This is a genomic window from Bradyrhizobium sp. 18BD (genome assembly GCF_054185225.1).
The window spans coordinates 57,672-114,855 of sequence record NZ_JAVAYL010000018.1; the positions used below are offsets into that span (position 1 = coordinate 57,672).

Sequence of the window (57,184 nt, forward strand, 5' to 3'; positions counted from 1 at the left end):
ACGTGATGACCGCACCCGGATCGGCTGCGACGACAAATCGGTGTATGAAGTTTTGAAGGCACTCAAACTGACGAATCAGATGTGAAGCAGCGCAGCAAAGCGGGTCACCGGACGCCGATCCGAGAGCAGCAGAGACTGGACCCGTCGGAGCGGGAAGCCATTATCGCGCAAGAAGCCGTCACGTTTTTCGCCGAGTACGGGTTCGAGGGGCAGACCCGCGAACTCGCAAAGCGGCTGCACATTACCCAGCCCCTGCTCTATCGCTACTTTCCGAGCAAGGAAGCTCTCATCGAGCGGGTCTATCAGGACGTTTTCGTCGAGCGCTGGAAGCCGTCCTGGGAGAAAATCATCACCGATCGCTCAGTACCCCTGAAGGCGAGGCTAGTCCGTTTCTATCGCGAATATGCCGCGGTCATTCTCACCTACGAGTGGATCCGCCTGTTCATGTTCGCGGGCCTGAAGGATCTCGGATTGAATGCCCGCTATCTCAAAATGCTGCGCGAGCGCGCGTTCGAGAAGGTCATTGAGGAAATCAGGGTCGAGTATGGACGCCCCTCGACTGGCGAACTCCCGGTCACCGATCTCGAAATCGAGATGGTGTGGGGACTCCACGCGGCGATCTTCTACCTCGGCGTGCGCCAATTCATCTACTCGATGCCCCTCGAAACGGACGTCAATTCCATCATCGATGCAAAAATAGCAACCTTCCTGAATGGCTTTCGCTCCGTTCTGCCGGCGAAGGGCTAAGTCCGGGAGGCGCGTCTGCCGTCTTATTCGAAGCGCAAATCACATGATGTGTGTATTGGCAGGCCGTGCATCCACCGTGCCTTCTCCATTCAGCCTTCCGATCGGACCGCAACCGCTCTCTTGATTCGGACCGCGGTGAACGGAAGTTCGTACATTCGAACACCGGTCGCATCCCTGATCGCATTGGCGATCGCGGCTCCCGCAGGCCCTTGCGCGGCCTCAGCGACACCATAGAAGGCGTCGCCCGGACGATCTATCAGGTGGACTTCGACGGAATCCGGGACGCTGTCAAACCGCATGATCGGATAGGCTGACCAGTCCACCGACGTGACACGGGTGCGGTCGAACGTGACCCGTTCGAAAAGCGTCCAGCTCATCGACTGCAAAATACCGCCTTCGATCTGATTGCGGATCCCATCCGGGTTCACGACCTGCCCCGTGTCCACCGCCGCCACGATGCGACGGACGCGAACGACGCCACTCTGACGTGGCACCTCGATCTCAACTGCCACGGCGCACCAGGCCTCGAGATTCTTGTAACGTGCAAAGCCAAATCCGAATCCGGTGCTCTCAGAACGCTTGACCCGCCCAGCCCAGCCGAAACGCGATACCGCCGTTTCGATGACCTCACGCGCACGAGGGTCTTCGATGTGCCGAAGCCGAAACGTCACGGGATCTTGGCCCGAGCGAGCCGCCAATTCATCGAGGACGCTCTCGATCGAAAGAACGTTAAGGTAGCCTCCCAGGGAGCGCATGGAGGATCCGCGCAAGGGCATGTCCGGCAGGAAGTGACTAACCACCTTTGAGTTCGGGATCGCGTAAAGCGGAATGGCATTCCGGTCGCCGCCGCCCTCAGGCTGGGCCAGAGCAACGGGCGGCGCCGGCGGAAAGGCGTCGGCTTTCAGTCGGGCAGCGATCAGCGCCCCGGGAGGGCCAGGCCGCATCATATGCGACTGGCTCCAAACTTCGTGGTGCCAATCCGCAATCGCACCGTCTGCTCCGACCATCGCCCTGAGCTTGACCACCATACCCGGCCCGAATGGATCCCACGCGTGCTCCTGTTCACGCATCAGCTGTACCCTGACCGGACGACCGGGCATCGCGAGGGCAAGCATCGCCGCATCGGCCGCCGCGTCGTCGGCGCCGTTGTGCCCGTAACAGCCGGCGCTCTCTGCGTGGATGCAACGCACGTTCTCGGCGGACATCCGCAGCATGCCGGCGATCGCGTCGCGTAGGAAAAACACGCCTTGCGTATGGGTCCAAACCGTAAGCTTCCCGTCCCCGAATTGCGCAATCGCGCAGGACGGTCCGATCGAACCGTGCGTAAGATAGGGTCTGCTGAAGGTCCCCTCGACCAGAATTCCGGGCTCACCCGGATTTCCTGTGTCGTGAATCGTCGTGTCGTGCGAGGGCAGCTTCATCAGAGCGGCCGGCAAGTCCGCGCTGTCCGGAAGGGCTTGCTGCTCGATCCAGGTCGTGGTTGCCGCGAGGGTTCGCATTCCCTGGATCGCAGTCCATTCCCGGTCTGCAAGCACGCCGAGGAAGTTGCCGTCCCGCACGACCTTGACGATCCCACCCATTTGCTCGACCTGCGCGACGTCACAGTCCCGCAATGTGGCGCCATAACTCGGCGGGCGAACGACGCGACCGTGCAGCATCCCCTCGGGGCGCAGGTCCTGGACGTAGGCTGCTCCACCCGTCACCTTGGCCGGAATATCGATCCGCGGCACGGGTTGGTTCATTACAACGAAATCTGCCGGCGAGGTCAAATGCGAGGTCTGCTGTGCGTCGACCGCGAGCATCTGATCGCGGACCAGTTCGCCGTAGCCTAGGCGCATGCGGTTGGGGCCGAATATCTCGCCGTTGCGGATCTGCAGCGAAGTAGCGGGCACGCCGAGACGACGGGCTGCCTCGTCTCGGAGTATTTCGCGGGCTTGTGCCGCCGCATGCCGAATTGCGGTGCCGGAGTCCTGCATCGAGTGGCTGGCAGCCGTGTAACCTTCATTGGGCGTCCGCGCGGTGTCGGCCGTGATCAGCGATAGCCGTGCGAGCGGTAACTTGAGTTCCTCTGCCGCGACCTGAAGCAGCGCCGTCTTCAGGCCCTGGCCAAGTTCGGCTTTGCCGGTCAGGATCGTAGCGGCCCCCGACGCGTCGACGCGGATCCAGGCGTCGATCCTCGGCGTGTCGTCGAGGCTTCCGGGCAAACCGTGCTTCGAGGGTTTTCCACCTGTCCCGGTTTCAGTCTGTGCATGTGCTCCAGAAAGCCGGAAGGCGATGACGAGCGCGCCCGCGCCCGCCAATACGCCGCGTCGCGAGACGGCATGCGTCATCATCTTGTCCTCGCGTCGGCAGTCTTCGGCCTCATCTCTTCCGCGGCCCGCCGGATCGCACGCAGAATGCGCATATGTGTTCCGCATCGGCAGAGATGAGGCTGAAGTTCGGCCTTGATCGACTCGTCGGAGGCATGCGGGTCGCGATTCAGCAGCGCCTGGGCGCGCATCATCACGCCGGGAATACAATAGCCGCATTGTGCCGCTTGCTCGGCAATGAAGGCGCGCTGCATTGGGCCAGGTGCGTCCAGGTTGCCAAGTCCCTCGAGCGTCGTGATCGTCCGCCCTTCCAACAGCATCACCGGCGTGATGCAGGAGAAAATGGCCTTGCCATCGACGATGACGGTGCAAGCTCCGCATTGGCCCAGTCCGCAACCATACTTCGCGGCATTCAGCGCGAGTTCGTCCCTGAGGACGTAGAGCAGCGGAGTGTCCGGGCTTGCCTTGATCGATCGGCTCTCGCCGTTAATGGTCAGCCTTGTCATGGCACTTCACCGAACCTTCTATTTCTTTGTTGACGAGTCCAGCTCACCGGTTGCCTCTGGCTTCCGCGACAGCTTTGGCTAACCCATTCCACGGGTTTTTCCCGGCAAACTGGGTCCGCAGATAGTTGGCGAGATCCGATATCTGCCGGTCGCGGAGAACATCGCCAAAACCGGGCATGATCGGACGCGCAGAGCCGCTAGTGGATGGTGGTATTCCCCGCAGCACAAGATTGACCAGGTTGGTGGGCGTCTCGTCTGCAACGGCGGTGGAGAGACCAAGTCTCACGCTGCCCAGCGGCAAGGCTCTGTCGCCTTCGTGGCACGACGCACAAACAGCGGCATAGATCGCTCCGCCGGGGTCGGACGAGATAGGTGGCGTGGCTGCCTGAGCGCCGGCGACCTGCGGCAGACGTCCTGGACCTGAAGGGTCAGGTATCCTCACATCGTTCCGCCCCTCGCTCTTGCCGAGCGAGGCAAGATAGTGGGCCATCGCGCCTACGTCCGCGGGGTCGACAAGGGACAGATTGTCAACCACGTTCGCCATGGGGCCCTGAGCCGTCCCATGCTGGGGATGCGAGCCCCGCGCAAGATAGTCCGTAAGGGCAGCTTCGTCCCATGGGACGGGTGATTGCGAGCTTCGACCAAGCGCGTAGGCGCGCCAACCTTCGGCTTCGCCTCCTTCGAAACTGGCCGATGTCTTTTCCGCCCCCAGCAGATTGCGCGGAGAATGACAGGCGCCGCAATGCCCCAGTCCTTCGACCAAGTACTTTCCCCTGTTCCACTTCTCATTCTTCGAAGGGTCAGGGACGAAACGCACCTGACGCAGAAACAGCAGCTTCCAGCCGGCGAGTGTCAGGCGAACATTGAGAGGAAACGGGAGTTCGTTCGGTGGCGCCGACGACCTGACCGGATCGATCGACATGAAGAAAGCATACATCGCCTTCGCATCATCATCCGACACGCGTGTGAAGTGATCGTATGGGAATGCCGGGTAAAGGTGGCGGCCTTCGCGATCCACACCGGATCGCAGAGCACGGATGAACGCCGTCTCCGACCATCGCCCGATGCCGGTTTCCGGATCGGGCGTGATGTTGGTGGAGTAGATCGTTCCGAAGGGCGTGGGCATCGCAAGCCCCCCGGCGTAGGGGAGTCCGCCGGGTGCCGTATGACACGTGGCACAGTCTCCGAGCAGAGCAAGCCTCGCTCCACGACGCGCCTTCGCACGATCCGGGGCTCCGGCTGACCGTGAATCGATGGGAGGAATCGGCGATTCCCAAGCATAGAGAAGTGCCGCCGTCCCGCCGATCGCTCCAATCGCAAGCAGTGCGAGCAGAACGGACCTAAGCTTCATCGCTCTCCCCTCCTGGATGCGGACGCCATATCAGGCCGGTCCGGGCGACATCTTTTCAGTTTCATGCGCGACTTGCACAATCTCTCGATTACAGCTCGACGAGCCAATCCAAAGCGAGCGCACGGAATCCAATACGCCCGCTCGTCCGCAGCGTAGGGATCGAGCAAAGACTCTCTCGCCTGAAGAACAAGCGTGCGGCCAAGACAGCTGTTGCGGCGATTGCCGAGACCATCGCAGATGCCGCCATCTGCACATGGGAGCCATTCATCTTTGACGATCCCTTGTTATTTATCAATTGATAATTAACATTAGTGACGCCGAGGTCAAGAGCCGGCGCGTCGAACCGAGACTGCGTGCCGACGAAAAGAGGATTTGCCGCCATGTCCACATCAACGATCGCGACTGACCAACAGGCCTCCACGCTTACCCGTGCACACATCTTGGCGATGGCGGTCTGCGCGGGAATCGCTGTCGCGAACATCTACTACAATCAGCCACTGCTCGGCCTGATCGAGTCAAATTATCCGAACTCCTCGGCTATCGGTCTCATACCCACGGCCACACAGTTCGGTTACGCGGTCGGTCTCCTCTTCTTGGTTCCCTTGGGTGACCTTGTGGAAAGGCGTCGCCTTATCGCCGCGCAATTCGTCGTTCTGGCGGCGGCTCTCGCATTCGCCGCGGTCGCTCCATCGACGCTCGCATTGATTGCCGCCTCTCTCATGCTGGGCGTGGCGGCCACCGTCGCCCAACAGATCGTCCCGTTCGCCGCGACACTTGCTGATGACCGGACCAGAGGCGCCGCCGTCGGAACGGTCGTCAGCGGAATCCTGGGTGGCATTCTCCTCAGCCGCACGATAGCCGGCTTCGTTGGATCGCACTTCGGATGGCGGGAGATGTTTTGGCTCGGCGTCCCTTTGGCGCTCGGTGCCGCCGCGCTGGTCCGTTTGATCTTGCCGCGCCACCATGCGACGCAAAGTATCGGATACACTGCCGCGCTACGTTCGCTCATCCACCTGCTCGTCGAAGAGCCGGCGCTTCGACTGGCGGCAGCGACACAAGCGATGCTGTTTGCGTCATTCATCGCCTTCTGGACCGTCCTGTCTCTCCATCTTCAAGAGCCCACATTCGGACTCGGACCGGAGATCGCTGGCCTGTTCGGCGTCATCGGGGCGTCAGGCATCCTCGCTGCGCCTCTCGCAGGTCGAGTAGCCGATAAGCGGGGCCCTCACATGGTGGTTGCGATTGCTGCCGCCCTCTCCCTTTTCTCATGGGCCGTGTTCGCCGGCTGGAACGCCGTCGCGGGATTGGTCGTCGGGGTTGTGCTGCTCGACGCGGGGGTGAACGCGGCGCTCGTGTCAAATCAGCACCTGATTTTCGCCCTCCGCCCGGAGGCACGAAGCAGGCTGAACACCGTGTTCATGACGGCAATGTTCATCGGCGGCTAGTTCGGGTCCCTCGGAGCGAGTTGGGCCTATGCGCATCTGTCCTGGCTCGGCGTCTGCGGTTACGGGGCCGTGCTTGCGACGGCAGGTCTGCTGCTGCAGCTACCAACGCTTTCATCCCGAATCGGGAAATCATCGCGCCACTGACGCCACGCCGGGTTCTCTCAATAACTGTCATGGCAAAGTTGGCCACCCAGCAGGCAGATCGAATCCGGGAGTGCGCGCTACCGATCCGGTGCCGCGCAATCACTGGTCGCGCGAGGACAGCGGCGACTAACCCGGCCGACTGGCACCAGATCCCAACCTTAAAGGAGTGTGAACATGGCGGGTCTTTTTGATCGGACGACCCTGGGTGATCTCGATCTCGCGAACAGGATAGTCATGGCCCCAATGACGCGGTCGCGTGCCGACCAGCGCGGCGTCATCAATCCTACCGCATCCGAATACTACGCGGCGCGGACGAGCGCCGGCTTGATCATAAGCGAAGGCATTAACGTCGGACCGATGTCCAATGCCTTCGACCGTACGCCCGGTCTCTGGACCGAGGAACAGACCGAGGGATGGAAAGCGGTCGTAGATCGGATCCACGAAAAAGGGGGCGCGTTGTCGCGCAACTCTGGCACGCTGGACGCGCGAGCGCGCGTGGCCTGCTGTCCGACAAGCAACCGCTGTCGCCGTCGGGCGTGAACGACGACCTGGATCGGCTGCAGGTGTGGGCGCTGCTTGCCAACGGCGCATACGTGCGGATCGCGGCTACGCCGTCGCGCGCAATGACGGTCGCGGAGATCCAATGCGTCGTGGCGGAATTCAGACTGGCAGCCGCAAACGCTGTTCGCGCGGGGTTCGACGGCGTGGAAATCCATGGCGCCAATGGCTATTTGATCCACCAGTTTCTATCCCCGACGATCAACCTGCGAACCGACGACTACGGCGGGAGCGCCGAAAGACGATCCAGGCTGCTTCAGGAAATCGTCTCGGCGATTGCCGAGGTCATGCCGCGTTCGCGGATAGGACTGCGGCTATCGCCGTTCGCGGACTACAACAGCACGCGGGATCCGAAACCGGAAGATACCTATGGGCAAATCGCGTCGACGCTGCAGGCTGCCGGGCTCGCATATGTGCACCTTGCCGACACCAATGCTTGGACCGGAGCACCCGACTACGAAAGGATGCTTCCGATCTTCCGCGGACACTATCGCGGACCACTCATCGTCAATGCCGGCATCACCCCCGAGCACGCCGCCCGGATCGTCAGTTCCGGAGAGGCGGACGCTATCGCCTTCGGCCGCCTCTTTCTCGCCAATCCGGATCTTCCGGCACGGATTCGGGCTGGTGGTCCCTACAATGCCCCCAAACCGTTCGGGATATACGGTGGTTCGGATTCCGGTTATATCGACTATTCGCCGCTCGAGACCATCAACGGAAAGGCCGCTGCGCGAGCTTGATGCCGGCAGAACGGCGCAGGCAAGTCGTCATCCCGCGAGACCGTATATAGACATCCGGGCAGAGACTCCTCGCAACTGGTGCTCACCGAGATACTCGACATCGGCAACATGTCCAGCGACGGCTTCAGTCATGAGCAGATCCCGACCTATCGTCTTGGTGAGCGCTTCCACGCGGCAGGCCTCATTGACGGCTGCGCCAATGACCGTGAAGTCCAGTCGATCCGGAGCACCGACGTTACCGAAAAAGACCTCACCCTCGTGAAGAACGATACCCGCCCGGAGCACGGGGCGGCCTCCAGCGTCGGACATGGGCCGGATTGTCCGATTGGAAGTTTCGAGGCTGGCGATTGCCTCTTTCGCCGCCGAGACGGCCGCGCGCGACGCTTCGGCGACCCCCACCGTCACCGGAAAGACAGCGAGCATCCCGTCGCCGATGAACTTGAGGGTTTCGCCGCCGTGGGCGGCCACGGCGCTCGCCATCGCTTCGAAGTAGGCGTTGAGCAGCACGAGCATCTCGGCCGGGGCCAGAACGTCCGACATCTTGGTGAAATTTCTGAGATCCGAGACCCAAATCACAGCGCGGATCGAGTCTCCCGCGCCGCGCTTGATCGCTCCTTCGAGCACCTTGGCGGCAGCGCCGTAGCCAAGATAGGCGCCCAACGCATTTTCGGAGATCTTCAACTCGCTGTGCCGCTGCACGTGCAAGGCGAACAGCTTGAAGAGGCGTGTCAGGGAATCTGTCTCCGCCTCGGCGAAGCCGCTGGCCGCTTTCGTCGCAATGGTGATCACGTTGCGCGTATCCAGGCCGGATAAGGGGATCGCCACGTAGTCGGTCATGCCGGCGGACGCGAGCTCGATCATGATGGGAAATTCGGCCTGCGCCGACGGCTCATTCGGCACTCGCCGAATCGTTTCGCCGGTCTCGACGATGCGTTGCAGCGGATTGAGCTTGTAGGCGTCAGAATCGATCGCCGCGTCGGCGACCCGCACTTCGTCGCAGAAGCCGTCATCGATGTTCCAGACCCACGCGAAGCCAACGAGCTGAGGGTGGAGCGTTCCGATATGCAAGGTCAGACGATCGACCGAAGAGCCGGCGGCCTTCATCCGACGGATCAGCTCGACCAGCAGGTCGATCATTTGCCGTTCGGCAGAGGCCCCTTCCAGCAGCCAGATTTCGATCTCGGCAAATGTGTCCATGTTCCCGGCGGCAACCGAGATGGGGCCGGCCCGACGCACGAACGAGACCGACGAGGGATAAGATCGAGGCGACGGATCAGGAGTACTGCCGGCCATCTCAATTGCCTCGCTCATTGGCCTTGCGCCCGACGCGTTCGACGAGGAAATCGATGAAGTACCGCACCTCGATCGACATTTGTCTGGCCCAACCTGTTCGCCAGATCGCTCCCGCCGCGTCACTTCGGTTCCGCGGTGGCCAGAAACACCGCCGGCAGCGCGATCAGCGGAGGCAGCACGAAACACCACGTTCCGAATTTTGCGTAGAGACACGCGCCAGCGGCGCAGCCAAGAGCGAAGGCCGCCACGCTCGCCGCCATCTTGCCAAGGCGAGGCGTGGCGACGGCCAACACAGAGGCCGGTGCGCCCCGCAATACGTCCGCGACATCGATCATGATCTGGGTGGTCGTCCCCGTCATGAGCGTGCTCGGAGGCTCGGTGCCCATGTGGATGCGGTGCGCCGCATTCTGAATGGCCATGGCTGCGACCAGGATCATGCCGGTACAGATCGCCTGCCAGCTATCGCCTTGGACGAACGGCCCAAAGTAGACGGCACATGCACCGCCCGCCGCCAGAAGTATCATCTTGATGGCGAGCATCGAGCGAAAGATCGGCAGCCCGATTGCGGGCAGAAAGAAGCTGAACATCCGAGTGGTGATCACCACCACGCAAAAGACCGGCAGAGCGAGAAGCTTCGCGATTCCGCCCGATGTCCCAAGCACCATGGCAGCTCCGAAGGTGACAAAATTGCCGGTGACGTGCGCGGTGAACAGCCCCTGGAGCGCCAGGAAGCCGCCAGTATCCACGAACCCGGCGTTGAAGCTCATCAGAAGTGGAAGCAGGAGGATTTGCCGCGGCATTTTTACCAACCGTACTGAAGCTGGACACCTAGATAGTTGCTGGTGTGACCACCAGCGCGGAGGATCGTGTCACCAACGTCGAAATGCACCGCCTCGACGGCTCCTGTGAGATGGTCGTTGAACGCGTAGTCGACGCGGAGCTGTCCGTATGCTCCCGTCCAATTGCTTCCCTTGCCGGCGGTCCCCGCGATCGGCACGTTGGGCTGGACGTAGATGGCATCGGCCGTCGTCTCGCGCCATTGCAGGCCGATGGCGCCCATCACCTTCAGCCGGCTCGCCGGACTGATGGTGATGGATGGCTTGAGATGCACCAGGTTCACATAGCCCGTATAGCCAGCGAGCGTGAAGTAGTAGCCGTTCGGGAACAGCGGATTGAACGTTCCTAACGCTCCGTCTCCGGGACTATGGTCGCCGGATGCGGCGTCGACCTGAAGGCCGACGCGCGGCTGCCAAGGCACGCTGACGAAGGTGTAGCCCGTCCGCGCGCCGACGGCCCAGGCGCGAATGTCCTTCGTCCCCACCTGGCCGACCTGGCCCATGGCCTCAAGATCCCAATCGATGTGCTGGGCGTTGCCCGCGAAGCGCACATCGAAGACGTGCCGGTGTTCGTCGCCGAACGCGTCGAGGTACTTGGCGTTGTTCCGTTCGTACAGCGAATAGTAGGCCGACAGCTCCTTGTCGCCGAGCACCTTGCGCTCGACCCTCAACGTGCTGAAGCGGAAGCTGTCGTTCGACGTGTCGTCGAACGGATGACCATCGAAATATTGGACCGGACGGCTGACGAAGCCGATGAAACGCCACAGACCGCTCTCCCAGTCGGCCCAGAGCGCGTCGAAGGACTGCCTGACGTTGGGGCCGTCCCGCGACGATACGAAGCGCTGCAGGTCGAAGGCGAAGTCCTGCCGGCCCGCGCGAGCTTTCAGGGTACCCTCAGCGAACGTGTTGATGTACTCGACGAAGGCGAGGCGCAGATCGAGCCGATCCTGATCGACCGGAGAGATGATTTGCTTGCCGAAGGCGCGATCGTCCTCCAGTTCGATAAACGCACGCCAGTTTTCGTTGAAGTGAATGTCCGCGTGAACCTGCAGCCGCTGCAGGAGATAGTTTTCCGATGGCGTTCCGCCGGTTCCGAAGCCCGCTGCGTTGTTGCTCTCGAAACGTTCGCGCAGCGTAGCGCCCAGCGAGATATAGCTCTTCGGATCGGTGGCCCAAAGCGGGATGTACTTGAGCCCGTCGAACGGCTCGGTGCGCAACCTGGGATCGGCAAGGACCGACCAATCCTCCGCCCAGCGGTTTGCCTGGATGGCGGGCCTCTTGGGGAGCGCGGCATTTCCGTCTTCGGCCCGCGCGAAGTCGACGCTCGCGCCGAGGGCCGCAACCGCTAGAAGGACCCAGAGACTATGGAGAGCGGCCCATGCCGACATAGGCGTATATTACCTCATTTGCCGTCGGCACGCGTCGCGCTCTTCAGCCCGAGCGAGTGTATCTCGGCGACGTAGCCGCCGGGAAACATGACGACTGCGGCAGAGCGCCCGTCCGACGTGTAGGGTTCGACGAGCACCGTGGCGCCGGCGCCCTTCGCCTTACCGAGCGTCGCAGCGAGATCGGCCACTTCGTAGCCCGTCGTCTCCCGCCCATAGGGATAGGGCAGATGACCATCCGTGACCAGTACCACCGTCTTCCCGAAGGCAGATTCGATCCGGATGCGCCTGTAGGTCGCGTCCGGCCTGCCGATCTCGACGCCAGGCGCCTTTGCGTCGTCGGAGATGACTTTGCCGCGAGAGAACGCTACGAAGCTCCGCGTGAAAGCGGCCGCCTTGTCGGGCGAGACGTACACGCGGTTTTCCGGAACACGCTCGAATGGGGCGTAGTCGGGCTTCGTCGTGTGCCAGTAGAGCTGAAGGTTGATCCCGCCGGGCCACTGGACCACGGCATCGCGGCCGATGGGATCGGGGAAGGCGGACACGATCACGTCGGCGCCCACGGCGCGCGCCGTCTTGATCGCCTCGTCGAAGTCAGCGACCAGGTAGCCGTTGCGTTCGGCACCGAAGGGATACGGGATCGGCGTCTTGAAGCCGAACAACGAGACGGTGCCGACGGGCGTCTGCAGAAGTTGCGAAGTGGTGCTGCTCGGCGTTGGCGTTACGGTCGCTACCACCTGCTTGGTGCTCTTGCCGCCGAACGTCGCCAGGAAGCTCGAAACAAACTTGTCGACATCGTCGGGCGCCACGTAGACGTGGGTCGTATCGTATTGGGGCGCGACGGCAACCGCCGCCGCCTTGGACTTCGCCGCTTCCTTCGCCATGACGGGCGTATTCGCCGCGATTGCCGCGGCTAACGCCAGCAGAGCGACGACTCTTACTGATTTCATTGGGAAACTCCTTGGACGGTTCGGGATCGCGCTGCACGGTCCGGACGGACAGAAGCCTCGCTGGAACGGATTGATACGACGACGAGGCCCGCGACCAACCCGAGATGCTCGAAGAAGGCATTGGTGGCCATGAATCTGGCGAGGCCCCCCATCGTCCAGAAAGCGTTTGCCGTGAGCATGGCCACGAACGTCAGCACGCCGAGTCCACCAGCCCCGAGCCAGACCAGCCGATTCATAACGACGAGCAAAGAGCCACCGAGTTCGACGGCGATCGCGGCTACCGCCCACAGCCATCCTGGATGGAGGCCGAAGTGGTCCTGCTCGGCCGCGGCACCCGCGAAGTCAAGCAATTTTGTGAAGCCGCCAAGGATATAGGCGGACACCAGCGCAAGCCTGGCCGCATGCCATAGCAGCGGCCAGCGCAGGATCGCAGAAACCCAGTTCGGTGAGGTTCCGCCAGACACGTCAGACCGCCCAGCACGCGCAACCGAGGGCGCCCCAGAAACTCCTCAGGTCGGAGACAGGCAAACGACTCGACCAGGCGGTGGCGTGATCATGGCCGTGCACGCCACAGGAATTGGCGCAACCGCACACCTGCATGGCCTTCATCGCAAGGTTGGTTTCCTTCGTCTTCGCATTGTCATCGGCCCAGGCTGCATACCCGCCGAAGCGACGGACGGGTGACCAATCGGGCATGGCGGGCGGCGGCGTGACGCTCTCCAGTTTGGAGAAATCGCCGGCGCCGAACACGATCCTTCCTCCGACCATGGTCAGCAGTGAAGTCGTATCGGCGATCTCCGCCTCGCCGCAGGAGAAGTAATCGCGGTCGGGGACAACAAGGTCCGCGAGTTGACCGACCTGGATCCGGCCCTTGTTACCCTCTTCGTTCGAGAACCACGTCACGTTCTCGGTCCACATCCGCAGCGCCGTCTCGCGATCGAGGCAGTTACGCTGGGGCGTGATTCGCAATCCGCCGACGGTCCGACCGGTGACGAGCCAGGACAACGAAACCCACGGATTGTAGGAAGCCACACGTGTCGCGTCGGTGCCGGCCGAGACCTTGACGCCCTTGTCGATGATCTTCTTGACCGGCGGCGTCGCTTCGGCGGCTCCCGCGCCGTATCTCTCGACGAAGTATTCGCCCTGGTAGGCCATCCGGTGCTGCACGGCGATGCCGCCGCCCAGCGCCGCGATGCGGTCGATCGACTGGTCGGAGATCGTTTCGGCGTGGTCGAAGAACCAGTGCAGCCCTTCCAACGGCATGTCCTGGTTGACCCGCTCAAAGACGTCCAGCGCGCGCGAGATCGTCTCGTCGTACGTCGCGTGTAGCCGCCACGGCCACTTGTTCTGGACGAGAACCCGAACGACCTCCTCGAGCTCACCCTCCATCTCCGGCGGCATGTCCGGACGGGCGACGCGGAAATCCTCGAAGTCGGCGGCCGAGAACACCAGCATCTCGCCGGCGCCGTTGTGACGGAAATAGTCGTCGCCCTGCTTGTATTTCGACGTCTTCGTCCAGTTGAGGAAATCTTCCTTCTCGCCCTTGGGCTTCTGGGTGAAGAGATTATAGGCGAGCCGTATCGTCAGGAGGCCTTCATCGCTCAGCTTCTGGATGACGGCATAGTCGTCCGGATAGTTCTGGAATCCGCCGCCGGCATCGATCGCACCGGTCACGCCCAACCGGTTCAATTCCCGCATGAAATGTCGCGTCGAGTTGACCTGGTAGTCGAAGGGCAGCTTCGGCCCCTTCGCGAGTGTCGCATAGAGAATGTTGGCGTTGGGTCTCGCGAGCAGAAGACCAGTGGGATTGCCCTTTGCGTCGCGCACGATCTCGCCGCCGGGCGGTTCGGGCGTATCCTTGGTATAGCCGACAGCTCGCAACGCGGCGCCGTTCAGGATGGCCCGATCGTAGAGGTGCAGCAGGAACACCGGAGTATCCGGTGCGACGGCGTTGAGCTCGTCGATGGTCGGAAGTCGCTTTTCCACGAACTGGTGTTCGGTGAATCCGCCGACCACCCTCACCCACTGTGGCGGCGGCGTGACCGCGACCTGCCGCTTCAACATGCCCATCGCGTCGGCGAGCGAACGCACGCCGTCCCAGCGGAGCTCCATGTTGAAGTTCAGACCGCCGCGGATGATGTGGAGATGGTTGTCGATCAAGCCGGGGAGCACGCGATGCCCCTTGAGGTCGACGATCTTCGTGGCGGGCCCGGCGAGCTTCATCACCTCATGGTCGTGCCCGACGGCGACGAACCGGCCGTCGGCGACCGCGACGGCCGAAGCCGTCGGGTTCGTGCGATCAAGGGTCGTGAACAAGCCACGGTGCAGGATGACGTCCGGTGCCGAGTTCATGAGTGTTTCTCCAGGCCTTCCGCCGACGCGGCGTTTCGTGATCGGTCGCTTTGACGTCCGGGCAGCATCCCGAACATGTGCGGAGCGCACTTGGCCTGTTGCCAGGCCGATGCGAACCCATGCCCCGAAATCACTTGCCGGGCGACGGGAACGATCTGTTCGCCGGCGAGAATGCCAAGCAGCCCGACCAGAGCGACCAGCGGCGGGGCCGGCGAACGCACATCCAAGAGGCTATAGATGACGCCGACCAAAAGGCCGGCGCCGAGGGACAACAGATAGATTTTCATCACGGCTATCCGCTATTGAGGAGTTCTAGCCGGTTTTCGCGCCGCCTTCGGAGGCGTGCTCTCCCAGCGCCCACTTGGAGAAGCGGATCTGAATTCCGTAGGGCGAATGTGCTCGCTGAATGTCCATCATTCCTTCGTAAGTCTCGGTGCGCGCCCAGTCTTGCTGAAGCTCGTAGGCGTACTGCGAAGAAGTGATCGGAATCGCACCCGCCTGGATGGCGCGCTCCATTGCACGATTGTGCGCTTCGAGCGAGAGGTCGCCGCAAGCGTCAGCGGCGATGTAGATCTCATAGCCTTCCTTGAGCATGTCCAACGTCGGGAAGATCACGCATGCTTCGGTCCAAAGACCAGCTAGCACGAACTTCTTGCGACCGGTGGCAGCCACGGCCTTTCGGAAGTTCGCATCGAGCCAGGAATTCATCGAGGTCCGGTCGATGACGTCGTGCTTCGGAAACAGCGAGGTCACTTCCGGAATGAACGGCCCGGAAAACGAATCCCGCGCCACGGTAGTCAGCACCGTCGGGATCTTGAAAAGCTTGGCGGCCTTGGCGAGGATCTGAACGTTGTTGATCGTGACCAGGCGGTCATGCGATTGAACACCCTGGAACATGGCCGGCTGATAGTCGATCAGTGCGATGGCGCTGTTGTCCGGGGTGAGCATATCGAGTTTCGACATCGAGAAGGTCTCCTTGCGATCAGTGTGCGCGATCGCGCGAAAGCGGATGAGTTCGCGCATCGTGCCCCCGAACGCCATCCGACGCTTGGACGATTCCGTCGCCTCTTGGACTCCGGCCCGATGATCCGTTCGTGTGCGACCAAATGCCAGGCATCCATTGCCTCTCAGCCGAAATCGCCAGCATGTCCAAAGCACGCGCAGATAGTCCAAGCTAATCTGTGCTTCATCCGCGACCTTGTGCGCGGGAGCCGGACGACCTCGCTGGATGACGTCCCGGTCCTGATAACCTCGTCACAGGAGCGAACGATGGCCTTGCTGAAATTGCGGGATGGTACCGAGCTTTATTACAAGGATTGGGGAAGCGGAACGCCGATCCTGTTCAGCCACGGCTGGCCCCTCAGCGCGGACATGTGGGACGCGCAGATGCTTTTCCTCGCCGAGCACGGCTACCGGACCGTGGCGTTCGATCGCAGGGGCTTTGGCCGGTCGAGCCAGCCCTGGACGGGCTACGATTACGATACCTTCGCCGACGACATCGCCGATCTCGTCAAGCATCTCGACCTGAAGGATGTGACGCTCGTCGGATTCTCCATGGGAGGCGGTGACATCGCGCGCTACGTGGCACGCCACGGGACGTCGCGGGTCGCCAAGTTTGTTCTGCTCAGTGCCGTAACGCCTCTCTTCGTCAAGACCGCGGATCACGATGGCGTCGACAAGTCGGTGTTCGACGGCATCAAGGCCGGTTTGGTCAAGGACCGCCCGCAATTCCTCGACGACTTCAGCCCCCTCTTCTACGGCACGAACCACGGCATGAAAGTGTCTCAGGGCATTTTCAAGCAGACTTTGCAGGTCGCACTTCAAGCTTCGATCAAGGCGACGATCGACTGCGTCACCGCGTTTTCGGAAACCGATTTCCGGCCCGACATGGCGAAGATCGACGTGCCGACCCTGGTGATCCATGGCGAAGATGACCAGGTCGTACCACTTCCCTATACGGGTAAGCTGGCCGCGGAGATGATCAAGGGCGCCAAGTTGAGGATCTACCCGGGCGCGCCGCACGCCACCGCCACAACGCATGCCGATCAGGTCAATGCGGACCTGCTCGCGTTCCTGAAAGCCTGATTGGAGAACGCCGATGGCCCCGAACCCACTTCATCTGCTCGAGCCAAAGGACTGTGCCCTGCTTCTGGTCGACCAACAGGCTGGCCTGGCGTTCGGCGTGGGGTCGATCGACCGGCAGGTTCTCATCAACAACGTCGTCGCGCTCGCCAAGACCGCGACGGTGTTCGGCCTGCCGGTCGTCGCCTCGACCTCGGCGACAAAGGTGTACAGCGGGCCGCTGATGCCGGCCGTTAAGTCGGCGCTGCCCGGTATCGAGCCGATCGACCGGCGCAGTATGAACGTGTGGGAGGACGACAAGGCGCGCAAAGCCATCCTTTCCACCGGTCGAAGCCGCCTGATCGTTTCGGGCCTGCTTACCGAAGCGTGCGTGACATTCGCGGTGCTCTCGGCGCTGGCGGCCGGATTGGAAGTCTATGTCGTCGGCGATGCCTGCGGAGGCCTCACGACTGCAAGCCACGAGCTGGCTCTCGGCCGGATGCAGGCCGCCGGTGCTCGCCTGACATCCTGGATCCAGGTCCTGCTCGAGATGCAGCGCGATTGGACAAGGCACGAAACGTATGACGGCGCACGCGCCATCGTTGAATCTCATGCGGGCGGATACGGGATCGGTTTGGCCTATGCCCGCGATATGATCCGTCCCACCTGAAAAAGGCGCGCCCGGACCTAGCCGTCGGTCCGGGCCCGTCGCCAGGCTCCGGGGCTTGCGCCGACGTTGCGAGAAAACACCCTGGTGAAGTAGCTCTGGTCGCCGAAACCGCAGATGAGCGCGATGTCGGCGAGCGGAAGCTTCGTGGTCAACATGAGGCGCTTGGCTTCATCGATCCGGAGTTGCGAAAGGAATTCGTGAGGCGCGACGCCGGTGCTGCGCCGGAACGACCTCGCGAAGTGGCTTGGCGTCAACTTGCATTCCGCGGCAACGTCGGCGATCGTCAGGTTGCTGGCAAGCCGCGTCCGCATGATCTCCTTGGCCCGTCGCTCCTGCCACGGCGCCAGCCCTCCGCCTGAGACCCCGTCGCTCGGCCGCATGCCGCCATAGGTCTGGGCGACGTGGGCGAGCACACTGAGCCCGATCTGGTCGATGAAGAGCTGGTTTGTCGCCGGATCCTGCTCCACCGCGCTGAGCAGAACGCTCGACAGCGTCGACAGGAACGGATCACGCTGATCTCTGCTCCATTTGAGGGTCGAGATGGGTTTGGCTCCATGCTCGCGAGCGAACTCGTCCAGAGCCTTCCGGGGAACATAATACTGAAGGGCGTCGAAAGGCCCCTTGAATTCGCATTGCGGATTGTCGCGAAGGTCGATCACGCTGACAGTCCCAGCTCCGAAAGCGCCCGAATAACGCGGTCGTCCGGCGAGCCAGCAGGAGTGCCCTTCGAGATCGCCGAGCTGGTGCAGGATGCTGAAGGCCGGTTCGGACGGAATGGCGGTCGTCCGTTCTCGCACGAAGCGGGAGCAGGCCAGGCGGGTTACCGCGAGCGCCAACTGTCCTTCGCGATTGATCCGCAACAGACAATCGCCCTCCATTCCGAGGTGGTCGCTGAGGCGACGCCCGTAGAAGCCGCAGGACGCAATATCAGACTCTTCCATCATTGGCGTCACAAAGCTATCCGCCGTTGGACATGTTTACCGAAGGACCACATCGTCGCGTCTATCGAAACAATCATTTCTGTCAAGTCGCCGATCCGAGAGCTGCCGACCGCAACGTGCTAATCGGAAAATCGGTTGGAAAAGGAAACGACTGCCCATGATAGGTGACGTTTGCCGGACTTGATAATCCGCCCCAATTCCACTTTATCTGTGAAACGGTTTCATAGATGGGCAGGTGATGGATAATCGTATCGGCGAAATGCAGGTCTTCCTCCGCGTGGTGGAAGCCGGGAGTTATTCCGAGGCGGCCCGTCGCCTCTTGATGACGCCGTCCACCGTCAGCAAGCTCATCGGAAGGATCGAGGTTCGGCTCGGCGTACGGCTGTTCGAGCGTTCGACGCGGAGGCTGTGCCTGACGTCCGAAGGCCGGACGTACTATGAGAAGAGCCTTGCATTGCTGGACGAACTCGATGGCATCGAGCGCGGCATTTCTCGGGGCGCAGCGACGGCCGGGGGGACGATCCGCGTCAACGCCACCGTTTCCTTCGGCATCCTCGGCCTCGAACCCCTGTTCCCGGCTTTTTGGGAACCTCATCCCGACATCGTGATCGACCTCTCGCTGTCCGACGAGATCGTCGATCTGTACCTCGACCGAACCGACGTCGCCTTCCGCGTCGGCCCCTTGCAGGACTCTGCGCTGGTCGCCCGACGCATTGGGGTCGTCAAGAGAAGGATCGTCGCATCCCCCGACTACATTGACCGCTTGGGCGAGCCAAAAAGGGTGGAGGATCTTTCCGGTCACAACTGCCTGGGATTCAATTTCCGGCGCTCTGCACCGGTCTGGCCTCTGAAGGAGAGCGGGCGAATTGTCGACCGGGCGGTCAACGGCTCCCTGCTTGCGAACAACGCCCAAACCTTGCGGCGAATGGCAATCGCGGGCATCGGCCTCGCCCGGCTCGCCGACTATCACATTCGCGATGATATGGCGGCTGGCCACTTGGTCGAAGTGCTCGAGGGTACCGCAGGCGACGAAGAGCAAGTGCACGCGCTCTATCACGGAGGCCCCCGGCTGCCTTCTCGCGTGAAAGCATTCCTCGACTTCGTCTGCCCGCGACTTACCGATTTCATGGAAGGTCGAGCTCTCGATGATCGACAGCCCGTTCAATTGAGCGGCGGTAAGATCGCCTGCAACTCGGCGCGGCGCTCTTCGAGAAAAGCAGGAAGCTGAAGTTTCTGGCCCAGCCGTTCCGGCGCCTCGTCGACGGTAAATCCGGGACCATCGGTCGCAATTTCGAAAAGCACGCCGCACGGCGCACGAAAGCCTACTGCGTTCAGGTAGGTTCGCTCGATGGGATCGCTCACCACGATGCCGTATGTCGACTGAAGCTTTTCGATCATTGCGGTTCGGTCGTCGATATCCCTGGCGCGGAAAGCGACGTGCCGGATGGTGCCACCGCCGAGACGTCCCCGCGAGGACTTCCCGATCATGCGCAACGTGATCGTGCCGCCCGGGCCGTCATGAGCCACGAAGCGCATGGTCCCGTCCCGATGAGCGACGAGTTGGAAATCAAATACCTTCTGAAGGATGTCGATCGTCGCATCCTCCTCGCGGACGTTCAGCGTAACGCCATGAAGGCCGCGCAGCGCGCGATCGGCCATTGAGTTTTGACCGGCTTGCCCCGACTTTGCTTCCCATGTCTCGATCAGCGAGAGCGGCGTCCCATCGGGATCCGCGAAACAGAGCACACGTTCCCCGAAGGGCGATACTTCCATTCGATTGGGTACACCCAAGGATTCGAGCCGATCTGCCCACCAGTCCAGCGAATTCGGCGCGACGCGGAAAGCGGTCTGCACGACCTCGCCGGCACCTGACATCCCTGGTGTCACGCAATTCCAGGCGAGCGTGCTCATCACGGCGCCCGGATTTCCGAGGTCGTCGCCGTAGTACACGTGGTAACTGCCGGGGTCATCATAGCAGACGGTCTTCTTGACCCGCTTGAGTCCCAGCACACCCACGTAGAAGTCAGCGGCGCGTCGTACGTCGCCGATGATGGTCGTAACGTGGTGAAGTCCCCGCGCGTTCACGTCGTCGCCGTCCGATGCGCGGTGCTGAGGCGGTCCGTTCGGTCTGTGATATTCACGTTACGGGTCCTCCCTCTCGCTCTGGAACCGGTCGTTTCGACCACACAATCCCGAACATCCCCACCGTGTCTTGGACTTTCTCCCGACAACGGAACCGCCGCCAAGGCAAAATTCGGTCCGACGCCGGACATTTTTCGCTACTGCTGCGACGCAATCGTACAAAGCGTCGTCAAAACCTGCAATCAGTCCCGACCGACTTCACCAAGGATGGCGGCTCAAAACCTTGTACCGGGGCGCCAGATCCGTGACTACCATCCATCGGACCACGTGCCGTGCCAACGGCATCAGGCAATTCTACCTTGAGGCAGGGACCGGTCCGCCGGTCGTGCTTCTGCATGGCTTTCCCGAGACCAACTTCGCCTGGCGGTTCCAGATTCCGGCGCTTGCGCCCCACTACCGGGTGATTGCCCCAGATCTTCGCGGATACGGGGAAACCGACAAGCCTGCGAATGGCTATGACAAGCGGACGATGGCCAACGACATCGTCGAGCTGTTGAAGGCGCTCGGGGTGGGACGCATCGCGCTGGTCGGACACGACCGCGGCGCGCGCGTCGCCACGCGTCTTGTCAAGGACCACCCGGACATCGTCGATCGTCTCGTGGTCATGGACAACGTTCCGACGCGCGTCGTTGCGCGCGAGATGAACGCCAAGGTCGCCCGCGAATACTGGTTCTTCATGTTCCACCAGATTCCCGATCTGCCGGAGGCATTGATCGCGGGACGGGAGGATATCTGGCTTCGGCACTTCTTCTCCGATTGGTGCCACGACCCAATGACGATCACCGGCGAGGCGTTCGAAACCTACGTGAGGGCCTATAGAGCGCCTGGCGCCGTACGAGGCGCGATGGCCGATTATCGCGCAAGTGCCGAAGACGTCGCTCAGGACCTCGAGGACGCCGACAAGAAGATCAAATGCCCCGTGCTCTCCCTTTGGGGCGAAGATTTTGGAGCCGTCGGCCGTCTGTTCGACATGAAATCGATCTGGAGCGAGATGGCCGAGAATCTCACTGTGGCTCCGATCGAACGCTGCGGCCATCTTCCGCAGGAAGAGCAACCCGAAGCGGTCAACAGACTTCTTCTCGATTTCCTGAACGGCTGGAACGGCTGAGAAGTCCGCGACTGAGCTGGGCACCTGAAGATGAGGAAGCGCAAATGAAGCCGATCCACACCATCGCGCTGTTGGCGTTCGTAACCCTGTTGTCCCATGAGGAGGCGCAAGCCGGTGCCCCTCAGGTCCGCGCCCAGGCACCGGGCTTCTACCGCATCATGCTCGGCCATGTGGAAATAACGGCTTTGCTCGACGGCACGCATCCTTTCCCGGTCCACGACGTGATGACACGGAACGAGACGATGCCGGGCGGAGACCGGAAAGCCGTTAAGCTCATGGAAAGCCATCCCGGCAAAGCAGATGCCTTGCTCGCAGCTTCCGATCTCTCCGCTCCCGTGGAAGGTTCGATCAATGCCTTTTTGGTGAATACGGGGGATCGGCTCGTACTGATCGACAGCGGCGCCGGCAGTCTCTACGGCGCATGTTGCGGCCATCTTCTGGAAAATCTTCGTGCGGCCGGATACAGGCCGGAGCAGATCGACGAGATCTATCTGACGCACCTTCATGCAGATCACGTCGGTGGCATCGCGCCTCAAGGAAAGCCCGCATTTCCCAATGCGACCGTCAGAGTCAACCAGAGGGATATCGATTACTGGCTCGACGCCAAGAACGAAGGCGAGGCCCCCAAGTTCCTCAAGCCGATGTTCGAGGGCGATCGCGCTTCGTTGAAGCCCTACATGGAATCGGGTCGGCTGAAACCCTTCTCAGATGGACAGCAGCTCTCGCCGGGGATTCGTGCAGTCCCTACCCCCGGGCACACGCCAGGCCACACGTCCTACGAAGTCTCGAGTGAAGGAAAGACACTTTTGTTGTGGGGCGACCTCGTTCATGTCGCTCCGATCCAGTTTCCGGATCCCGCGGTTACCGTCACTTACGACAACGATCCTTTCTCGGCGGAGGCGGAACGCACAGCGATGTTCGCCAAGGCCGCTCAGAATACGACGTGGATCGCCGCGGCCCATATCGCATTTCCCGGGATCGGGCATATCCGTTCGATCGATGGACGGTTCGAGTGGTTGCCCACCAATTACACCACAGTACTCAAGCCAACGAGTGACTGAGGCGCTGCTCGGGTTTCTGGAGCATTTGGGCAGGCGCCGCCGGTCCTTGTGGAAAATTTCGATCGGTTGAGTGACCACGATGCCCCCATCCAACGAAGAGTCCGATCCATCACCCGCAATGAAAAACGCTTCTCCATGGATCGCGTTTCGGCATACTACGTTCACGGTTGTGTGGACCGCGACCGTCGTCGCCAACGTCGGCACGTGGATGTACAACGCGGCGTCCGGATGGCTGATGACCAGCCTCGATGCCGATCCGCTTACCGTCTCCCTGGTTCAGGTTGCGAGCAGCCTTCCAATGTTTCTGTTCGCACTCCCAGCCGGTGCGCTGGCGGATACCGTCGACAAGCGCCGTTTTCTGATCGGTTGTGAGATCATCCTTACGATCGTCGCGGCAGCAAGCGCGGTGCTCGTCGGGCTTAACCTCGTCACCCCTCCCATCCTGCTGCTGTTCACGTTTCTGCTCGGCGCGGGCGCTGCGTTCACCGCGCCCGCATGGCAGTCGGTCGTCCCGCAACTCGTCCCGAAGCAGGACCTGGCGGCAGCCATCGCCAGCAATGGCGTGGGCGTCAACATCAGCAGGGCTATCGGGCCGGCGCTCGGTGGTGTAGTCATCGGCGGATTGGGCATCGCGGCACCCTTTTGGATCAACGCGCTGAGCAATTTCGCCGTGATCGGAGCGCTGCTTTGGTGGCGCCCGGCGTCCTCGCAAGGCAGCACACTGCCGCCGGAGCGTCTCGCCGGCGCCATGGTGATCGGCTTCCGCCATGCGCGCTTCAATCCCAAGCTCCGTGCGACGCTCGTCAGGGCGGCGGCGTTCTTCTTTTTCGCGAGCGCCTATTGGGCACTGCTCCCACTTGTCGCACGCAATCAGATCGCGGGCGGTCCAGAACTCTACGGCATTCTACTCGGCGCGATCGGCGTGGGCGCCGTCGTCGGTGCGTTTATGCTGTCCTGGTTGAAGGCGACCTTCGGGCCCGACGGGCTCGTCGCTGCCGGCACCGCCGGAACTGCGGTCAGTCTGATCCTCCTTGGCATCGCGCGTTACCCGGAAATCGGACTTGCGGCATGCCTGATCGCAGGCATCTCATGGATCGCCGTCCTCGCCACGGTCAACGTCTCAGTTCAAGTCTCGTTGCCGGATTGGGTGCGTGGCCGCGGACTGGCCATGTTCGTCACCGTCTTCTTCGGAGCGATGACCGCCGGCAGCGCGCTGTGGGGGCAGCTTGCCTCTGGGCTCGGCTTGCCCGCGGCACATTTCCTTGCTGCCGCGGGAGCCGTCGTCGGAATCGCGCTCACCTGGCATTGGAAACTTCAAACAGGCGCAGGAATCGATCTTGCGCCGTCGATGCATTGGCCAGCGCCCATATTGACTATCGATTCCGATGCGGATCGTGGACCGGTCCTCGTCACAGTCGAATACCTGATCGCTCCGGAACGGCGCGACGCCTTCCTCTCCTCCGTGATGAAGTTAGGCCTACAGAGACGGCGCGACGGCGCCTATGCATGGGACATCTTCGAGGACACGGCGGAGAGCGGACGCTTCCTGGAAACGTTCATGGTGGCGTCCTGGCTCGAGCATCTCCGACAGCACCAACGCGTGACGAATGCGGACCGAGTCGTTCAGGAATCGATCCGCGAATTCGGTGCCATAGCTGAGCCCAAAGTTGCCCATCTCATAGCTGCTCGGCCCCCTTCCATGTGATTCAGGGACCGAGAAGAAGTTCCCGCCACGCCGCGACTGACTGAAAGTAAGCGGCAAATATTGACCCCTCTGACGTTTGCTAGATCAAGGGCTTGGTTTGCCCATCGGCGTCGGGCCCCCGCGCCGATTGACAGTTGGCCATATTGCGCGACATAGCGGGCAACCTCGCTCTGCGCTGAGCAGGCAATTCTGGCACGATGCGACTGTTTACCGCGCGAGGTTCGAATCGGTCTTTCGGAACGCTCGAAACTCTCGCGAGGGCAGCAGTCAGATGGCGTCTGTGAGCCCGCGGGTCACGCAGCCATAGCAACGAGATTCTCAATAGCCGACCACGGCACTGCGCCTACCGTCATCGAGGAGCGTCCGTACATGGCGCAACTGGAAGCTTGAACATTAAGGAGCTGCCGCCTCCCCCCGTCGCGGCGGCCTCAAGCGTTCCACCGTGAGCTTCCATGATCGACCGGCAAATCGATAACCCCATGCCCATCCCGCTGCTCTTCGTCGTGAAGAACGGATCGAAAATGCGTGATCTGATCTCGTCGGAAATACCTTTTCCGGTATCCTGCACGCTCACGATGACAGAATTGTCCCCGACGCGGGACGTGACCACAAGTTCACGCGGCGTTTGGATATCGGACATTGCATCGAGCGCGTTCGTCACGAGATTCAATACAACTTGCTGCAGCTGAGTTCGATCTGCAACGACCTGCACACCGGCTGAGTCCAGCCTTGCTGTAAGGCCTACCCCCTTTTTCTCGATGTCTGGCGATGTAAGCATGAGTATTTCCCGGATCAGGTCATCAACGATGACGTTGGCCCGGCTCGCTGGCTCCTGCTTCGCCAATGCGCGTAGCGCACGCACGATATCGGCGGCTCTCTGACCGGCGTTCCGGATATTTTCGAGGGTCAGGAGAACCTCCTCGAGATCCGGCTGGTCAGCTTTGAGCCAACGGAGGCCTGCTCCCACGCTGGACAGAATGGCGGAGAGCGGCTGGTTGATCTCGTGCGCGATGGACGCCGCGAGTTCACCCATGACGGTGAGATGAGAAGTCCGAGCGAGGTCAGACCGAGCACTGCGCAGAGCGGCTTCGGTTTTCTGCCGCCGAGCATTCTCTTCCATCAATTCCGCATAGAGCCGCGCGGCCTCGAGCGAGTTGGCCGCCTGGGGGGCGAGCACCTCCAGCATCGCTATCTTTCCGGGCGTAAAGACGTCCTGCGCGAGATTGTTTTCGAGGTACAGCACACCGACCAGAACGCCCTGTTTCAGGAACGGCAGGCAAAGCAGAGAGCGGGCGGGATGAAGCGCAAGGCTTGCCGTATGCTGAGGCAGCGCTTGAGAGCTGGCATTGCCGAACGACGCCGATTTACGGGTCCGCACGACGGTATAAAGAACCGAAAGAGGTACATGATCATCCGTCGGCGTCGCAACTCCAACATCGACAACGACATTCTCGTCGATCACCCGCCCCGTTGCTTCGATGCGCGCCTCGTCGTTACGCATCAGTAGCAGCACGCCATATTGAGCGCCCGCATGGACGATCATGCTCTTCATCAGCGACTTGATGAGCTGATCGAGAGCAATTTCCTCCGACAAGGCTTGCGCGGTTCTCATGGCGACCGACAAATCAAGATGTTCCTGGCCGTGAAACACCTGACCGGAACTGACACGCGATTCCGTCGCCAGAAACGGGAACTGCGTCTCGAGCTGACGAAGCTTTCCGTGAGCGCCCCATCGACGATAGCTGGAATAGGCCAGACGCGCGTGATGAGCCGCAATGCTTTCGAGGCCAACATTCCTGGCATGACGGCTGGCAAGTTCGTACGCCAGGGCCTGCTCGTGGACGAACCCCTCCGAAGCGGCTGCACTCGCAGATTCTTCGTAAAATTTCATCGCCGCAAGGTCATCTCCCCGCAAACGCGCCAGCTCCGCGTCAATCAGGGTGAGCTTGTTCCGGAACGTTCCAGGATTAAGCGCGGCCCATGTCTCAAAGCGCTCGCGATGTTCAGATACCGATCCGAGCTTCTGGTTGTCTTCATCGGCCTCGACGCTCTGTGTCGCCGTCAAAGCTGCATACAGGCGATGATCGGACAGATTGATGTGCGCAGGCACAGACCACGCCAACTCACCGGCTTTTGCCAGAAAGGTCGCCGCATTCTTCAGATCGCCATATAGAAAGAAACATTCCCCCCGCAACAAATAGGTCCAAAAGAACAATGCGGACATTGGCTGCCTGCCGGCCGCGGATACCGCCGAATCGGAGCCGTAGGCGAGCTCCCAGATTCCGACCGGGGTCGTTGCTCCTTGCTGCAGAGATTTCACAAATTCGAATTGCGTCGATACCAGATCGACAATGTCCTCATACCCTGCTCCCCTGGCAATCTTCAGGAGTGGCTCCAATTCTTCCTCGACGACGGATAGTTCTTCTCCCATTACGAGGAGATCCGACACAATGTGATTGCAGCTATAGCAAAGCCATCGCAGTCCCGGGCTTGCGTTGCCGGCCATCTTCGCTTCCCTCGCGCGCCCGATGGCATATGAGAGCGGCCGCGTCCAAACGCCCACCTGATCGAGCGCGAGCAGCGTCACGGTTCGATACTTTTCGTATCCATGCCGGTCGACGAGCGCCAACGCGACCTCGGCGTAGGCAAGGCCTTCGCTTGGCTCATCGTGGGTTGCGGCCAAGCTTACCCCAAACCAGGCAAGACCCTGGACGGAAGCCGGGGTCACGCCGTGCTCCAAGGTGAGCTGCACCATGACCGCCAGATGCAGGAACATCAAGCCGCGGCTCGGGAAGAACATAGATGCTTCGAGCGCGGTTAGCAGCGCCATCGCGGCTTCGATCCTCGGATTGCTCACCAGCGGAAGATCGACGATGTCCGCGATGCTCCTTCCCTTGAGACCCTGCTTGACCGCGTCGTAAGCGGCCGCCAATTGTTCGCCCGACGGCTGCGATGGCAGATCGACTCCGAGGAGGCGCAGTCCGGAGAGCGCAGTCTCGGTCGCGCCGCGGAAGTCCGACCGCACAGTTTGCAGGGCGGCTTTCAGACGGTGGGCCTCGGCCTTGTCGAAATCGGTTTTCAGTCTGTGGAACAGACCGTTGACTTCGGTCATCGCTGCGTCCAGGTCGGCGGTCGCAAGCAGGCATTCGGCGCGAAGCACGGCAATCTGTCGCGCCAAGTTGTAGTGCGCCGTCCATCGGTCCGCACCGAGGAGTTGGTTTGCCGTCGCCAGATACGATAAGGCTTGCGTGCGTGCGGCAGCGACCACGGCCCGCTCTGCTGCCGCGATCAGTCCTTCGACGAACTGGCAGGTCCGTTGTGTGTCCAGCGACGTTCCGACAGAGAGCTCGATCTGGCTGGCAATTTCGAAAGCGGCGTCCTGGAGGCGCTCCCGCCAAACATCGAACATCGCAACGGCAATTGCCGCATGCTGGATTGCGCGTTCAGTTGCCGGAGTCAATTCGTATGCGGCCTCTTGCACACGATCATGCGAGAATGCCAGCGCGCCATCGCTCATCACGATCAGGCCGGCCTTCTCAGCCGGCTCCAGACGACGTCGAAGCTCTTCGACCTCAACAGACGCCACACGCGCCAGCAGAATGTCATAGGCACCTGCACCGATGCACGCGAGAAGACGAAGCACTTCTCTCGTTCCGGGCGGCAATCGCCCGAATCTCAGGATCAGAAGGTCGACGACATTAACTGTTTGTTGGTGGCCGGCGACGGCCACGACGTTCCAAGTCCACCGCTGCAGCTCATCATTGTATTGGACAGCGCGTTCATCGACAAGCGCCCGTATGAGCTGTGTCGCGTAGAACGGATTTCCTCCAGTCTTTTCATGCACGATCCGCGCCAGTTCATCCAGCGGCTGCTCGTATTCATCCAGCATTGCGGCGACGAAACGACCGACCTCACCGATCGTCAGCGGGAATAGAGAAAGATTCGAAGTGACAGAAGAATGACCGGTGACACCGCTCAAGAACCTATCAAAGCGCCGCGCCCGGATTGACTTGTCGCTGCGGTAGGCACCGACCAGAAAGAGGTTCTTCGGTCTCTCGGCGACAATCACCTCGATCAGCTCGAGGGTCGCGTTGTCGGTCCATTGAAGATCGTCAATGAAGAGAAGGAGTGGCGCCCCGTCAGTCGCAAATGCCTGAAAGAATGCCACCAGAGCTCGGTTGACCCGCAACGGGACCTGGTCAGCCGCTATATGATTTAAAGCCGGTTGCGGTCCGATGACCAGCTCCAGTTCAGGAACAAGATTCGCAATGAGTTGGGCGTGACCGCCAAGCTGCGCCAGCAACGCAATCCGCTTCGTCTCCAATTCCGAGCGCTTTCCGCCCAGAACCGTCATGATAAGGGAACGTGCCGCCTGAACGACGGAAGCATAAGGTGTCGCTGGCTGATACTGGTCGGGTTTTCCGGATGCAAATGACGCCGACATCCGGCCAACCGTCAGAGCCAGCTCTCCCACGAGGGCCGTCTTGCCCGCCCCTGCCGGGCCGGCGAGCAGGGCTATCTCGGCATCGCCAGTTCTGGCAACCCGCATATAGCCATCAGCTAATTCTCGCAGCTCCACATCACGACCAAACAGCCCGGGATTGCTTGTGAGCCTTCGCAGTCGGTCTATTCGACCGAGTTCGAATTGGGAAATGGCGCCGCCAGCAGTCCATTCCCTGGAGCATCGCCTGAGATCCGCTTCGAGAGTTGAGGCGCTCTGATATCTGTCCTGGGGGTCTTTCGCGACCAACTTCAAAATGAGTGCATCGAGCATATCCGGCACGTCGGCGCGGTAGGCGCTCGGAGGTCGAGGCTCCACGGCAATATGTGCATGCAGCCACTCGGCCGTCGTTTCCGCCATCAGCGGCAGCGCTCCGGTCAACACCTCGAACAGCGTGATGCCTAGCGAGTAGAGATCGGTCCGCTCATCGGCGTACGCGTCCGCGTGTCGCACTTCTTCAGGAGCGGCGTAGGCAACGCTCCGCTCTCGCCCCGCCGCAATTGACAAGCGATCGGAAGAATCAAGCACGCCGGATTGGCCAAACGATATCAACCTTATTGATCCATCGTCTTCTCTTACCAAATTCCACGGTGCGATATCACGATGCAGAAGCCTCCGTTCGTGAGCCAATGAAAGCGCATGAGAAGCTGCGAGCGCGATATTCAGGAAATGGTCGATCGGATCCCGATCGGCGCCGACCGAATGAATCGGCGTAGCGCCCGTGTCTCTGAACAGGAGAACCGGTCCTTCTGGGGTTCTGAATAATGCACTGGGTCTCAGCGCCCAGGCAGGATCCAGACGATCACGCAGGGCAAATTCATGCTCCAGACGTCGGCAACCGGAGTCGGATGCCCAACTCGCTCGAAATGCGAGCCAAACGATCCCCGACGTCGGATCCGTCATACGGAAGCATGCAACTTCGCCGTCGCTGCGGATGAGAACCGACAGAGCCCGATCGAGTATTGCCTTGTCCGGTACGAGTGGCGTCGAGGCATGGTCCTCTGACAAGTTTCGCCCCGCCGTCATCTGCCCACCAACTTAATGTCGATTACCCGTTCCTTCGGCGCTCGAATGCGGAACTATGGACGATCCGGCCGACAACGCGAGCGCCTCGGCCCTTCGAACGAGGTCGGCGACTGTTCTCACGCCCATCTTGCTCATGACATTCCGGCGATGGATCTTCACCGTGATTTCACTGAGCCCGATTTGGCCGGCGATCTGCTTGTTCATCAGTCCGGTCACGACATGCGCCATGACTTCGCGTTCGCGCGACGTCAGGGTCTCATAACGCGTGCGGATTTCATCTTTCGCCGCTGCTTCGGCTCGCCTCTGCGTATCGCGTTCGATCGCTGCCGTGACGGCATCGAGCATGTCCTGATCCCTGAACGGTTTGGACAGGAAGTCGACGGCACCCGCCTTCATGGCGCGGACAGTCATGGGAATATCGCCGTGGCCCGTCATGAAGATAATAGGCAGGTCGACGCCCTGCTTCGATAATTGGTTCTGAAGGTCAAGTCCACTCAGACCCGGAAGTCGAACGTCGAGCACGATGCATCCTGGCACATCCGGTGCTGAACTCTGGAGCAACTCAGCCGGAGAACCAAACAGCCAGGTGTCCAGGCCGACGGATCGCAGCAGGCTGTCCAATCCCTCACGGACTGTACGATCGTCATCCACGATGATCACAAGTGATTTGGGACGAGAGGTCGTCGTGAGAGTTTTCCAATGTCGGTCCCTCATCACGACGGCGGATGATCCTCAATCAAGAACGCGTAGGATGGACGCAGGCATTTGGCCTGCTGTCTGCGCGAGGTAACCGTAAACCGTGCTCTGCCCTGCTTCTTGGACATTCTCGTCGTCCTTGGCACATATTGACTTCGTCGGGGACGGCACAAGGATGCATATCAAGGACGTGGACGGTGGCAAATACGGCTCGAAAGCGCGCTTCCAATTTGATGAAATGTTTCCTGCAACTCTTTGTTGCGGCTCTCTGAATGCGCGATCCTTGGCGCGAGCGATGAGGAGGGCTCGAGGGTCGGCCCGCAGCAATCATATCTTGGTATAGTTTCGCTACCCCAAGAGAGTAGAGGCACGCGAGTGGCAGTGGGTTTTGTTGGGGCAGGCCGGTGCGTAAATATAAACAATGACATCGTCGATCGATAACGCGACCACAACCCCCGCACCTGGCCAAGGCAGACATCCTATGAAATTTGCCATAAGCCGCACGTGACGCTTAGTCGCGGGCGTGAAGCAACTCCAGAGAGCACTCCGATCATCGCCGTCTCGTTCCGCATGAGGCTCATGACCAAAGCCAAGCCGCTCGAATCAAAATGACGTCGAAGCCAGCCATCGCAATTGTCGATGATGATGATCTTGCCCGTGAGGGAACGGGCAGCCTCATGCGATCACTGGGTTACAGCATCCAGATGTTTTCGTCGGCCGAGGCATTCCTGCAGGCGGACGTCGTAGGATTCGACTGTCTGATCAGTGACATCCAGATGCCGGGCATGTCGGGCCTTGATCTGCAAATGGCGCTCAAGAGGCGAGCTCCGCATTTGCCAGTGATTTTCTTGACGGCTTTTCCAAATGACCGATCGATGGCGATCGCCTCGAGCAGTGGCGCGCGTCAGTATCTTGAAAAGCCCTGCCCGCCAGACGATCTCTGCTCGTGTGTGGCCGATGCGATCGAGAGAACGATGCGGGGACAATCGGGAGGCGATTGATCACGTTCCAACCACCTTGAGGGCCGTAGCGCGTCGATCCGCAAGCCCAGCGAGCCAATTCGCATTGGCTGCTGGGCGGGTAGCCGTCGAGATAGCAGGCCGGCTAAACGCTCTGCTCGGGGAAAGGGCCTATCCACATCAAGTCAAAAGAGTGTGGGGAAAAGTGGTAGCGGGAGACCGCTACATCGCTAAACTCACTATTTCGGAAGCGCTGTTTTCTTACCGGAGAGCATCCTAACTCGGAACGCCGGATCTCGATAGGCCGCCAAAAACCGCCGTTCATGCGCTATCCGTCGCCGCCAAAAATGATCGGCGAGTAGGTTCAAATCGGGGATCATGGCCGTCGGTGCAACTTTGCGCATACGCGCGTCGGCCGCTGGAAGGCTGAATGGAGGTTTGAAGGTGCGGTGGTCTGGCTCTTTGGTGCCGACGCACCGCGATGCGGCTTACCGTCGTCGGTTTAGGAATTGTGGCCCGGCTACATAGGATCTAATCATTCAGAAACCGTCGTTGTGATGGCCTGCAGTAGCGCAAATGAAAATGTCGCGCCCCCTTCTGGCTCGTTCGTCGCAACAAGCTCGCCGCCATGCTCGCGCACGATGCCGTAGCTGATCCAGAGGCCGAGCCCCGTGCCCTCGCCGACGCGCTTGGTCGTGAAGAACGGCTCGAAGATGCGGCTGATGTGATCCTTGTCGATTCCAGGACTATTGTCCGAAATCCGGAACAGGACCTCGCTGCCCTTGCGCGCCGCCGAGACGACCAGCCGAGGCGCCTCGGTGCCGCGCATGGCGTCAATGGCGTTTTCGACCAGATTGACGATGACCTGGTGCAATTGGCCTTCGTTTCCGGAGATCCAAAGCCCGGGCTCGATATCCATCTGCAGGTCGATGCGTTCCTGCTTGGTGCGGACGGCCCACAGCACTGCTGTGTTGATCAACCGCTCGATATTGACCCGCTCGACCTCGCCGAGCTTGCTGAAAGAGAGCCGGCGCAGGTTCTTCACGATCTCGCTGATGCGGACGGCGCCCTCCATGGTGCCCTCGATCAGGGGACCGAAGTCCTCCAGGACGTCGTCGATGCGCAGGCTCTTCTTCAGCGCGGCGAGATCGCTCGCCCGGCCCTCGCCGTGGATTGCATCGAGGTAGGCAACGATGGCGGCTCGGTAACGGATCAGCGTGTGAATGTTGCCGTAGACGAAGCTGATCGGATTGTTCAGCTCGTGCGCGACGCCGGCGACGAGACGGCCGAGGCTCGCCATCTTCTCCTGCTCGACCAGCTGCCGTTGGGCGCGCTGCAATTCGTGATGCGCCTTGTGCAGCGCCTCGTAGGCGCGGCGCAGCTCGCCGATCGGCCGGCCCGTCAGCACCACGCCGATGAAACGGCCGCGGTGATCGTGGCGCGGCGAACTGTTGATCGCGAACAGATCTGTGCTGCCGCCATCCCTCAAGAATCTCAGTTCGCCGTCGACGACGTCGGGCGTGCCGCGCGGCTTCAACAACGGCACCAGCTTGGCACCGTCCGCCGCATCGATGACGTCGGCGATGTTCCTGCCGACGACATCCCCGACGCTGCGGCCGAGCGCATGCTGAAACGCGGAATTGACCTGCTGCACCAGCCCCCTGGCGTCACAGACGACAAGGATATCAGAGACGGATTCGATGACGTTGGTGACGAAAGCCTGCGCTTCCTCGAGCTCCGCGAGCAACGTCAATGCGAACACCCGAGTGCACTCGCGTACGACAGCGCACGACGGCGGCGGTTTGAATATTTCCGGACACCCAGGGTGACGAGGAAATTTTTTGCGAATGCGCCAGCCACAGTGAGGCATCGCGCAGAGGCTGGTCTGCCAATATCGGGAACAAATTCCGCAAGCGTTCGCCGCTGTTCACCAGCGTCTTATTCAACCAATATTCAACGAAAGCGGCTGACGGCTACCTAAGTGCCTGAGTTTGCTGGCGCTCCCTAGGGGAATCGAACCCCTGTTTCAGCCTTGAGAGGGCCGCGTCCTAACCGCTAGACGAAGGGAGCGTATGGGCTAGCCAATAGCCGCGAAATTTGTTCGCCGCAAGGACCGATCGGCCGTTTTACGGCTCATTGGCAAATTTCAGCTTTCCGGCTGGCTTCAGGGTGTGGGCGTCGAAGGTGCGGATTTCGGTAACCCCGCCGATGTCGAGCGTGACCACGAGGCGGTCGCCGGCGACCCCGGACGCGACGATCCTGGCGCCCTTCGGCAGGGTGGCGGTGACGTCGCCCACGGCTTCCACCGCCCTTCCCTCCGACTTGAAAAGGCGGTAGCCCACCGCGATCAGGACGGCGCAGACGGCCAGCGCCGTCGTCAACCCCGCGATCAGCATCATCCGCCGCACCCGCGCGAACAGCGCGGCCTGCTCGGGGCTCGGTTCGGGAACAGCGGTATCAGACGTCGTCATGGAAAGCTTTGGCTCTGCGCAGAGGTTGGAAGTCGTGGTCGAGGGCGACGAGGGTTCGGCCCGGCTCGACCGCGTGCTGGCGGCGCGCCTGCCAGACCTGTCGCGATCAAGGCTGAAAGCCCTGATTTTGGCGGGCGCCGTGAGCCTGAAGGCCACCGAGGTCCGCGACCCCGCTTATCACGTCGCATCCGGCGATACGATCACAATCGACGTGCCGGAAGCGGCCCCGCCGGAGCCCAAGGGCGAGGATATCGCCCTCGATATCGTGTTCGAGGACGACGACATCATCGTCATCAACAAGCCCAAGGGCCTGGTCGTCCACCCCGCCGCCGGGCACGAGACCGGGACGCTGGTTAACGCGCTGATCGCCCATTGCGGCACCTCCCTGTCGGGCATCGGCGGGGTGCGCCGGCCCGGCATCGTGCACCGGCTCGACAAGGATACGACCGGGCTGATGGTGGTCGCCAAGAACGACCTCGCCCACGCCTCGCTGTCGGCGCAGTTCGCCGACCACGGCCGCACCGGCGCGATGCGGCGCGGCTACATGGCCTTCGCCTGGGGGGTGCCGAACCGCCATCGCGGCACCGTCGATGCGCCGATCGATCGCCATCCACATGCCCGCGAGAAGATGGCGGTGCGCCAGGGCGGCCGCGAGGCGGTGACGCATTGGGAGATCCTGGAGAGTTTTGCGGGGCGCGACGGCAAGCCGATCGCTGCCCTGCTCGCCTGCGAGCTCGAGACCGGACGCACCCATCAGATCCGCGTCCACCTCGCCCATATCGGCCATCCCCTGATGGGCGATGCGGTCTATGGCCCCCATTTCAAGACCAAGGCCAACCAGCTCGGCTCCGAGTCGCAGGCCTCCCTGGCAGCGCTTGGACGGCAAGCCCTGCATGCTTATTTGCTGGTATTGGAGCACCCGAGGACCGGAGAACTTCTCCACTGGGAAGCGCCTCTGCCGGAGGATTTGCTTCTCCTGGAAGGCTCCCTCAAAGCGGCGCTATGACGCAGGCCATTTTGGAAAAGCTTGACATTACAAAAAGTTATAGCTGCCACACGGGGACGTGACGTCAGCAATCCTTCCCTTTTTGCCCCCCGTTGGGGTATATTGCGCCTGCGTTGGAAATGACCAACGGAACATCGCAGCCCGGCCGGCTTTGACAAAGCGGTCGTCTGCCTGGCCCGCCGCTATCGGGGGCCTGAACCTTTGGAGGGGCTTCACAATGGCCCGTACCGCTGCTTTGCCGGTCCTCAATGGAGAATCCGGCTTATCCCGTTACCTTGGCGAAATCCGCAAATTCCCGATGCTGGAACCCCAGCAGGAATACATGCTCGCCAAGCGTTGGCGCGAACACGATGATCGCGACGCTGCACACCAACTCGTCACCAGCCATCTCCGGCTCGTGGCCAAGATCGCCATGGGCTATCGCGGCTACGGCTTGCCGATCTCCGAGGTCGTCTCGGAAGGCAATGTCGGCCTGATGCAGGCGGTGAAGCGTTTCGAACCCGAGAAGGGGTTCCGTCTCGCCACCTACGCGATGTGGTGGATCAAGGCGTCGATTCAAGAGTACATCCTGCGTTCCTGGTCGCTCGTGAAGATGGGCACCACCGCGAACCAGAAGAAGCTGTTCTTCAACCTGCGCAAGGCGAAGAGCAAGATCAACGCGCTGGACGAAGGCGATCTCCGCCCCGACCAGGTGAAGATCATTGCCAAGCGCCTCGGCGTCACCGATCAGGACGTGATCGACATGAACCGCCGCCTCGGTGGCGACGCGTCGCTCAACGCTCCGATCCGCGACGACGGCGAAGCCGGCGAATGGCAGGACTGGCTGGTCGACAACACGCCCAACCAGGAAGCCCTGATGGCGGAGCACGAGGAGTATGATCACCGCCGCGACGCGCTGAATGGTGCGATGGGCGTGCTCAACCCGCGCGAACGCCGCATCTTCGAGGCCCGTCGCCTCGCCGATGAGCCGATGACGCTGGAAGATCTTGCCGCCGAGTTCGGCGTGTCGCGCGAGCGCGTCCGCCAGATCGAGGTCCGCGCCTTCGAGAAGGTGCAGTCCGCGGTCAAGGGCACGATCGCAAGGCAGGAACAGGCCGCGCTGGAAGCCGCGCATTAAGCGCAGGGTTTTAGCGCCAGGAATTGGCGGATCGAAAAAGACGAAAAGCCGGCGGCAGCGCCGGCTTTTTTGTTGGGGTCTTCACCTCGCCCCACTTGCGGGGAGAGGTCGAATTCGATCGCAGATCGAATTCGGGTGAGGGGCACGCTCCGCGAGTTTCTCTGTCACCTCCCTTGCGGAGACTCCCCTCACCCCGACCCTCTCCCCGCAAGCGGGGGCGAGGGGGAAGAAGCCGCTCAATAAAACGCGCGAAAATGATCCGCGAGCGATTCCGGCTCGACCTGGTCTTCCAGTTGCGCCGGGGTCTCGTCGAGCAGCGCGCTCGCCTGCGTCTTGTAGTCGGCGGAGACGACATCGGGCTGATCATTGCCGCGGCTGAGCATGCCGCGATAGGCCTCGTATGCGGCCTGCGTGCCGATGAAGATGCAGGCGCAATGCAGCAGCTCGGCATAGAGATAGCGAACGTTGCCGCCGTTCCCGTGCATCACGAAGCGATGCGGCGGCAGCGCGCGCAGCGCCTTCTGGTCCGCGATGGTGTTTCCGGACTACTTCTTCAAACGCGTGCTGGCCGCAGACGGGCCGCCGGCATTGCCGCCTCGGCCGGGATTGATGCGGCGGTTCTTCGGGTGGATGTCGGAGGCGGTCTAACTCTGCTTCGCCTCTCCCCTCGCAAGAGAAGGGAAGTGCGCGCGTGCATGATCATTCCGGCTCAATCGTGCTTGTCGCGGGACGTCGGCTGGTGTAAGTGCTGCGGCCCCGGCGCAAGCCCGCGCCGTTCTGCTCACGCTCTCAAGGGAGGCGGCATGAAGTTGAGATCGACACGTTCCGACCGCCGCCGCCCACCGGGGACCGGCGACCGGTCATGAGCTGAACGCCGCTTCGCGGCTGTTCCTGCATTTCATCCCATCTGGTTACGAGGGGCGTGACGCAACACGGCGTCGCGCCGTGTCGTCATGTATTTGCGGTTCGTTACACCGCTCATCCACCCGCACAGCCGGGTGGAGAGCGGCTTCTTTCGTGCGTCCTGGTACATCCAGCGGAACAACTGTCCCGACTGGCTTCGGCGGGAGCTGGAGGACCAGTTCGACTGGTTCGCAAGGCATCTGCCGTTTCCGGGGCGCATCGCGCGGCACTTCAAGCGGCGCGACTCGATCTGGGGCATTTGCTGGTTCGATCCACGAGCCCGCGAAGCGGTCAGCCGCGCGCGTTACTGCGCCTGGCTGCTTGAGGAAGGTGGCCTGCCGGTGCGCACGATCGTGACCTCGCACCAGCGCGAGGTGATCTGGCGCGATGCGCACCAGATCGTCACAAAGCCTTCGGCCGACCTGCCCAAGGCCTTCCCTTGAACGGGGAAGGCTCGCTAAAGCGCGATGAGATCTCGATGGATCGTCATCGCGCTTTAGCTCTACTCTCCCCAGGTCCGCGCCAGCGTCGCGAGCCAGCAGCCTTCGCAATAGCGGGCGTCCTTGTAGTCGATCCAGTTATGCGCATAGACGTGGTCGAGCGGAATGTCGTAGCGCGCACGCAGCACCTTCACGAGGACCTTCCACGCCGCGACCTGCGCCTCGGTGGGACCTGCAGTGACGTCGGGATAATTGCCCGCGAACTCGACGCCGATTGAGTTGTCGCGCACGACCTGGCGATAGGTCGCCTTGTTGTCGATGTACTTGTTGTCGTTGCGGTTGGCGCCGTCGCCATGGGTTGGCACCAGGTTTTCGGCGACCGCCCAATAGATCGTGCCGTCGGTCTCGACCCACACCGTGACGCCGCGGCGCGTCGGGTTCTTCGATTGCTCCGCCGCGCCGCCGCGGGCCGAGCCTGTCGGCCCCTCGGTCTGGTGCACGATGATGTTGCGCCAGGGATGGGCGTTCTGGACGTCGCCCCACGGCGCGAGCCAGACGATCTTCAGGCCGGGAATGTCGGGCGTGCCGGGGCGGCGCGCGAGCTTTGCGATCTCGGCGTCGGTTGCGGCGGCGGGGGAGATCAGAAGGGCGGCGAAAAGTGCCGCGAGCAGGCGAGAGATCATCATGCGGGTCCAGAAGCGGAGCCCAAGCCTACAGCATGATCCGGAAAAGTGCGCGGCGGTTTTCCAGACGGATCAAACAACAAGGCCTTTCAAGCAACAGGGTCTTGCGCGAATGTGCGCGCGGCTTCGCCAAACCCACCCGGCTCCGGCAACAGCGGCGGCGCCGGATCGTAGACGGCAAAATCGTTCTTGCCGTTCTTCTTGGCGGCATAGAGGGCGTGGTCGGCATGCGCGATCAGGCGGTCCGGGAATTGGCCGATGCCGCGGTCCCACTCCGCAACGCCGATCGAGATCGCGATCGGGATGTCCTTGGCAGTGCAGCTTGCGGCGTCCTGGCGGCAGACCTCGAGCACGCGGCGGGCGATCGCGGCCGCCTCGCGCAGGGAGGAGGACGGCAGCACGACGCAGAACTCGTCGCCGCCGGTGCGGGCGAGCATGTCGCCGGGCCGAAGCCGCGTCTGCGCCATCAGGGTGAAGTGCCGCAGGCAGGCATCGCCCGCGGCATGGCCATGGGTGTCGTTGATGGACTTGAAGCCGTCGAGATCGATCACCAGCAGCGAGAACGGCTCGCCGCTGCGCTCTGAACGGGCGCATTCCTCCGACAGGCGCTGCAACAGATGCCGACGGTTGGCGACGCCGGTGAGATCGTCGAGCAGCGCGAGGTCGGCAACTTCGCCCCGCAGGCGATCCATCGCCATCAGCAGGAAGCCGAAATTGAGCGTCATCGACAGGAACAGCAGCCCCAGCACCATGACGGCGTGGGTCTGGCCACCGGCCCTTGCCGAGAAATCATAGCCGAGCAGATTGCCCATCGCGCGGATCAGGAAGATCACGATGATGCTCAGGATCACGATGCCGGACAGCTTGGCGCCGGGACTGGCGCGGCCTTCCGGCGGCCACAGCAGCAGGCGCAGCGCCAGCACCAGCGGCAAGGCCTGGCCGATCGTGTAGCTGAGCATGCGCAATTGCACATGCTCGAAACCGATCATGAAGACCACGACGCCGGCGAAGCTCAGACCACCCGTTACGGTCATGACGCGCCAGGACACGGGCCGATCGTAGAAGCGCTGGATGCCCATGGCGGCAAGGCAGCTCGCTGCGATGACGCCGGCAGCGCCGGACAGGAGCGGCAAAGGAGAGGAGACGAACAGGCGCGCCAGCGCCGTCATCGCGCCGGCGGCTCCGACGAAGGATGATGCCATCCAGAACCGCGCGGCCGCGAATTTCGGATAGGAGCGCGTCACGTAGGCCCAGATCAGGCCGAGCGCCAGGAAGTTGACGACGAACACCGTCCAGAGTGTCGGTACGTTCAGCATGGCGCCGGCAGCACGCGCAGCGTCCCGCCCCCCATCTGTGGCAGCCGTTCGTCCATCACCCGTCCCCGTTTTCTTGCGGGAAACAATGCGCGGGTTGCACTTAACGGAGTCTCACTGCGATCCGTCAAAGCGCGCCCTTGGTTTTGGATTCATGAACGCGGCGCGCGCATTGTCGGATCGTTAGGCATGTCGTGGACGGCGCTTCGATGCGGATTCGCGGGCATAAATCACCCAAAAACGCATCTGAGCTGTGGATAACACGATGACACGGATGTGACAGCACGGGGCAGAAACCTGCGAATCTGCTGAGCTTGTGATCGAGGATGTTGCGAGGCTGGCCCTCCGCCGAGCATCCCTCGTGTCGCGTTTAACCATGAACCCTTGAGAGGATACTATGGCTAAGAAAGCGAAGAAGGCGAAGAAGGCGACGAAGAAAAAGGCCAAGAAGGCCGCCAAGAAGAAGTAACGCAGCATGTTCTTTTGCCCGGGTGGAGTCTCCCTCCGCCCGGGCGTCAGACAAGGTTGGTTTGAAGGTGGCGGGCGCGAGGCCCGCTTTTTTATTGCATCTTCGATGCAATCCGACCTCTCCCCGCAAGCGGGGGAGAGGTAAAGAAAGAAGGGCGCGTGTTAGAGGCGCGGATGCTCGAGCGTCCTACCGTTCCGCAAACGCCAGCTTGGCACCGAGCGCGGCAAAGCCCGCCGCAAAGCTGCGACGCAGCCAGGCCATGACGCGGGGCCGTGAGATGACGCGCTCGCGGACCGAGGCGGCGCAAAGGCCGTAGACGACGAACACGGCAAAGGTCATCGCCATGAAGGCGCCGCTCAATTCCAGCATCCGCGCCAGCACATGGGCCTCATCCACCGCAATGAACTGCGGCAGGAAGGCGAGGAAGAAGATCGACAGTTTCGGATTGAGGATGTTGATCAGGAAGCCGGTGGCGATGACGCGGCCGCTCGACCGCTCCTTGATCTCGCCCTCGACCGCCAGCGCCCCGGTCTCGCGCAGCGCCTGCCAGGACATGTAGAGCAGATAGAGCACGCCGCCCCATTTCAGCGCGGCGAAGGCGAGCGCGCTGGTGTGGAGCACAGCGGCAAGGCCCAGCATCGCCGCGACCATATGCGGCACGATCCCGAGCGTGCAGCCGAATGCCGCCGCGACACTGGCGCGCGAGCCACGGGTAAGTGCGGCGGCCAGGGTGTAGAGAACGCCGGTGCCGGGCGAGGCGACGACGATCAGCGAGGTGAGCAGGAAGGACCAGGACATGGGCCGACCCTATCACCCCGCCGCGCGGCGAGAAAGCGAACCGTCGCAATCAGCCGTCAGGACAATTGCGCTATCTCCGCCTCGCGCAGTACGTCCAGCGGCGCCCACGGCTTGGCCCAGAATTTCGCGCCATCGGGCAGCGGCTGCTTCAACGGGCGGCCTGAGGTCACGACGACGTCGAGCTTCGGATTGCGGTCCTTGGCGACATAGGCCAGCTCGACCCCGTTCATGCGGCCTGCGAGCTGCACGTCCGTCAGCATCAGACATAGCGCGCCGGCGTTCTTCTCCAGCACGCGTTCGGCAGCTTCCGCACTCTCACACTGGATGACCCGGTAGCCGCTCTCTTCCAGCAGCAGACAGAGCATCTCCCGCTGCATGGCGTCGTCTTCAACGATGAGTGCAGTCGAGCGAAATGGTTTTGATTGGCCCATCGGTGGCTCCCAATATTGCCTGCCGCCGTTCAAGTAACGTAGGTTAAAGTCGGAACCCGGCTCCAGTTCGGTTCCGTTCCGAAAAAAAAGCAAATCCTCGTTCCCTTTCCGGGACCTGACGGGAGGCATCATGACGGTGATTCGCGGCGCCGCCGCCATCACGGGAGCGGCGAGCGGCATTGGCCGCGCCCTTGCCATTGAGCTCGCCCGGCGCGGTTGCGACCTCGCGCTCGCCGATCGCGACGAGGCTGGGCTGAAGGCGCTGGCCGACGAGATCGGCAAGCAGCGCAAGGTGACCGTTCACCGCGTCGACGTCAGCGAGGCCGGCGACATTGCACAGTTCGCGCGTGATGCGACCGCCGCGCATCCACAGCTCGGCATCGTCATCAACAATGCCGGCGTGGCGCTGCTCGGCACGTTCGAGGAAAGCGACCAGGCGCAGATGGACTGGCTGTTCGACATCAATTTCTGGGGCGTGGTGCACGGCACGCGCGCCTTCCTGCCGCATCTGAAGACGCAGGCCGAGGCGCATATCGTCAACGTCTCGTCGATCTTCGGCATAATCGCGCCGCCGGGACAATCGGCCTATGCGGCGGCCAAATTCGCGGTACGCGGTTTTTCCGAGAGCGTGCGGCATGAGCTTGCGGTTGCGGGCAGTCCCGTCAGACTGTCGGTGGTGCATCCCGGCGGCATCGCCACCGCCATCGCGCGCAATTCGCGCACCGGGGTCGGCGTCACCGACAACGCACGGCGCTCGCAAATGATCGAGCGGTTCGACACCGCGGCGAAGACGACACCGAAGGACGCCGCGCTGCGCATCATCAAGGGCATCGAACGGAACGAGCCGCGCATCCTGATCGGCAACGACGCAAGATTCATGGACCTCTTGCAGCGCTTCCGCCCGGGCACCTATTGGGCGCCGCTGCAGCGCAAGCTGGAGAGGATGGCGAAGGGCGCGGGGAAGTAGTCAGGGACGCGACAGCGTCCCCACGTCGTCATTGCGAGGAGCGTAGCGACGAAGCAATCCAGACTGTCTCCGCTGAAGGATTCTGGATTGCTTCGCTGCGCTCGCTATGACGGTTGGAGCTCGCCTCACTGCCCTGCCAGCCGGTCCGCGAAATACCCGATCGTCTTGCGATACACCACCGCCCTGTTCCACTCCCGCATCGCCTCGAAATTGGCGGTGCCTTCGCCGTAAGGCTGACCCATCTTGAAGCCGTTGGTGTGGAGCAGGTTGGCGGTGGACGCGAGCACGTCGGGGACGCTGTGGCGGAGGTCGACATGGCCGTCGCCGTCGAAATCGACGCCGTATTTGACGTAGGACGACGGCAGGAACTGGGTCTGGCCGATCTCGCCGGCATAGGCGCCGATGAGGTCGCGCAGCGGCAGGTCGCCGCGCTGCACGATCTTGAGCGCGGCGAGCAGCTCGCCCTGGAACAGGTCAGTGCGGCGGCAGTCATGCGCGAGCGTTGCCAGCGTGCGGATCACCGGCAACTTGCCGATGTCGCCCTTGCCGAAATCGCTCTCCAGCCCCCAGATCGCGACCAGGATATAGCGCGGCACGCCGAACTGCTGCTCGATGCGCGAGAGCAAGGCGGCGTGCCGCTGCAGCAGCGCCCTGCCGCCATTGATTCGGCCCGGGCCGACGCGGGTCGAGACATACTGCTCAAAGCTCTTGTTGAAGGTGTAGCGCTGGCGCCGGTCGAAGGCGAGCACGGCACCGTCCTGGGTGATGCCGCTGAAGGCCGCGCTGGTCACGCTTCCCGAGACGCCGGCGGCCTGCGCTTCCGACGTCATGCTGGCGACGAAGCTGTTGAAATCGCCGCCGCAGCGCGCGGCCTCAGCCGACCCGCCGGCCCAACAGACGATGAAGGCGGCGGCGAGAAGCGGTCTCAGCATGTGGGACAATCCTTTGGGGCGATGCGTGGAAATCAGCAGGTAATCATGCCCGGGAACCGGATTCGCGTCAAAGCGGCAAAACCTCGCCAGAACCGATCTCATCTTGGGCGCGACTAAAGGGCAGCGCTCACCCTGTCCCCAACCGATCGAGATGACCATGCCGATTCCGCACCGGATGCTTGTTGTGCTCGCTTTGCTCTCGCTCCCGACCGCCGCCGCCGCGCAGACGCGCGATGCCGCAGGCGGACGCGACTATCCCGGCATCGGCCGCTTCGCTGGCAGCGTCATCACCGGCTATGTCGTGAAGGATTTTGACGCGGCGCGGATGCAGGCGGCGGCCTTCAAGGACGGCCAGCCGACCGACGCGCGGCGGCTCGAGGGCCGGATCTTCCGCATCGCCTACCGCACCAATCCCGGCCCCTCGATTCTCGAAGTCTCCCGCAATTTCGAGACGCAGCTTGCGAAAGCCGGTTTCGAGACGCTGCTCGCCTGCGACACCGACGCCTGCGGCGCCATTCCGTTCACGGAGGCCATCGACACGCTGCCGGTGCCGCAGATGTGGGTCGACGGCTTCAACTACCGCTATGTCGCCGGCCGCAAGACCGAGGGCGGCCGCGAGACGTTTGCCAGCGTCATCGTCAGCCAGAACAACCAGGAGATCTACGCGCAGGTGACCGTCGCCGAGTTAGGGGCGATCGCGAACAAGATGGTCGATGCCGCGGCGATGGCCAAAGGCCTCGGCGAGACCGGCCACATCGCGCTCTACGGCATCTATTTCGACACCGACAAGGCCGTGCTGAAACCCGAGAGCCGCCCGACGCTGGAGCAAATCGCAAAGCTCTTGACCAGCGAGCCGCAGCTCAACGTCTTCATCGTCGGCCACACCGATAGCCAGGGCGCCTATGAATACAATCTCGACCTCTCGAAGCCCCGCGCGGAGGCGGTGGCGGCCGAGCTGGTGAAGAGTTTTCGGATTGCGCAGCCAAGGCTGCGCACCGCCGGCGTAGGGTTGCTGGCGCCGGTCGGCTCGAATGCAACGGACGCCGGCCGTGCGCTGAACCGGCGGGTCGAGCTGGTGGCGCCGTAACTCTCTCTCGTCATTCCGGGGCGCAACGAAGTCGCGAGCCCGGAATCCATTAAGCGGCAGAGTCGGTGGCGAAATGGATTCCGGGCTCGCCCTGCGGGCGCCCCGGAATGACGGATGAGAGAGATCGCGCTACAATGTCGATGCTTGCGCCGCGCTGTCAGTCGATGCGTTGAGCCAGCATTGAGGCCATCGTCATGCCGACCCGCCCCTCCCTCCTCCGCATTCCCCTGTTCCGCCTGCTCGCCATCAACCTCGCGATCGGCGCCTGCGCTGCGGTTCTGCTCGTCGGCGGCCTGCTCTGGCTCAATCCCGGGCATCTACGCGAGCTGATCTTCGCCGACCGCTCGCCCGGCATTCCGCTTCTCGTCCTGCTCGTCTCTTTCCTCATCACGTTCGGGTCTGCCGCGATGGGCAGTGCGATCATGGCGCAGGGGCGTAAGGACGATGAGGACAAGCACGACGGCGGGCACGGATCGCGACTCGCAATACAGGAACTGGCACAGCGACCCCGCACGCGTTGAGATGTGCAGTGCAAGGTGGAACTCGTCCCGCGTGCAATGCATAGGCGCCATACAAGCATCTGGAAAAGATGCAGCTCTGCGCGCTTTGATACGCTACGCGCGACTCTCGCTGCATCGCGAGAGTCAATAACGTGAATAAAGTGTTTTGATTGTCCAACTATCTGCGCTCGAAATGCGCGACAGCGGCGCGCGTGACCGACGCATATCTGATGCGCACACTGCGACATCGACGCCTCCACGATTTGCCTTGCCATCACATGGCGATGGTACTAGCCTTCTATTTTAGGTTGTTGCCCTGCCAGCCCCGGGCGACGCTGAAGGCCAAAAATAAACGGCGGGCTTTGCGGCCCGCCGTTTATTGAGGGTCCACATCGGACCTGAAGCGCCGGGCGCTCCATCCTGAAAACTCCCCTCTGACATGATATCGTCGATCGGTTGCGCAGCCGATTCCGCTTCTATTGGCGTGCGCAACGCGCGAAGTCATTTGACTGCGACGCCCTGATCGACGACAAGCCGCCATGGCCAAAAAACCCGGAACCAATCCCAAAGGCGAATTCGCCTTCTTCAACGTCGTCTATGAAGACGATTCCCAGCGCTCCAACCGCCGCGTCCCCGCCGAGCTGCTCGGCGGCCTCGACGGCGACGAACCCGCGCGCGGCTTCATCATGGAGCAGGACCGCGAGATCGCCGAAAAATCCGGCCGCCCGCCGCTCGAGATCAAGCGGATCGAGCGGGTGGGAGTGAAGAAGAAATAGGCCGACATTTTGTTTGAGCATGATCTCGTCGGAAAACCGCTTCACACTTTACGCTAGCGCGGCCCTTCGGGTCCGGATCATGCTCTAGCAGGCGCTCACCAGCGCCCGCACCACTTATTCCAGGCAAACAGCAGATCGGCAAACCGGTCGTAGAAGAACCGCGTGAACGGCAGCGTCAGGCGATTGCCGAACAGCGCCGCAAGCCACCCCTCCCCCGGCGTTATCCGCCAGAGCGCAATCGCGACATCCGCACCGACGATGAGCCGGCCGGCCTCATCGGTCGCATGCAGGCGCCGCCTGATGTCGTCGAGCGACGCACCGAAATGCACCAGCGCATCAGGCTGCTCGTTGATGTCCTTAAACTCGACATTGCCCGCCCGCACCAGCGCAAGCAGCTTGTTGCGCTGCCAGTCGATGCCGGCGTCGCAGACTGGGCAGCGGGTGTTGTACCAGACGGTGAGATGGGAGTCGGGCATAGCTTGACAGGGTTGAAAACCAAGTGGAACGAGCCACGAAGGCGGAACGAGCAAACAACGGCAGCGACTACTTTGCGGTTGACTATCGCCCCGAAGAAATCCCGGCGCCAGCACAAAGAAAAACGGCGGGCTTTCGGCCCGCCGTTTTCGTTTGGATGGATGCCCAGGCCACGCCCGAGCATAGCGATCCGAATTAGTTGTCCAAAAAGCTCCGCAGCTTCCTCGACCGGGACGGATGCTTCAGCTTGCGCAGCGCCTTCGCTTCGATCTGACGAATACGTTCGCGCGTCACCGAGAACTGCTGGCCGACTTCTTCCAGCGTGTGGTCGGTGTTCATGCCGATGCCGAAGCGCATGCGCAGAACGCGCTCTTCGCGTGGGGTGAGCGAAGCCAGCACGCGCGTGGTGGTCTCGCGCAGGTTGGACTGGATCGCGGCGTCGATCGGGAGGATCGCGTTCTTGTCCTCGATGAAATCGCCGAGATGTGAATCCTCTTCGTCACCGACCGGCGTTTCGAGCGAGAGCGGCTCCTTGGCGATCTTGAGGACTTTCCGCACTTTCTCCAGCGGCATGCCGAGCTTTTCGGCCAATTCCTCAGGAGTGGGCTCGCGGCCGATCTCGTTGAGCATCTGGCGGCTCGTGCGCACGATCTTGTTGATCGTCTCGATCATGTGCACGGGGATGCGGATGGTGCGGGCCTGGTCCGCAATGCTGCGGGTGATCGCCTGCCGGATCCACCACGTCGCGTAGGTCGAGAACTTGTAGCCGCGGCGATACTCGAACTTATCGACCGCCTTCATCAGGCCGATGTTGCCTTCCTGGATGAGGTCGAGGAACTGCAGGCCGCGGTTGGTGTACTTCTTCGCAATCGAGATCACGAGACGGAGGTTGGCTTCCACCATCTCCTTCTTGGCCTGACGGGCTTCGCGCTCGCCCTTCTGCACGGAGTGCACGATCTTGCGGAATTCGATGATCTCGAGACCGGTCAGCGCCGCGAGCTGATGCACCTCGTGACGGAGGTCCTTGATGCGGTCCTTCTCGTGGTGGACGAAGTTCTTCCAGCCCTTGGCCGACAGTTTCGAGACACGGTTGAGCCAGCGCGGATCGAGCTCCGAGCCGGTGTAGTTGCGCAGGAAGTCCTCGCGCGCGACGCCATGGCTGTCGGCAAGACGCATCAGCCTGCCCTCATGCGAGACGAGGCGCTTGTTGATGTCGTAGAGCTGCTCGACGAGTGAGTCGATACGCGCCTGGTTCAGGCGCAGCGACTTCACCTCGACGATGATCTCGTCCTTGAGCTTGCGGTACTTGCGCTCCTGGTGCGGCGACAGCGAGGGACCATGCGAGGTGCTCTCGAGCTGGTTCTGGATGTCCTGCTCCTGAAGCTTGCGCAGCTTCTTGTAGCTCTCGGCGATCTTGTCGAAGATCTCGACGACCTTCGGCTTGAGCTCGGCCTCGATCGCCGCGAGCGACATCTGGTTCTCGAACTCGTCGTCCTCGTCCATGTCGGCTTCGGCCGCGGCCTCGCCCGGATCCTTCTCCTCGCCGCCCTGGCCGCCGGGGGCGGGCTGCGCGGCGCGGAACGGGGTCGGCGCCGGCGGCGCTGCGGGCGGCGCGACATGCGCGGGCGCACCGGTCGCGGCGGCCTGGCCGCCTTCGGCCGAGGCTTCGCCGCTCTCACCGTTGGGACCGGCGATCATCGCGGTGTTCATGCCGCCCTTGGCGTCGGGGCCGGCATAGGTCGCTTCGAGATCGATGATGTCGCGAAGGAAGATCTTGCCTTCGTTGAGCTCGTCGCGCCAGATGATGATGGCCTGGAAGGTCAGCGGGCTTTCGCAGAGGCCCGCGATCATCGCCTCGCGGCCGGCCTCGATGCGCTTGGCAATCGCGATTTCGCCTTCGCGGGACAGCAGCTCGACCGTGCCCATCTCGCGCAGATACATGCGCACGGGATCGTCGGTGCGTTCGCCCGGCTCGCTCTTCTTGACCTCGGTGACGGCCTTTTGCGTAACTTCGACGAGCTCGTTGTCGGTCTCGTCCTCGCCACCCTCGTCCTTGTCTTCCTCGCCTTCGCTATCGTCGGCTTCGGTGACGTTGATGCCCATGTCCGAGAGCATGGACATGATGTCCTCGATCTGCTCGGGGGAGGTTTGGTCCGACGGCAAGACTTCGTTGAGCTGATCGAAGGTCACGAAGCCGCGCTTCTTGGCCTGCTTGATCATCTTCTTCACTGCCGCGTCGGACAGATCGAGCAAGGGAGACGGCGCGTCCTGGGAGTCCTTCTCCGGCGCGTCCGCTGCCTTGTCGTCTTTTTCCTTGTCCTTCGCCTGCAGCGTCTTTGCCTTGGTGGCCATCCATTGCTCCTAAACGCGCTTCATGCGAGGCGATCGCCGCGCCCGCGTGAATTCACTTGAACCTGTTGCTCGACGCTCTCGCTTCGGCAGCTCTCGACACGGAAAGGGCGGCGCACATCTCTCTCGCCACCCCCCATCTTTCTCTCGCCGGAATTGCCTAACGCTTCGTGAGCCTCTTTGTCGCGGCGGATGCAGGTGTAGTGCCAACAGCGATTGCGCGGATTCATTCCTGACGCGTCTGTTCTGCCTGCGGCCGCCTCTGGGCCAAAGTGCTACAAGACCGTTAAGCCTCGATTAACCCTGTTTTTGCCGCCAAACCTTGGATTTGGCGAGTCTTTTAGCGGTACCTAGCCCGGCCGTCCGCATGATTCTTTCATCACACGCTCTTCTGGAACCGGCCCGACAGTTCGCCAAAACCCTCGATCAGGGCCTCGGTACCGTCGACTTCGCCTATCCGAGCCTTGACGTCACGCAGCCATGCCAAATTGGCCTCGCTGGGGTCCTCCCCCAAGGCCAGCTCGGCGTCCTTCAACTCCCTAAGTAGTGAATGCCATTGCCGATGCAAGGCGACGAGCTGATGCCAGGTGGCAAGAACGTCATCCCGTGCCGCGCCCTCCCGGGCCCCCCACACCGCCGCGGTGGTGATGGCGCTCTCAACCCTTTGAAGTAACGTCGTAAATCCGCCTTTCTCGAGGTCGGCGCGCATCTTCTCGGCCTGCTCCTCGGGGTCCGGAGAATGATGATGATCGTTAGCGAAAGCTGCGATGATCCCGGCCCGGAGCTTGTGGACGTCGGAGTGGACGAATTCCAGGCTCGCCGCTTCCTCGAGATGATCGTGCAGCAGCCAGGGATGGTTGATCAGGATCTGCAGGATCAGGGCCTCCCGGCGGGAGATGGCGCTGCGCTGGCCCTTCATGATCGGGCTGGCCGCGAGCTGGGGGCTCGCCGCCTGGTAGGGGCCGGAGGGCAGCAGGGCCGGACCGGGCGGGCCACGGCGGCCTCCGCCAAATCCCTGGCCGCCGAATCGATTCGCGCCGCCCCCGCCGCGCGGCTGGAACGGCCGGCCGCCGCCACCGGGGCGGAAATTGCCCCGGCCGGCAAAGCCGCCGCGGCCCCCCTCGGGCGCAAAGGTGCGCTGCAGCCGCTCGACGAAATCGTCGCGATAATAGCGTCGCACCACCTCGTCACGGATACCGTTGCAGAGCTCCTTGATGCGCGCTTCCAGCGCGGCGCGGCGCTCCGGGGTGGCAAAATTGCCGCCTTCGAGCTCGCGCGACCAGATCATGTCGGCGAGCGGACGGGCAGCATTGATCACCTCCTCGATCGCGCCGCGCCCGCCCGAGCGCACGAGATCGTCGGGGTCCTGCCCTTCCGGCAGCAGCGCAATGCGCAGGCTTTTGCCCGGCGCGAGGAACGGCAAGGCGAGGTCCGCAGCACGATAGGCCGCCTTCTGTCCGGCGCGGTCGCCGTCGAAGCAGAGGATCGGCTCGTCCGCCATCTTCCAGAGCAGCGCAAGCTGGCTCTCGGTGAGTGCGGTGCCGAGCGGCGCGACGGCGCCCGGAAAACCGGCCGTGACCATGGCGATGACGTCGACATAGCCTTCGACCACGATCAGCGCGCCGCCGTCATACGTGGCTTTGCGCGCGGTCTGGTGATTGTAGAGATTGTCGCCCTTATGGAAGAGCGGCGTCTCCGGCGAGTTCAGGTATTTTGCGGGAACGTCCTTCTCCAGCGCGCGCCCGCCGAAGGCGATGACGCGGCCGCGTAAGTCAGTGATCGGAAACATCACGCGATCGCGGAAGCGGTCGTAAGGCACCGGGATGTCGTCGCCGCCAATCAACAGCCCGGTTTCGACCATGTCCTCGACGGAGACGCCGAGCTTGCCGAGATGCTCCTTCAGCGCAAAACGATCGGGCGAGGCGTAGCCGAGGCGGAACTGCAATTGCGTCGCCGGCGAGATGGCGCGGTCGGCGAGATAGCCGCGCGCTTTCGCACCAACGCGCGAGGCCAAGGTCTCCGCAAAATACTTGGCGGCGAGATCCATCACGTCATGCAGCGAGCGCCGCCGCTGCTCCTCGCGCGCCGCGTGGGGCGTCACCGCCGGCAGCGGCAGGCCCGCCATGTTGGCGAGCCGCTCGACAGCCTCCGCGAACGGCAGGCCGTCGGTCTCCATCACGAAGGTGATGATGTCGCCGTGCTTGCCGGAGGAGAAGTCGTGGTAGAAGCCCTTCTGGTCGTTGACGTAGAAGGACGGCGTCTTCTCCTGCTGGAACGGCGACAGCCCCTTCCACTCCCGCCCGGCCTTCTTCAGCTTGACGCGTTTGCCCACGACTTCGGAAACCGAAAGCCGGGCACGCAGCTCGTCGAGGAATTGGGGCGTGAAGCGCATGGAATCTGTGTAGCGCGAACCGGGGTGAGTCGGGCGAAGGATCAGGCATATAGGTGCGGCCCGGCTAAAGGCTAGGTTTGGGCGGGTTATCCGGGTTATTCGACCTATTCACAGGGAGTTTTCCCGGGCTACCCGTTCCGTCACCCTGAGGCGCTCGCCCCTTCGGCGAGCCTCGAAGGGCGACGGCCCGGCTGCATCCGGGCCGATTCATCCTTCGAGGCTCCCACCGCTTTGCGGTGTGAGCGCCTCAGGATGACGGAACGGGTAACCCGAAATGGCCGGACATAGCCACTTGAACCCCGCCCGGTTCCGCGCTTCCATGGGCCATGTTCAGGACCTTTCGGGGCGGCCACACCGGGGGCTGGCGTGTAACCTCGATTTCATCAGTCACGGGTGAGCCCCTGCCCTTCATGCCGGCGTTGTCGGTGACCGACAGCGAGGCCGTCTCATTGCCGCTGGTGCCCTCGCGCAATGCATGGCGGCTGGCCGGCGTACCCAGCAGCCTGCGCTACACCGAGCGCGCCGAAAAGGAGCAGCTCGTCGCGGTGCAGGCCGAGCTCGGCCGGCCCGAGGCGACGAGCGCCGCGCTGATCCCGATCCGCAAGTCGCAGGCGTGGTGGGACCTGACCCAGGAAGAACGGCGCGAGATTTTTGAAGACAAGTCGCATCACATTGCGAGCACCTTGCGCTTTCTGCCTGCGATCGCGCGCCAGCTCTATCACTCCCGCGACCTCGGCGGGCCCTTCGACTTCCTGACCTGGTTCGAATTCGCGCCCCCAGACGCCGAGCTGTTCGAGGAGCTGGTCGCGATGCTCAGGCAGACCGAGGAATGGACCTATGTCGAGCACGAGGTCGACGTGCGCGTGGTGAAGGAAGTGCTGTCGGCTTAGAGCCGAGATGACGGTGCGCTCCCTCGCCCCGTTCTTACGGGGAGAGGGTTGGGGTGAGGGGCCTCTCTCCACGAGTGAGATCTCCCGATAGACCTGTACCCCCTCACCCGGATTGCATCTAGCGATGCAATCCGACCTCTCCCCGCAAGCGGGGAGAGGTGAGAAAGGCAACCGCTGTCAGTGCTCCAGAAACCGCCCCGACTCGATGCGGGGCAGATCAGTGACGGGCCAATTGTAGACGTAGGTCCAGGCCTTCTCCGTGGCGCCGTCAGGCAGCGTCACGTCGATCAGCTCGCGCAGATATTCGGTCGGCTCCGGAAAGCCCTCGCCGCAGGCCTCGTACATGTCGAGCTCGCGCAAGAGCTCGTCGGGCACGCGCAGATGGAAGAGCTCGCCGTGCACGAGGTCGGACGCAGCATCCGACAGCAGCAATCCCGGATAATGCTTCACCAGCACGAGCCGGCCGCGGCAGGTGGCTTCACCGAGAAAATCCGCGTGGCCCGCGAGCAGCCGCGCCATCGGATGGTCGAAGCCGCGCATCAGGGTGCCGTAGACGAAGAGACGATCGGAGGTCATGGCCCTGTATAGCCGTCAATCAGCGGCGTGCAAATCGCGGCGGATTTACAGGGCCTCCGTCTCCAGCTCCTCGCTGCTGCGCTCCTCGTCCGAGACCACGTTGATGTTCACTTCCATCTCGTCAAAGGCCTCTTCGGAGCCGATATAGACCCCATGCAGCGGGATCGCCTGGCGCGGATCGCGGGCGACCGCGACGCGGATCAGGTCGCGCGTGCCGACGATGCCATTGGTCGGATCGAACTCGATCCAGCCCGCGCTCGGCAGATAGACCTGCACCCAGGCGTGCGTCGAGCCGCCGCCGACATGGCGCTGCGCGATGTCTTCGGGTACGAAGACGTAGCCGGAGACGAAACGCGCGGCGATGCCGAGCTGGCGCAGCGCCTCGATCATGAACAGCGCATAGTCCCGGCAAGTCCCCGTGCCCGACTGCAAGGTGTCGAGCGGATGCTTGGTGCCCGGCTCATGCCGCTTGCGATATTTGAACTGCTTGCGGATGGCGTGCGTCATGCCGCTCAGGATCTTGAAGGTCGGCGTCGGCGCGTCCTCGTCGAGGAAGCCGCGCGCCCATTCCGACAGCTCGCCGTCGGGATCGGCATATTGCGGCGTGCTGTATTGCATGAGGTCCGGAAATTCCTCGTCGTCATAGACGAATGGATAGAAATAGGCCGCATCGTCGGCCGTCAGCGCGAACTCCTCGACCGGATTGTGCTCGACGGTGACGTGCCAGTCGAAGGTCAGATGGTCCGCGCGCTCGTCGAAGTTGGCGATCGCGACCGAATTGCCGAACACGTCATGGATCCAGCGCAGCGACATCGGCTCCGGCGAGATTTTCAGCCTGGAATCGAGCACGCGCAGATCGTGCCCGTCCCGCGGACGCAGCATGATGCGGTGTTCGCCGAACGCCACAGGCCTGTTGTAGCGATATTCGGTCTTGTGGTGAATCGTCAGGAGCGGCATCGTCGAGCAATCATGGTGATCTTGGGCGGGCCAATCTATACCGATTCCCGCCCATTTTTCGGGGCGACTGCTTTTTCCATAGGCAATCAGGATGGCTTTAGACACAGCGGAGGCGGCCGATCAACTGCTCGGCGAGGGGGACATTCCGCCAGTGCATGAGGTGAATGCAGGGGGCACATCGCCCTTGCTGCTCACCTCGGATCATTACGGACGGGTGCTGCCGCGCGCGCTCGGCGACCTCGGCCTGCCCGAGAGCGAGCTTGTCAGGCATATCGCCTGGGACATCGGCATCGCCGGCGTCGCAGAGCGCCTCGCCAAGATGCTGGACGCCCATCTGATCGCGCAACGCTATTCGCGGCTCGTGATCGACTGCAACCGCCCGCCGGCTGCGGTGAGCTCGATCCCCGTGATCTCCGAAGCCACAGTGATCCCCGGCAATGAGGCAATCTCGGAGGGCGAGCGCGAGGCAAGGCGCCGCGAGATCTTCGCGCCCTATCACCATCGGATCGATGCCGCGATCGGCCGACGCCTGCACGAGGCGCGGCCGACGGTGCTGGTATCGCTGCACAGCTTCACGCCGGTTTATGCCGGCGTCGCACGGCCCTGGCACATCGGCGCGCTCTACAATCGCGACACCGTGCTGCCGCACCTGCTGCTGAAACATCTGCGCAACGAGAGCGACCTCGTCGTCGGCGACAACGAGCCCTATGCGGTGAGCGACCTCACCGACTACACCATCCCCGTGCACGGCGAAGCCCGCGGCCTCGTCAACACCGGCATCGAGATCCGCCAGGATTTGATCGCGGATCAGTCCGGCCAGCAGCAATGGGCCGAACGGCTCGCAAGGATTTTTGTGGAGATCGAGGTGGCGTTGAAGGCGGAGCTGTTGGTGTAGGCAGCCAAGTCGACGGTGCGCTCCTTCTCCCCGCAAGGGGGCGAGGTGAAGATCAGCCGCCCCGCGTCGCCACGAACAGCGCCAGCGCGGCAAAGATCGCTGCAATGCCCCACAGCACATAGGCAAAACGGCCGTCGCCGCGGGCATCGAGCGTGGCCTCGGCCGGGTTGGCGGGATTGACGCGGACGTCGACGGTCGTGCCGTCCTGGTAGCGCGACATCAGTTTGCGCAGCATCTCGTCGGACGCCGACGGCGTTTCCGCCGCGACGCGCGCGCATTCATTGGTGTAGCTGATGTTCTGATAGAGGTAGGTGTAGGTCACGCGCTTGCCGAACATCTCGATGCCGCGGCGCTCGCCCGGTTCGCTGGCCTCGTGATATTCCTCGATGCCCGACAGCTTGATCGTGCCCGGCACCACCGGCCAGCGCGTCGCCATCGATGCCTGCCGCTGCACGGCCCACGCCATCAGCGCGATGACGAGACCAAACGCACCGAAGCCGACGACGAGGCCCGCAAGATCGGGACGTCCGATGTGATGCGCGAGATATTGGTAGCTCTGGTTGAGGCCGAAGGCCGAGCCGAAGATGATGGCGATCACGATCGCCGAGCCGATGCCGAGACAGCCCCACAGGCCCTTGGGCAGGGCGCGCTCCAGCACGGCCTGATCGGGATGCCGCGGATTGTAGTAGACGGTGACGATGCTGCCGGCCGGGTATTTCGCCAGCTTCTCGGCGACCTGGAAATTGCCGAGGTCCTCGCCGATCGAGATGCGGTTGCAGCGCAGCTTGCGGCCGCCGACCGAATATTCGTAGGTGACGTTGGCGAAGTTGCGGCTCTCGGTGCGATAGCCGTCCTCGCGCTCGTCGTCGGACATCCTGACCTCGCGCACCTCCGCGACCGCAGTGACGACCTTGCCGGCTGCCTGCGGCCAGCTCCGCGCCTCGCGCACCTGCCAGGTCTTCACGATTGCGGCAATCAGGATCAGCGCGAGCGGCGCAAGCAGCATCGCGTAGACCAGCGGCGGCAAATTCGGCACGGCAATAATCCTTCGTCAACGGCAATGCTTCCTTGGACGCACCGCGGTAGACGAAGGTTCAACCGGCCGGACGGCTCATTTCGCGCGGATGAGCGCCAGCCAGATGCCGCCGCCGATCATGAAGCCGCCGGACACACGCGACACCAGGCGCGTGCGGCGCGCCGAGAAGAAGCCGCGGACCTGACCGGCAAGCAGCGCGTAGATTCCGTCCGTCAGGCCGGCAAGCACCATGAAGGTTAATCCGAGCACCAGGACCTGCGACAGGTGATCCTTGCTCATGTCCATGAATTGCGGAATGAACGCGCCGAAGAACACCAGCAGCTTCGGATTCGACAACGCCACGACAAAGCCCTGCAGGAGAAAGCCGCCGCGAGGGGGAGGCGGAGGCGCGTCGGTGTCGACGCCTTCAACCGGAGCGCGGATCAGCTTGATGCCGAGCCAGACCAGATAGGCCGCGCCTGCAAAGCGCACCCAGTCGAACCAATAGCCCATCGTCGCCATGAGCGTGGTGAGACCGACCGCAAGGATGCCGATCACAATCAACAGCCCCATCTGCACGCCGAGAATGTTGGTCAGCGCCGAGCGCGTGCCATAGCGCAGGCCGTTGGCGATGACGAGGGTCACGATCGGCCCCGGCAGCAAGGCCAGCGCAATGCAGGCGGCGACGAAGGCGAGATAGGCTTGCATGGACATCATGGGGAGGACTCGGCTGAAAGCGGTTTGGGACATCAATGCATGAGACGGGCGGGGATGGAAGGCGGCTCGTCCCCTCTCCCCGCTTGCGGGGAGAGGGTTAGGGTGAGGGGGAGTCTCCGCAGGGACGGTGACAGACGGACTCGCGGAGGCTCCCCCTCACCCGGAATCCGCGCTGCGCGCGCATTCCGTCCTCTCCCCGCACGCGGGGAGAGGCGAAGAACCAAGCCCCTCACTTGCCATCCAGCGCCGCCATCACCCATGTCCTCATCTCCTGCGTCTCCAGAAACGCTAGCGCCGCGCGCTGAATCGCCTTTGTTTCCCCACGCCCCTGCGCCGCTGCAACGAACAGATCGCAGCGGCGTGAGACAGCAACGCCGATCGCGGCGTGACGGACACCGTCGGCCATATCGAGATCATATCGCCGCGCGCGACCGCGCATCTCACCGAGCCCCACCTCCTCGCCCGACGCAGCCGCCGCAAAGCGCGGACTGATCAGATCGATATCCGCAACACGATCCACCTCATCGTCATCGGCGACGCCGCGGTCGCAATTGCAGAATCCGCGCTTGGCGCGGATATAGAGCTCGGCACCCGCGCAAGGACCCTCGCAGCGGAATGCGCGCCCGGCCGGCCAGCCATCGCGCGGGAACGACCAGGCGATCTCGCGCCAGCGCGCCGTCTCTTCCACCGGCTGCGGCGCAAGCTGATAGGCCCCGACACCGGAGACGCCGAGCGCGATCGCGACAATTGCTATCGCCGCCCCGCGCCGCATCGTCAGTTCCTCGGCAGGCCGGCGGCGGCGCGCGCGGCGCCGGTCAATTCGAGGATATGCAGGCCGGTGTTGGCGCGATCGACGATGTAGATGTAGCCGCGATCGTCCGTCTCGACATTGTTGGTCTGGATCGCGACCTTGCATCGCGCGCCGCCTTCGATCGGGATGCAGCGCTTGTCGGTCGCCTGCGTGATCGCCGGGATGAAGTAGCCGACCTCCTTCGGATGATAGGGATCGCGGATATCGAGCGCACGCACGCCGGCATTGAAGAAGGCGATGAAGGCCATCTTCTTGTAATAGACCGGCGCCATGCTCTCGTTCGAAGAATGCGAGCCGAAACGGCCGCCGCGCTGGCAGAACTGTCCGCTCGCCTCCGGCACCGTGTAGCTCGAGATCATCATCGGCCGCGTCTCGGTGGTGACGTCGGCGAACCACACCATCTGCCGGGCCTCGCCGCATTCGTTCAAGATCGCCTCGTCCACGATCATCACGATGTCGCGCGTCCTGCCGTCCTTGTCCTCGGCAAACTCGGCGATCGGCATGTCGAGCATCGGGAACGTCGTATGCGCACCGTTGAAGGCGGACATCGGCATCCGCGCGATCTCGGGATAGCGCAGATTGTCCGGCGTCGGCTCCTTCGGCCCGGTCAACAGCTTCTCGCGATCGACGATCTGCAAGATGCCGCCCTTGTTGGTGCCGTAGCCGAAATAGACCCGGTTGCCGTTCGGTCCGGTCGAGATCGGCCCGTGCAATTCGGTCGGTACCGCG

52 protein-coding genes, 1 tRNA gene and 1 pseudogene (1 of these 54 running past the window's edge) are annotated in these 57,184 nt (G+C 62.5%); 20 read left to right on the forward strand and 34 right to left on the reverse strand.

All coding sequences use genetic code 11. The annotated features are described in order from the left end of the window. The first annotated feature begins 81 nt into the window (after positions 1-81). Positions 82-747 (forward strand): TetR/AcrR family transcriptional regulator, encoded by a 666-nt coding sequence (locus RAD16_RS28690; protein WP_458161186.1) that lies wholly within the window; start codon positions 82-84, stop codon positions 745-747. An 89-nt stretch (positions 748-836) separates the two neighbouring features. On the opposite strand, the gene RAD16_RS28695 is transcribed toward RAD16_RS28690, so the two are convergent. From RAD16_RS28695 to RAD16_RS28710, 4 genes are all read right to left on the reverse strand, one after another. After that, positions 837-3,077: a molybdopterin cofactor-binding domain-containing protein gene (locus RAD16_RS28695; RefSeq protein WP_458161319.1), complete on the reverse strand. Its 2,241-nt coding sequence runs from the start codon at positions 3,075-3,077 to the stop codon at positions 837-839. Beyond that, the gene (locus RAD16_RS28700) at positions 3,077-3,562 is read right to left on the reverse strand and encodes a (2Fe-2S)-binding protein (RefSeq protein ID WP_458161187.1); all 486 of its coding nucleotides are present in this window, start codon (positions 3,560-3,562) and stop codon (positions 3,077-3,079) included. The genes RAD16_RS28695 and RAD16_RS28700 overlap by 1 nt, the downstream gene beginning before the upstream one ends. Positions 3,563-3,605: 43 nt before the next feature. Further along, positions 3,606-4,913 (reverse strand): c-type cytochrome, encoded by a 1,308-nt coding sequence (locus tag RAD16_RS28705; protein ID WP_458161188.1) that lies wholly within the window; start codon positions 4,911-4,913, stop codon positions 3,606-3,608. An 88-nt stretch (positions 4,914-5,001) separates the two neighbouring features. After that, positions 5,002-5,295 carry a hypothetical protein gene (locus RAD16_RS28710; protein ID WP_458161189.1) on the reverse strand — a complete coding sequence of 98 codons (294 nt, stop codon included), beginning with the start codon at positions 5,293-5,295 and terminating at the stop codon, positions 5,002-5,004. Between RAD16_RS28710 and RAD16_RS28715 the strand changes: the two genes are divergently transcribed. Both RAD16_RS28715 and RAD16_RS28720 read left to right on the forward strand, forming a co-directional pair. Further along, positions 5,294-6,358 carry an MFS transporter gene (locus RAD16_RS28715; protein WP_458161190.1) on the forward strand — a complete coding sequence of 355 codons (1,065 nt, stop codon included), beginning with the start codon at positions 5,294-5,296 and terminating at the stop codon, positions 6,356-6,358. The genes RAD16_RS28710 and RAD16_RS28715 overlap by 2 nt on opposite strands. Before the next feature lie 387 nt (positions 6,359-6,745). Beyond that, positions 6,746-7,800, forward strand: a pseudogene (locus RAD16_RS28720) (alkene reductase). A 27-nt stretch (positions 7,801-7,827) separates the two neighbouring features. Here the strand turns inward: RAD16_RS28720 and RAD16_RS28725 are convergent. The 8 genes from RAD16_RS28725 to RAD16_RS28760 form a co-directional block, all read right to left on the reverse strand. Continuing rightward, a complete protein-coding gene (locus tag RAD16_RS28725; protein ID WP_458161191.1) occupies positions 7,828-9,111 on the reverse strand; it encodes an adenylate/guanylate cyclase domain-containing protein in 1,284 nt (427 codons plus the stop codon). 101 nt (positions 9,112-9,212) lie between these two features. Further along, positions 9,213-9,893 (reverse strand): YoaK family protein, encoded by a 681-nt coding sequence (locus tag RAD16_RS28730; RefSeq protein WP_458161192.1) that lies wholly within the window; start codon positions 9,891-9,893, stop codon positions 9,213-9,215. A 2-nt stretch (positions 9,894-9,895) separates the two neighbouring features. Beyond that, positions 9,896-11,317 carry an alginate export family protein gene (locus tag RAD16_RS28735; protein WP_458161193.1) on the reverse strand — a complete coding sequence of 474 codons (1,422 nt, stop codon included), beginning with the start codon at positions 11,315-11,317 and terminating at the stop codon, positions 9,896-9,898. 14 nt (positions 11,318-11,331) lie between these two features. Beyond that, complete coding sequence (locus RAD16_RS28740; RefSeq protein ID WP_458161194.1) at positions 11,332-12,264, reverse strand: glyoxalase; 933 nt, start codon at positions 12,262-12,264, stop codon at positions 11,332-11,334. Next, the gene (locus RAD16_RS28745) at positions 12,261-12,728 is read right to left on the reverse strand and encodes a DoxX family protein (RefSeq protein ID WP_458161195.1); all 468 of its coding nucleotides are present in this window, start codon (positions 12,726-12,728) and stop codon (positions 12,261-12,263) included. The genes RAD16_RS28740 and RAD16_RS28745 overlap by 4 nt, the downstream gene beginning before the upstream one ends. Before the next feature lies 1 nt (position 12,729). Then, positions 12,730-14,616 carry an amidohydrolase gene (locus RAD16_RS28750; protein ID WP_458161196.1) on the reverse strand — a complete coding sequence of 629 codons (1,887 nt, stop codon included), beginning with the start codon at positions 14,614-14,616 and terminating at the stop codon, positions 12,730-12,732. Then, positions 14,613-14,903, reverse strand: coding sequence for a XapX domain-containing protein (locus tag RAD16_RS28755; RefSeq protein ID WP_458161197.1), 291 nt, complete (start codon positions 14,901-14,903; stop codon positions 14,613-14,615). Before RAD16_RS28755 ends, RAD16_RS28750 begins: the two co-directional genes overlap by 4 nt. Before the next feature lie 25 nt (positions 14,904-14,928). Continuing rightward, the gene (locus tag RAD16_RS28760) at positions 14,929-15,579 is read right to left on the reverse strand and encodes a hydrolase (RefSeq protein ID WP_458161320.1); all 651 of its coding nucleotides are present in this window, start codon (positions 15,577-15,579) and stop codon (positions 14,929-14,931) included. A gap of 306 nt (positions 15,580-15,885) precedes the next feature. Between RAD16_RS28760 and RAD16_RS28765 the strand changes: the two genes are divergently transcribed. After that, positions 15,886-16,701, forward strand: coding sequence for an alpha/beta fold hydrolase (locus tag RAD16_RS28765; RefSeq protein WP_458161198.1), 816 nt, complete (start codon positions 15,886-15,888; stop codon positions 16,699-16,701). A 13-nt stretch (positions 16,702-16,714) separates the two neighbouring features. Beyond that, a complete protein-coding gene (locus RAD16_RS28770; RefSeq protein ID WP_458161199.1) occupies positions 16,715-17,347 on the forward strand; it encodes a hydrolase in 633 nt (210 codons plus the stop codon). A gap of 17 nt (positions 17,348-17,364) precedes the next feature. On the opposite strand, the gene RAD16_RS28775 is transcribed toward RAD16_RS28770, so the two are convergent. Then, positions 17,365-18,006, reverse strand: a complete 642-nt coding sequence (locus RAD16_RS28775) for a helix-turn-helix domain-containing protein (RefSeq protein ID WP_458161200.1) — start codon at positions 18,004-18,006, stop codon at positions 17,365-17,367. 60 nt (positions 18,007-18,066) lie between these two features. Between RAD16_RS28775 and RAD16_RS28780 the strand changes: the two genes are divergently transcribed. Both RAD16_RS28780 and RAD16_RS28785 read left to right on the forward strand, forming a co-directional pair. Continuing rightward, positions 18,067-18,411, forward strand: a complete 345-nt coding sequence (locus RAD16_RS28780) for a hypothetical protein (RefSeq protein ID WP_458161202.1) — start codon at positions 18,067-18,069, stop codon at positions 18,409-18,411. A gap of 115 nt (positions 18,412-18,526) precedes the next feature. After that, entirely contained in the window at positions 18,527-19,516 is a 990-nt protein-coding gene (locus RAD16_RS28785) for a LysR family transcriptional regulator (protein WP_458161203.1), read from the forward strand. On the opposite strand, the gene RAD16_RS28790 is transcribed toward RAD16_RS28785, so the two are convergent. Next, positions 19,450-20,373, reverse strand: a complete 924-nt coding sequence (locus RAD16_RS28790; RefSeq protein ID WP_458161204.1) for a ring-cleaving dioxygenase — start codon at positions 20,371-20,373, stop codon at positions 19,450-19,452. The genes RAD16_RS28785 and RAD16_RS28790 overlap by 67 nt on opposite strands. A 301-nt stretch (positions 20,374-20,674) precedes the next feature. Here RAD16_RS28790 and RAD16_RS28795 point away from each other — a divergent pair, with 301 nt between their 5' ends. The 3 genes from RAD16_RS28795 (at position 20,675) to RAD16_RS28805 (ending at position 24,304) form a co-directional block, all read left to right on the forward strand. Then, entirely contained in the window at positions 20,675-21,538 is an 864-nt protein-coding gene (locus RAD16_RS28795) for an alpha/beta fold hydrolase (RefSeq protein ID WP_458161205.1), read from the forward strand. 44 nt (positions 21,539-21,582) lie between these two features. Beyond that, complete coding sequence (locus tag RAD16_RS28800; protein ID WP_458161206.1) at positions 21,583-22,599, forward strand: MBL fold metallo-hydrolase; 1,017 nt, start codon at positions 21,583-21,585, stop codon at positions 22,597-22,599. A gap of 79 nt (positions 22,600-22,678) precedes the next feature. Continuing rightward, entirely contained in the window at positions 22,679-24,304 is a 1,626-nt protein-coding gene (locus RAD16_RS28805) for an MFS transporter (protein ID WP_458161321.1), read from the forward strand. A gap of 349 nt (positions 24,305-24,653) precedes the next feature. On the opposite strand, the gene RAD16_RS28810 is transcribed toward RAD16_RS28805, so the two are convergent. Together RAD16_RS28810 and RAD16_RS28815 are read right to left on the reverse strand one after the other, a co-directional pair. Continuing rightward, positions 24,654-29,813, reverse strand: a complete 5,160-nt coding sequence (locus RAD16_RS28810) for a trifunctional serine/threonine-protein kinase/ATP-binding protein/sensor histidine kinase (protein ID WP_458161207.1) — start codon at positions 29,811-29,813, stop codon at positions 24,654-24,656. A gap of 30 nt (positions 29,814-29,843) precedes the next feature. After that, positions 29,844-30,545 carry a response regulator transcription factor gene (locus tag RAD16_RS28815; protein ID WP_458161322.1) on the reverse strand — a complete coding sequence of 234 codons (702 nt, stop codon included), beginning with the start codon at positions 30,543-30,545 and terminating at the stop codon, positions 29,844-29,846. Between the two features lie 590 nt (positions 30,546-31,135). Between RAD16_RS28815 and RAD16_RS28820 the strand changes: the two genes are divergently transcribed. Next, entirely contained in the window at positions 31,136-31,528 is a 393-nt protein-coding gene (locus RAD16_RS28820; protein WP_458161208.1) for a response regulator transcription factor, read from the forward strand. Positions 31,529-32,021: 493 nt separating this feature from the next. Here RAD16_RS28820 and RAD16_RS28825 read toward each other — a convergent pair whose 3' ends face one another. From RAD16_RS28825 to RAD16_RS28835, 3 genes are all read right to left on the reverse strand, one after another. Beyond that, complete coding sequence (locus RAD16_RS28825; protein WP_458161209.1) at positions 32,022-33,239, reverse strand: sensor histidine kinase; 1,218 nt, start codon at positions 33,237-33,239, stop codon at positions 32,022-32,024. Between the two features lie 242 nt (positions 33,240-33,481). Beyond that, positions 33,482-33,556: transfer RNA gene (locus RAD16_RS28830), tRNA-Glu, on the reverse strand. Positions 33,557-33,612: 56 nt separating this feature from the next. Beyond that, on the reverse strand, positions 33,613-33,957 hold the full coding sequence (locus RAD16_RS28835; protein ID WP_458161210.1) for a hypothetical protein: 345 nt from the start codon (positions 33,955-33,957) through the stop codon (positions 33,613-33,615). On the opposite strand from RAD16_RS28835, the gene RAD16_RS28840 reads away from it, so the two are divergent. Both RAD16_RS28840 and rpoH read left to right on the forward strand, forming a co-directional pair. Continuing rightward, positions 33,956-34,963 carry an RluA family pseudouridine synthase gene (locus RAD16_RS28840; RefSeq protein ID WP_458161211.1) on the forward strand — a complete coding sequence of 336 codons (1,008 nt, stop codon included), beginning with the start codon at positions 33,956-33,958 and terminating at the stop codon, positions 34,961-34,963. The two genes, RAD16_RS28835 and RAD16_RS28840, sit on opposite strands and share 2 nt — an antisense overlap. Before the next feature lie 217 nt (positions 34,964-35,180). Further along, entirely contained in the window at positions 35,181-36,080 is a 900-nt protein-coding gene (rpoH, locus tag RAD16_RS28845; protein WP_458161212.1) for an RNA polymerase sigma factor RpoH, read from the forward strand. A gap of 236 nt (positions 36,081-36,316) precedes the next feature. Here rpoH and RAD16_RS28850 read toward each other — a convergent pair whose 3' ends face one another. Further along, positions 36,317-36,568: a hypothetical protein gene (locus RAD16_RS28850; RefSeq protein WP_458161213.1), complete on the reverse strand. Its 252-nt coding sequence runs from the start codon at positions 36,566-36,568 to the stop codon at positions 36,317-36,319. Between the two features lie 465 nt (positions 36,569-37,033). Between RAD16_RS28850 and RAD16_RS28855 the strand changes: the two genes are divergently transcribed. Beyond that, positions 37,034-37,426 (forward strand): hypothetical protein, encoded by a 393-nt coding sequence (locus RAD16_RS28855; protein ID WP_458161214.1) that lies wholly within the window; start codon positions 37,034-37,036, stop codon positions 37,424-37,426. A gap of 59 nt (positions 37,427-37,485) precedes the next feature. Here RAD16_RS28855 and RAD16_RS28860 read toward each other — a convergent pair whose 3' ends face one another. From RAD16_RS28860 to RAD16_RS28875, 4 genes are all read right to left on the reverse strand, one after another. Next, on the reverse strand, positions 37,486-38,109 hold the full coding sequence (locus RAD16_RS28860; RefSeq protein ID WP_458161215.1) for a peptidoglycan recognition protein family protein: 624 nt from the start codon (positions 38,107-38,109) through the stop codon (positions 37,486-37,488). Between the two features lie 86 nt (positions 38,110-38,195). Further along, entirely contained in the window at positions 38,196-39,422 is a 1,227-nt protein-coding gene (locus RAD16_RS28865; RefSeq protein WP_458161216.1) for a GGDEF domain-containing protein, read from the reverse strand. 652 nt (positions 39,423-40,074) lie between these two features. Beyond that, a complete protein-coding gene (locus RAD16_RS28870) occupies positions 40,075-40,686 on the reverse strand; it encodes a LysE family translocator (RefSeq protein WP_458161217.1) in 612 nt (203 codons plus the stop codon). 56 nt (positions 40,687-40,742) lie between these two features. Further along, entirely contained in the window at positions 40,743-41,117 is a 375-nt protein-coding gene (locus tag RAD16_RS28875; RefSeq protein ID WP_458161218.1) for a response regulator, read from the reverse strand. A 130-nt stretch (positions 41,118-41,247) separates the two neighbouring features. Here RAD16_RS28875 and RAD16_RS28880 point away from each other — a divergent pair, with 130 nt between their 5' ends. Continuing rightward, on the forward strand, positions 41,248-42,084 hold the full coding sequence (locus RAD16_RS28880; protein ID WP_458161219.1) for an SDR family NAD(P)-dependent oxidoreductase: 837 nt from the start codon (positions 41,248-41,250) through the stop codon (positions 42,082-42,084). Positions 42,085-42,209: 125 nt separating this feature from the next. Here RAD16_RS28880 and RAD16_RS28885 read toward each other — a convergent pair whose 3' ends face one another. After that, positions 42,210-43,016, reverse strand: coding sequence for a lytic murein transglycosylase (locus tag RAD16_RS28885; protein WP_458161221.1), 807 nt, complete (start codon positions 43,014-43,016; stop codon positions 42,210-42,212). 157 nt (positions 43,017-43,173) lie between these two features. Between RAD16_RS28885 and RAD16_RS28890 the strand changes: the two genes are divergently transcribed. The 3 genes from RAD16_RS28890 (at position 43,174) to RAD16_RS28900 (ending at position 45,379) form a co-directional block, all read left to right on the forward strand. Then, complete coding sequence (locus RAD16_RS28890) at positions 43,174-44,103, forward strand: OmpA family protein (RefSeq protein ID WP_458161222.1); 930 nt, start codon at positions 43,174-43,176, stop codon at positions 44,101-44,103. A 194-nt stretch (positions 44,104-44,297) separates the two neighbouring features. Further along, complete coding sequence (locus tag RAD16_RS28895; protein ID WP_458161223.1) at positions 44,298-44,624, forward strand: hypothetical protein; 327 nt, start codon at positions 44,298-44,300, stop codon at positions 44,622-44,624. A 518-nt stretch (positions 44,625-45,142) separates the two neighbouring features. Continuing rightward, positions 45,143-45,379, forward strand: coding sequence for a hypothetical protein (locus tag RAD16_RS28900; protein WP_166818340.1), 237 nt, complete (start codon positions 45,143-45,145; stop codon positions 45,377-45,379). A 95-nt stretch (positions 45,380-45,474) separates the two neighbouring features. Here the strand turns inward: RAD16_RS28900 and RAD16_RS28905 are convergent, their stop codons facing one another. The 3 genes from RAD16_RS28905 to dnaG all read right to left on the reverse strand — a co-directional run bounded on the left by RAD16_RS28905 (position 45,475) and on the right by dnaG (position 50,594). Then, positions 45,475-45,855, reverse strand: a complete 381-nt coding sequence (locus RAD16_RS28905; protein WP_458161225.1) for a thiol-disulfide oxidoreductase DCC family protein — start codon at positions 45,853-45,855, stop codon at positions 45,475-45,477. A gap of 193 nt (positions 45,856-46,048) precedes the next feature. Beyond that, entirely contained in the window at positions 46,049-48,205 is a 2,157-nt protein-coding gene (gene rpoD / locus RAD16_RS28910) for an RNA polymerase sigma factor RpoD (RefSeq protein WP_458161227.1), read from the reverse strand. A 376-nt stretch (positions 48,206-48,581) separates the two neighbouring features. Next, positions 48,582-50,594: a DNA primase gene (gene dnaG, locus RAD16_RS28915; RefSeq protein WP_458161229.1), complete on the reverse strand. Its 2,013-nt coding sequence runs from the start codon at positions 50,592-50,594 to the stop codon at positions 48,582-48,584. A gap of 326 nt (positions 50,595-50,920) precedes the next feature. On the opposite strand from dnaG, the gene RAD16_RS28920 reads away from it, so the two are divergent. Then, the gene (locus tag RAD16_RS28920) at positions 50,921-51,484 is read left to right on the forward strand and encodes a chlorite dismutase family protein (protein ID WP_458161231.1); all 564 of its coding nucleotides are present in this window, start codon (positions 50,921-50,923) and stop codon (positions 51,482-51,484) included. Positions 51,485-51,661: 177 nt separating this feature from the next. Here RAD16_RS28920 and RAD16_RS28925 read toward each other — a convergent pair whose 3' ends face one another. Together RAD16_RS28925 and RAD16_RS28930 are read right to left on the reverse strand one after the other, a co-directional pair. Further along, entirely contained in the window at positions 51,662-52,060 is a 399-nt protein-coding gene (locus tag RAD16_RS28925) for a gamma-glutamylcyclotransferase family protein (RefSeq protein WP_458161233.1), read from the reverse strand. Between the two features lie 45 nt (positions 52,061-52,105). Further along, on the reverse strand, positions 52,106-53,017 hold the full coding sequence (locus tag RAD16_RS28930) for a transglutaminase family protein (protein WP_458161234.1): 912 nt from the start codon (positions 53,015-53,017) through the stop codon (positions 52,106-52,108). A gap of 91 nt (positions 53,018-53,108) precedes the next feature. On the opposite strand from RAD16_RS28930, the gene RAD16_RS28935 reads away from it, so the two are divergent. Continuing rightward, entirely contained in the window at positions 53,109-53,912 is an 804-nt protein-coding gene (locus RAD16_RS28935; RefSeq protein WP_458161235.1) for an N-formylglutamate amidohydrolase, read from the forward strand. Positions 53,913-53,964: 52 nt separating this feature from the next. Here the strand turns inward: RAD16_RS28935 and RAD16_RS28940 are convergent, their stop codons facing one another. From RAD16_RS28940 to RAD16_RS28955, 4 genes are all read right to left on the reverse strand, one after another. Continuing rightward, complete coding sequence (locus RAD16_RS28940) at positions 53,965-54,948, reverse strand: DUF3592 domain-containing protein (RefSeq protein ID WP_458161236.1); 984 nt, start codon at positions 54,946-54,948, stop codon at positions 53,965-53,967. 75 nt (positions 54,949-55,023) lie between these two features. Continuing rightward, complete coding sequence (locus RAD16_RS28945; RefSeq protein WP_458161323.1) at positions 55,024-55,641, reverse strand: LysE family translocator; 618 nt, start codon at positions 55,639-55,641, stop codon at positions 55,024-55,026. A 232-nt stretch (positions 55,642-55,873) separates the two neighbouring features. Continuing rightward, complete coding sequence (locus tag RAD16_RS28950) at positions 55,874-56,416, reverse strand: hypothetical protein (protein ID WP_458161237.1); 543 nt, start codon at positions 56,414-56,416, stop codon at positions 55,874-55,876. Between the two features lie 2 nt (positions 56,417-56,418). Further along, positions 56,419-57,184, reverse strand: partial view of an LVIVD repeat-containing protein gene (locus RAD16_RS28955; protein ID WP_458161238.1) — the 3' portion only. It continues 680 nt past the right edge of the window; the window shows 766 of its 1,446 coding nt (coding positions 681-1,446); its start codon lies beyond the right edge, outside the window — the gene reads right to left on this strand; the stop codon is at positions 56,419-56,421.

Coding starts and splice junctions, on each gene's coding strand:
- RAD16_RS28840 (WP_458161211.1), top strand. CDS start 33,956: ATGGAAAGCTTTGGCTCTGCGCAGAGGTTGGAAGTCGTGGTCGAGGGC.
- RAD16_RS28750 (WP_458161196.1), bottom strand. CDS start 14,616: ATGAACTCGGCACCGGACGTCATCCTGCACCGTGGCTTGTTCACGACC.
- RAD16_RS28895 (WP_458161223.1), top strand. CDS start 44,298: ATGCCGACCCGCCCCTCCCTCCTCCGCATTCCCCTGTTCCGCCTGCTC.
- RAD16_RS28735 (WP_458161193.1), bottom strand. CDS start 11,317: ATGTCGGCATGGGCCGCTCTCCATAGTCTCTGGGTCCTTCTAGCGGTT.
- RAD16_RS28865 (WP_458161216.1), bottom strand. CDS start 39,422: ATGCTGAACGTACCGACACTCTGGACGGTGTTCGTCGTCAACTTCCTG.
- RAD16_RS28710 (WP_458161189.1), bottom strand. CDS start 5,295: ATGGCGGCAAATCCTCTTTTCGTCGGCACGCAGTCTCGGTTCGACGCG.
- RAD16_RS28760 (WP_458161320.1), bottom strand. CDS start 15,579: ATGTCGAAACTCGATATGCTCACCCCGGACAACAGCGCCATCGCACTG.
- RAD16_RS28835 (WP_458161210.1), bottom strand. CDS start 33,957: ATGACGACGTCTGATACCGCTGTTCCCGAACCGAGCCCCGAGCAGGCC.
- RAD16_RS28935 (WP_458161235.1), top strand. CDS start 53,109: ATGGCTTTAGACACAGCGGAGGCGGCCGATCAACTGCTCGGCGAGGGG.
- RAD16_RS28950 (WP_458161237.1), bottom strand. CDS start 56,416: ATGCGGCGCGGGGCGGCGATAGCAATTGTCGCGATCGCGCTCGGCGTC.
- RAD16_RS28755 (WP_458161197.1), bottom strand. CDS start 14,903: ATGAAAATCTATCTGTTGTCCCTCGGCGCCGGCCTTTTGGTCGGCGTC.
- RAD16_RS28725 (WP_458161191.1), bottom strand. CDS start 9,111: ATGAGCGAGGCAATTGAGATGGCCGGCAGTACTCCTGATCCGTCGCCT.
- RAD16_RS28805 (WP_458161321.1), top strand. CDS start 22,679: ATGCCCCCATCCAACGAAGAGTCCGATCCATCACCCGCAATGAAAAAC.
- RAD16_RS28770 (WP_458161199.1), top strand. CDS start 16,715: ATGGCCCCGAACCCACTTCATCTGCTCGAGCCAAAGGACTGTGCCCTG.
- RAD16_RS28890 (WP_458161222.1), top strand. CDS start 43,174: ATGCCGATTCCGCACCGGATGCTTGTTGTGCTCGCTTTGCTCTCGCTC.
- rpoH (WP_458161212.1), top strand. CDS start 35,181: ATGGCCCGTACCGCTGCTTTGCCGGTCCTCAATGGAGAATCCGGCTTA.
- dnaG (WP_458161229.1), bottom strand. CDS start 50,594: ATGCGCTTCACGCCCCAATTCCTCGACGAGCTGCGTGCCCGGCTTTCG.
- RAD16_RS28815 (WP_458161322.1), bottom strand. CDS start 30,545: ATGAGGGACCGACATTGGAAAACTCTCACGACGACCTCTCGTCCCAAA.
- RAD16_RS28905 (WP_458161225.1), bottom strand. CDS start 45,855: ATGCCCGACTCCCATCTCACCGTCTGGTACAACACCCGCTGCCCAGTC.
- RAD16_RS28700 (WP_458161187.1), bottom strand. CDS start 3,562: ATGACAAGGCTGACCATTAACGGCGAGAGCCGATCGATCAAGGCAAGC.
- RAD16_RS28715 (WP_458161190.1), top strand. CDS start 5,294: ATGTCCACATCAACGATCGCGACTGACCAACAGGCCTCCACGCTTACC.
- RAD16_RS28705 (WP_458161188.1), bottom strand. CDS start 4,913: ATGAAGCTTAGGTCCGTTCTGCTCGCACTGCTTGCGATTGGAGCGATC.
- RAD16_RS28730 (WP_458161192.1), bottom strand. CDS start 9,893: ATGCCGCGGCAAATCCTCCTGCTTCCACTTCTGATGAGCTTCAACGCC.
- RAD16_RS28860 (WP_458161215.1), bottom strand. CDS start 38,109: ATGATGATCTCTCGCCTGCTCGCGGCACTTTTCGCCGCCCTTCTGATC.
- RAD16_RS28880 (WP_458161219.1), top strand. CDS start 41,248: ATGACGGTGATTCGCGGCGCCGCCGCCATCACGGGAGCGGCGAGCGGC.
- RAD16_RS28695 (WP_458161319.1), bottom strand. CDS start 3,077: ATGACGCATGCCGTCTCGCGACGCGGCGTATTGGCGGGCGCGGGCGCG.
- RAD16_RS28870 (WP_458161217.1), bottom strand. CDS start 40,686: ATGTCCTGGTCCTTCCTGCTCACCTCGCTGATCGTCGTCGCCTCGCCC.
- RAD16_RS28855 (WP_458161214.1), top strand. CDS start 37,034: ATGTATTTGCGGTTCGTTACACCGCTCATCCACCCGCACAGCCGGGTG.
- rpoD (WP_458161227.1), bottom strand. CDS start 48,205: ATGGCCACCAAGGCAAAGACGCTGCAGGCGAAGGACAAGGAAAAAGAC.
- RAD16_RS28765 (WP_458161198.1), top strand. CDS start 15,886: ATGGCCTTGCTGAAATTGCGGGATGGTACCGAGCTTTATTACAAGGAT.
- RAD16_RS28925 (WP_458161233.1), bottom strand. CDS start 52,060: ATGACCTCCGATCGTCTCTTCGTCTACGGCACCCTGATGCGCGGCTTC.
- RAD16_RS28740 (WP_458161194.1), bottom strand. CDS start 12,264: ATGAAATCAGTAAGAGTCGTCGCTCTGCTGGCGTTAGCCGCGGCAATC.
- RAD16_RS28900 (WP_166818340.1), top strand. CDS start 45,143: ATGGCCAAAAAACCCGGAACCAATCCCAAAGGCGAATTCGCCTTCTTC.
- RAD16_RS28885 (WP_458161221.1), bottom strand. CDS start 43,016: ATGCTGAGACCGCTTCTCGCCGCCGCCTTCATCGTCTGTTGGGCCGGC.
- RAD16_RS28920 (WP_458161231.1), top strand. CDS start 50,921: ATGTTCAGGACCTTTCGGGGCGGCCACACCGGGGGCTGGCGTGTAACC.
- RAD16_RS28945 (WP_458161323.1), bottom strand. CDS start 55,641: ATGTCCATGCAAGCCTATCTCGCCTTCGTCGCCGCCTGCATTGCGCTG.
- RAD16_RS28930 (WP_458161234.1), bottom strand. CDS start 53,017: ATGCCGCTCCTGACGATTCACCACAAGACCGAATATCGCTACAACAGG.
- RAD16_RS28785 (WP_458161203.1), top strand. CDS start 18,527: ATGGATAATCGTATCGGCGAAATGCAGGTCTTCCTCCGCGTGGTGGAA.
- RAD16_RS28875 (WP_458161218.1), bottom strand. CDS start 41,117: ATGGGCCAATCAAAACCATTTCGCTCGACTGCACTCATCGTTGAAGAC.
- RAD16_RS28800 (WP_458161206.1), top strand. CDS start 21,583: ATGAAGCCGATCCACACCATCGCGCTGTTGGCGTTCGTAACCCTGTTG.
- RAD16_RS28820 (WP_458161208.1), top strand. CDS start 31,136: ATGACGTCGAAGCCAGCCATCGCAATTGTCGATGATGATGATCTTGCC.